Origin of the sequence: Bacteroides sp. (assembly GCA_036351255.1) — a bacterium.
In the GTDB taxonomy this organism is placed as follows: Bacteria; Bacteroidota; Bacteroidia; order Bacteroidales; family UBA7960; genus UBA7960.
The window spans coordinates 1-55,470 of sequence record JAZBOS010000158.1; the positions used below are offsets into that span (position 1 = coordinate 1).

Sequence of the window (55,470 nt, forward strand, 5' to 3'; positions counted from 1 at the left end):
ATTTCATTATCACATCCTCTCACTTCTCATCTCTCCCCTCTCACCTCTTTTTCTGGTCCACAAATTTTTCAGGAAATAAAGCTGCCATGCGGTCGCCGCTAAGCGGCTTAGCGGGACAGGGGGGCTGGCTTCTTCTACCATACGGTCACCGCTATGCGGTTTAACCCCATGCCCCATGCTCCAAGCTCCATGCTATTTCATTATCACATCCTCTCACTTCTCATCTCTCACCTCTCACCTCTCATCTCTCATCTCTCACCTCTCTTTTCTCACTTCCTCGCTTTCCACACCTGGTCGGGGATGTCAAGGTCTTTTGCCAGTTTACGTGCCAGGACAAAGAAATAGTCGGAGAGGCGGTTAAAATAGCGGATGATCAGTTCATCCACGGGATGGTTGGCGGCCAAATGGATCATGTGGCGTTCGGCACGACGACAAACGGTGCGGCAGACGTGGGCCAGGGAAATGATTGAATGTCCTCCGGGAAGGATAAAATTGGTGAGGGGAGGCAGGGCTTCGTTCATCTGGTCGATCTCTTTCTCCAGCAGGGTGATGTCGTCCTCAGAGAGGGAGGGCAATTGAAAGGCTTCACTGCCCTCGTCGGCAGCGATAAGGGATTCAGCAGTGAAAAGCCGGTCCTGAATCTCGAACAGGATGTCCTGGTAATGGCTGTCTATTTCCTGGTCACGCAACAAGCCAACAAAGGAGTTCAGCTCGTCAATGGTGCCATAGGTCTCGATACGCTGGTGGTATTTGGGTACTCTTTTCCCACCCAAGAGGGAGGTCTGTCCTTTATCGCCAGTCTTGGTGTATATTTTCCACTCTTTCATTCATACAATATTCTTTCTTAACCGGCAGCCTGGGTAGCCGGGTTCACCCTGACGATATTCGGGTTGGTGGCGTCGCTTTCAATAAGTCCGTCTCGCAGGCGGATGATGCGATGGGCGTGAAGGGCAATATCCTCTTCGTCTGTAACCAGGATAATGGTATTGCCCGCTTCATGGATCTGTTCGAGCAGTTCCATGATCTCGGTGGAAGTCTTGGTGTCGAGGTTACCGGTAGGCTCATCGGCCAGGATGATACTGGGGTTATTAACCAAAGCCCTGGCCACGGCTACTCTTTGGCGCTGTCCTCCTGAGAGCTCATTGGGCTTATGATGTGTGCGGTCAGAAAGTCCAACCTGATCAAGCACCTGGAGGGCACGTTCCCGTCGCAGAATCTTGTTCTGTCCTGCATAAATAAGAGGCAGTGCCACGTTGTCAAGGGCCGTGCTGCGGGGAAGCAGGTTGAAAGTCTGGAAAACAAAACCGATCTCACGGTTGCGAATCTCAGCCAGTTCGTTATCCACAAGTTTACTGACGTCTTTGCCATTGAGGAAATAGCTGCCACTGGTAGGGGTATCGAGGCAACCCAGGATGTTCATCAGGGTAGATTTGCCCGATCCGGAGGGCCCCATCAATGCCACATATTCATTGCGGTAAATGGAAGTGGTAATACCCCTGAGGGCTTTCACTACTTCAGTCCCTACCTTATAGTATTTGGTTAACTCCTCAAGCCTGATCAGTTCTTCTTTCATGGAAACAGTTAATTCGGTGACAAAGGTCAAAGTTAGAAAAAATCAATAACCTACGGGAATAATTTGTTTACTCAGGGAAGGGTTAAAAAACACGATACCCAGGCTGAATAAATCGACTGCAAGCGTGGTTTTGTGATGTCCTGCAATTTCCAGCCAGGCCTTTTTCATGCCCTTCGACCAGCGAATATCGTCGAGGATTAAAACGCTATTCTCATCAAGATGTTCGATAATCTTGCAGAAATTGTTCATCACCCCTGAATAGGAATGATCGCCATCGAGGTAAACCAGGCCGACTTTCTGTAATTTCTGAAGGGCCTCACCGAGGGTTTGTTTAAAATCGCCGGTAATGACTTCAATGTTATGAAGCTTGGTTTTTCGAAACAGTGACCGGGCTCTGTCAGCGGTTTGCTCACAACCTTCCAGCGTTATGATGCGTGCTTTGGGAGCGGCTTTTGCCAGGTAGGCAGTGGAGATGCCCAATGAAGTGCCCAGTTCAAGGATATGATCGGGTGAAAAATACTGAACGGTTCGATAAAGCAAGCGGCACATGGCAGGGCTTTGAAGAGAATGCCGGGCAATGCTGCTAATTTTCCGTTTATACAGAAGCGGGGCATCACCTTCCCTGCGCTTATGCCTGCCCGTCCCCCTGCCAAAATCGGTAATATCAAGGATTGTTTGATCCTGAAGCAATGTATGGCGAAGATTTTCAATCAGGTCGAAATCAGGCAGCCGGTCACGGGCATAAAGACATCGACAGGCAAAGTCATACAGAAAAGGCGAATGGATGCCAAAAGGCTTGCGGAAGATATATTGTAATAAAACATGCCTGGTCAGGTACATTGGCAGAGCATAAAGGTTCGGATGCAAATTTATTGATTTTTGACCTCTAAAATCGTTAATCTATATATACAGGCTTGCATAATTTTCATTAACTTGCCCCTTGAAAAAACCTTTCAAATTATGAACAGACGATATCTCTTTCTTTCCCTGCTCCTATTTTTGCTGGTCAAGCTATCAGCCGGGAGCCCTTCGGATACGATCAGGATCGGGAACCACAGTGCTTTAGAGGCCGAGCGGTATTTTAATGAAGGCATCCAATTGTTTAAGCAAAACAAACCCGATCAGGCCCTGAAGCAGTTTGACAAGGCAACAGAGCTATTCCCTGAATATGCCCAGGCTTTTTACAACCGGGGCGTTGTAAAACAAAGCCAGTTTGATTTTAATGGTGCACTAAAAGACTTTGATGAGGCGCTGGAACTTTCACCCGAGATGGCCCTGGCCTATATTGCCAGGGGCCAGGTATTGGGGGCCATGAAGAAATATGCCGAGGCCATAAAGAGTTTTGACCAGGGTATCCGGCTTAATGCTGATCAATACCTGGGATGGTACTACCGTGGCATTGTCTGGTTTGAGCAGGATGAATATGCAAGAGCTGCCAGGGACCTGACAAAAGCCATTGAGCTAAAGCCTGACTTTGCGGCTGCGTGGAATGACCGGGGGAGCAGCCACCAGCGGCTGGGGAACCTGCCGGAAGCCCTGGCCGATTACCAGCAGGCCCTCCTTTTAGACCCTTCCATGTATTTCGGTTTTAACAACATAGGTTGCCTGGGCAATGAAATGCAGCAATACCAGGATGCGCTTGAATATTTCACCACGGCCATCCGTCTGCAGCCCTCCTATGCCATGGCTTACAACAACCGGGGCATTGCACGTTTTAACCTTGAGCAATATGCTGAAGCCATCACAGACTACAACAAGGCCCTGGAACTTAACCCTGTTTTTGCAGAAGCTTTCAATAACAGGGGAAACGCCAAATACAAGCTGAATGATTTTGAAGGGGCGTTGACAGATTTTAACCAGGCCATTGCCCTGGACCCCAACTATGCAGAAGCCTATCAGAACCGGGGGGTACTCAGGGAAATGATGCGTGATAAGGAAGGAGCACGTCAGGATTGGGAAAAGGCACTGGAACTTGGCTTAAGTATTTCAGAGCGTTTTTTGAAATAAAATGGAAAACCCGAATGTCATGAAAATATCACGAATGTTTCAACTACAGTCTTTGTTATTGGTGGTCCTGATGGCAGTTCCCCTGGGCTTGCTGGGCCAGAATGTTGAATTCGAACGGGCGGCCTTCCCCAATGACCCTAAAGGTTTAAAGGAGGCTCAGAAGAATCTTAAAACCGGCGAAAAGCTTTTTTACCAGGGTGGCGGACGAACGCTTGAATCGATCGATTACCTATTAAAAGCCCACGCATTCAACCCGGATAACGGTAAACTTAATTACCTCATTGGGCAGGCCATTCTCATGACTAACAAATATCCTGAAGCGACAGCATTCCTCGAGAAAGCCCTCGCACTGGGGCACCCCGATCCGGAAGTTTATTTTTTCCTGGGGGAGGCTTATCATCTGAATATGGAGTTTTCAAAAGCCATTGAGCATTTTGCCCGTTTCCGCCAAAACCTCACGCCAGAAGAGTTATCCATTCGAAGGCAACTCATTGAACGCCGGATAGCCGAATGCCAAAATGCCATGGCCCTGGTAGCCGAGCCTGTCAGGGTTTTTGTTGACAACCTGGGAGAGGGTATTAACTCAGCATATGATGACTACAGTCCAAAATTATTGCCAGGTGCTGAACAGATGTACTTTACCTCCCGCAGGCCCCTTGAGCATAATGCCAGCCTGGATCGCATTGATTATAAATATTTTGAAAACATATTAGTTGCCGAAAAGTTTGATGGACAATGGCAACTGACAGGTCATGCAGGCAAAACCCTCAACAGGAAAAACCACAGTGCCGTGGCTGCCATTTCGCACGATGGACTTACCATGATCGTTTACAATGGCAATAAGGGCGGTGACCTTTATCTTGCTGAATATAAAAAGGACCGATGGAGTAAACCTTCGAGAATGCGCAATGGGATCAATTCACGGCACCAGGAAACCAGCGCATCACTCTCTACGGATGGGAGGGAGTTGTATTTTATCAGTGACCGTCCGGGAGGATATGGCGGCAAGGATATCTGGTATACCTCGAAGGACCATCGCGACCGCTGGCAGGAGCCTGTGAACCTGGGTCCCGCAGTTAATTCAGAATATGACGAAGAAGGCCTGTATCTGACCCCGGATGAGCAAACTTTATATTTTAGCTCAATGGGTCACAACTCAATGGGCGGTTTTGACATCTTCAGCACTTCGTTTGAAAACGGACACTGGAACACCCCGGTCAACCTTGGCTACCCCATCAACACCCCTGCAAATGACTTGTTCTTCAGACCGACAGGGGATGGAGAGACTGCTTATTTTTCATCCCTTCGATCAGGCGGCGTTGGTGCCAGCGATATTTATTCAGTCACATTTATGGGACCAGAGAAACCCCTGATCAACCAAATGAAAACAGAGCCTATTGCAAGCAAGGCAAGACCCGACTTTTCCGTTTTCCTTGATCAGAGCGCTCCGGCCATCCCGCCCATGACCCTTTTGCGGGGAAGGGTTCTGGACGATGAGACAGGCGAACCGCTGCTTGCCAATATTGAATTGTACGATAATGAAGAGGAAGACCTGCTTGCCACCTTTGCCACCAATCCCGAAACCGGGGCATATTTTATCTCACTCCCGGGTGGTAAAAACTTTGGGATCTCCGTGCAGGCAAAGGACTATCTTTTCCACTCCGAGAATATCAACATTAAGGAAACGAATGTTTTTACCGAAATCATTAACGACATCCGTCTGAAGCGGGTAGAAGTCGGAACAACGATTGTTTTAAGGAACATTTTCTTTGATACAGGCAGTTCAAACCTGCGGCCTGAATCCTATGCCGAGCTTGGCGTACTGTATAAACTCCTTGCAGATAATCCAAAATTAAAAATTGAAATCTCGGGGCATACCGATAATGTTGGATCAGCCAATATGAATCAGAAGTTGTCGGAAGACCGTGCCCGTGCAGTGGTTGAATTTTTGACTGACAGGGGTGTTGAAGGGGAAAGACTTACTTTTAAGGGTTATGGCTTTACCCGTCCTGTAGCCACCAATGATACGCCGGAAGGACGTCAACTCAACCGCCGGACTGAATTTGAGATTATTGAAAAATAAAAAAAACCGGGGCTTGGCCCCGGTTTTTGTAAATCGCCTTAAGAAATAGAAATCTGCTTGGGCGGTTTTTGTTTAGCTTCCTCCTTCTTGGGAAGGGTGATGCTCAGAATCCCGTCTTTGTGGTTGGCCTGGATTTTTTCAGCATCCACCGAGTTTGGCAGGCTGAACGAGCGCCTGAAACTTGAGTAGCTAAACTCCCTGCGCATGTAATTTCCTTCTTCCTGGCTTTCGCTGCTTTCTTCCTTTTCCGAGGAAATGGTCAGCAAATTGTTGTCCAGGTCAATCTTAAAGTCTTTCTTCTCCAGTCCGGGAGCAGCCACTTCAATGCGGAAGTTATCATTGGATTCCACCACATTAACGGCTGGCATGCTGATACCGGTCTGGTCTTCGAAGAAGTTCTGCATCAAATCCCGGCCAAAAAACTCATCAATGAGGCTGGGAACATTTACTCTGCTTCGTCTTAACATCGGTAACATAGCTTGATCCTCCTTTATTTTAATGGTGAAACAATATTTTTTTGTTTTCAAAGAAAAGGTCTCAAACAGCATGCCAAGGGAATGACACCCCAAAGAACAGGACTTATTACCGACAAAATGACGCTTTTCAAAAGATGTGGGCGACAATTTGACAAACTAAAAAAGTCAAAAAAGTCCCTTATAATTCAATTTCAAGCCAATGATTTTTTTGGTAACTTGGTAAACAAATTTTAAAAGACAGGTGTTAGCAATACATTATTCAGCGTTGTCAGCGGAATCGGATTTTTTTGAACATTAAAACCATCGGGGAAAATTAATTCTTTGCCAATGAATATAGGGACCTTACTCCTCGCACTTCTAATACTTTCAGCCCTGGCCCCTTTTACCCGTCGTTACCTCGGTAAGGCTGCGGGATGGGTGTTTGCCATCATTCCTTTTGCAAGTTTCTTGTGGTTCCTGGGCCTGCTGCCCGAAATTAACCAGGGAGAAGTATTCATCCAAAGGTATAATTGGCTTCCGGCATATGGTATTGACTTCTCCTTTTATATTGATGGCCTGAGTGTTTTGTTCAGCCTGCTCGTGCTTGGCATTGGTGCATTTATTTTAATTTATGCCGGATATTACATGAAGACTTATCCCATGAAAGGACGTTTTATGGGGTATCTGGTTCTTTTCATGGCTTCAATGGTGGGCCTGGTGGTTTCCGGAAATTTAATCACCTTATTTGTTTTCTGGGAGCTGACCAGTGTTTCTTCATACCTGTTAATCGGGTATAACCACGAAAAGCCAGAGGCCAGGGCTGCGGCATTGCAGGCATTGCTTATCACCGGTTTTGGGGGGCTGGCCTTACTCGGAGGTTTTGTTCTGTTAGGCATTCCCTATGGTAATTACGAGCTTACCACTTTGTTGAGCAATCCTGAAGCAATCAAATCAAGCAACCTTTACCTTCCTGCATTACTCCTTATCCTGGCCGGAGCATTTACAAAGTCGGCTCAATTCCCCTTTCATTTCTGGCTACCAGGAGCCATGGCTGCTCCCTCGCCGGTCAGCGCTTATCTGCACTCAGCCACCATGGTAAAGGCCGGTGTCTTTTTGCTGGCACGTCTTAACCCCATTCTCGGTGGCACCCAGGAATGGCATTACCTGCTAAGTATTTTCGGGGTTACCACGATGTTTGTAGGGGCCTGGCTTAGCATCACCCAAACCGACCTCAAGAGAATCCTTGCCTACTCCACGGTAAGTGCGCTTGGATCACTGGTATTGCTTATAGGCACAGGAACAGAATATGCCATTAACGCTGCCATCGTTTTTCTTCTTGTTCATGCCCTTTATAAAGGCACGCTGTTTATGATGGCTGGGAATATTGAGAAAAAAACAGGGACCCGTGATATCAATAAATTAGGAGGGCTTTTTAAATACATGCCATTTGCCGCAGTGGTTATGATATTGGCATTGGTATCCATGGCCGGCATCCCTCCCATGCTGGGCTTTATTGGCAAAGAGTTGATCTATGAAGCCAAGGCCAATGCTCCCAGCGCCCATTGGTTTATCCTTATTGCAGGTTTCCTGACCAACGTGATTATGGTATTCCTGTCCATGCGTCTTACGCTGGACATTTTCTGGGGCAAAGAACCTGCTTATGAGAAAAAGCCGAAAGAGCCTTCTTTGGCCCTCATTCTTGGGCCTTTTTTCCTTGTCCTCATCAGTTTGTTTCTTGGGTTGTTTCCAAAAACCATGGCCAACCCCCTTACCTCACAGGCCATCATGGCCATTAGTCCAGGAATGGCTGCCATAAAGCTGAAACTTTGGCATGGATTCAATCTTGTTTTGGGCTTAAGTGCCCTGACCATCGCCCTTGGCGTCCTGGCTTACAGATACCGCTTGAGATTAATTTCCTTTGCCGAAAAGATCAACTTAAAGTATTTCGAAAGGGAGTTTTCCAGGATCTTCTTTCAAATGATCGACCATTTTCTGTATTATACCAAAGAACAGACGAAAGCCATTCAGCATGGATATCACCGGTTTTACCTGATGACGGTTTTTGTTGTGGCTTCCCTGTTGGTTTGGATTCAAATCTGGAACGGAGATCCTGTGATTCTGACCCTGGATTTCAAGGACATGCCCCTCAACCTGGTAGCCGTTGTGGCACTGATCATAGCTGCAACCATTTCAGCTGTTGCTTCGCACTCCAGAGTTGTAGCCTTAATAGCCATGAGTGTGATTGGGTTTGGAATCACCATCATCTTTATTGCCTACAGTGGAGTTGATTTGGCCATTACCATGATCCTTGTCGAAACCCTTATGGTCATCCTGGCCATGGCGGTGCTGTTTCATCTTCCCAAATATGTCAAGTATTCGGGAACAGGGGCCCGGATGCGTGATGCCCTGATCGCAACGCTGGTTGGCAGTTTTATGATGGTTCTCGTATTACAGGCTGGCACCTCAGTGGTCCAGGAACCCATTTCTGATTTCTTTAAGGAATCAAGTTATACGGAAGCTTACGGAAGAAATATCGTCAATGTAATCCTGGTAGACTTCAGGGCTTTTGATACCCTGGGAGAAATTACCGTATTGGCTGTAGCTGCACTGGGCATTTTCTCCATGATTAAATTAACCAAAAAAATTAAGGTCTGACATGGAATCAGTCATACTTCAGATAGCCGCCCGCCACATGCGTCCATTGCTGGTGATTCTCTCACTGGTAGTGCTTTACCGTGGGCACAATGAACCCGGTGGAGGTTTTATCGGGGGATTGATGCTGGGCGCAGCATTTATTCTCTATGCCATGGGGTTTGGGGTGCAGGAAACCCAGAAAAGGATCCGTATAAGCCCGGTAGCATTGACAGGTATTGGGTTATTGCTTGCCCTGGTTTCAGGCTTGCCTGCCCTGATAGAGGGGCACCTGTTTATGACCGGAGAGTGGGCCACATTTTTTTCAGGCTCCACTTTTGAGCTGAAACTGGGAACCCCTTTGTTGTTTGACCTTGGCGTTTATTTTACCGTTGCCGGCATGCTTACGCTGGTTATGTTTTCAATCATGGAGGAATAAAGATGCTATTTTTGTTTGCCATACTGATCGGGGTATTATACGGAGCAGCAATTTACCTGCTGTTGCGAAGAAATATTTTTAAACTGGTGCTTGGGCTTATTTTCCTGGGACACGCCACAAACCTCCTGTTGTTTGTTGCAGGCGGTCTGACACGTGGGTTTCCATCCTTTTTGCGGGATTTGCCGGGAGAAGTGGAAAATATGGCTGACCCCCTGCCACAGGCACTGATTTTAACTGCGATTGTTATCAGCCTTGGTGTTACCGCTTTTGCCCTGGTACTGGTTTATCGCTTTTACAGTGTAACCAAAACAGTGGATCTTGACGAACTCTCAGAAAACGAATAACCTATGATACTGGTTTTACCCATCATCCTCCCGCTGTTTTTCATGGTGGTGCTGATCTTCACCCGGCGGTGGCTTGCTTTTCAGCAGCATTTCAGCCTTTTGGCCTCAGTTATCCTCATTTTGGTATCCGTTATCTTGCTTATTGACGTCGAGCAAAACGGAATCGCAACGCTGCAGGTGGGTTCCTGGATTGCGCCTTACGGGATTACCCTGGTGGTCGATCTGCTTTCGGCCATCATGCTAATTACCGTTTCTTTTATTGCCATTGTTATCATGATCTATTCGCCCGGGTTTATTGACAAGGGCCGACAAAGTGCAGGTTATTACCCGATTTCCTTTGGATTGCTCATGGGGGTCAATGGCGCATTCATCACCGGGGATATCTTTAACCTATATGTGTGGTATGAGGTGATGCTCACCTCCAGTTTTGTGTTGATTGCCCTCGGGGGATCCGCTGAGCAGCTTAGGGGCAGCATTAAGTATGTGACCATCAACTTTATTGCCTCCGTCTTTTTCGTGGCAGCGATAGGCATCCTTTACGGCCTGACCGGGACACTCAACATGGCTGACCTGGCATTCAAGCTGAGGACCATGGGTGACATCCCTTATCTGGATGGTGCTTTAATGCTGTTTTTCATAGCATTTAGTGTGAAGTCCGCCCTTTTCCCCTTCTTTTTCTGGTTACCGGCTTCCTACCACACGCCACCCATACCGATTACAGCCTTGTTTGCCGGAACACTCACCAAGGTTGGTATTTATACCATGTTTCGCTTTTACAGCCTTTTTATTGTGGATAACACGCTGTTCTGGAAAACCTTTATCCTTGTAATCGCAGGCCTTACCATGACCATAGGGGTATTGATGGCTGCATCACAATTCGACATCCGGAAAATTCTTTCATTCCACATCATCAGCCAGGTTGGCTATATGGTGATGGGCCTTGGTCTTTTTACCGTTGGAGGGATCGCCGGAGCCATCTACTTTATGGTCCACAATATGCTTTCAAAGACCAACACCTTTTTGGCAGGCGGACTGGTCTACCAGCGTTCCGGGAGTTATGACCTGAAACATTTGGGAGGCCTTTACAAGGCAAGTCCATTGCTTGCCCTGCTGTTTTTTATTCCAGCCATGTCCCTGGCCGGAATCCCTCCCCTTCCCGGCTTTTTTGGGAAATTTTTCCTGATCAAAGGGGGATTTGAAGCCGGTGATTATTTTATTACAGGCGTTGCCATCCTCGTTGGCCTGTTTACCCTTTTCTCAATGGTGAAAATTTGGAATGAGGCCTACTGGAAGAAAGAACCTGAAGAGGTCAAAAAAGGGAAGGTTAGCCGGAGAGCCATTGCCGCTACCACTATGATGGCCATTGCGGTCGTTTTGCTGGGTTTATTTGCGGGACCTGTTTCTGAAATTACAGTAGAAGCGGCCCGGCAGGTGGTGTTTCCCGATTTATACATTAATGCTGTATTAGGAAAATAAAAGGGATAGTTATGAGAAGCATTTTGAATTTCTTTTTACGTTTGGGAAGAATCCTGGTCTTTTTGGTTTACTACCTGAAGGAACTGGTGATATCCAGTCTTTTTGTGGCATGGGATATCATCACCCCAAAAGACTACATGAAACCCGGCATTGTGGAAGTTCCCGTCGACCTGAAGTCGGAAACCGCCATCATCTCCCTGGCTAACCTGATCTCCATGACCCCTGGAAGCCTCACCCTGGATATGACCCCCGATAAAAAAAAGATATACATACACGTTATGTACCTTTACGATAAGGAGGAATTTATTCGTAAGACCAAACAGCAGCTTGAGAGACGCATTCAAAAAATCTTTGAATAAAACCTACATCTTATGAGCCTGGAAGGACATCCCATTTTAATGTTTGCGGTAAATCTGAGTTTTGCCAGCCTGACGATATCTCTTTTTGCCGGACTCTATCGCCTGCTGACCGGCCCCACCCTGCCCGACCGGATGGTAGTAATGGATTTAATCGCCTCCCTTGTGATCGGTTTAATTCTTACCTACATTATGCTTACCGGGCAAACGGTATACCTGAATGTTGCGGTTGTCATAGCCCTGCTGGTCTTTATGGGGAACATTGCTTTTGCAAAATATCTGAAAAGGAGGATTGAATAATGATGGAATGGATCGTTTCGCTGTTGCTGATCGCCGGATCATTGTTTATGCTCATCGCTGCCATTGGGGTTGTTAAGCTCCAGGATGTTTATATGCGTATGCACGCCATTACCAAAGCAGCTTCCCTTGGTGCCATCCTGATGTTGCTGGCTGTTGTGTTATGGCATCCCCAATGGATCGTAGCCATCGAGTCCTTAATGGTGGTGATCTTTGTGATCTTTACCGCACCCATTGGCACGCATATGATTGGACGAGTTGCCCACCGCATGGGAGTCCCAAAAGCCGAAGGATATGTGATGGATGAACTTCAGGATGAGCTGGACAAACAGGAAAAAGAAGGAAAAACTGAACTTTAGGACGCTTTAAGTAATCTTTAGCCAGGAAACCTGCCTGTCGAAGGAAAAACCAAGTTTCTTGATTAAGTTGATTGACTGGATATTATGGGGCTCAATGTTAACAAAGATCGGAAGGCTCCTTTCTCTTTTCTTTAGAATCAAGGCTCTCAAGATACTCTCTCCGAGGCCTTTTCCCTGCCATGCGGGCAACACATTCAGAAAGCCAAGGCTTGCATCATCATGGGTAAGTCCCCATCCCACCAATTCTTGATCCTGCCATATTCCAATTGAGATATCTTTTTCGAGCCGGTCACGGATATAGCCTTCCGAAGTAAAGTCCTTATAGGCCGATCGCTCAAAAATATATTTGGCCATCGAGGGGTCAAGTTTTCGGAATTCCTGAAGCGGTGGCTCAATGTGCTTGTCTTCCAGTAGATAATATCGGTGCGTAGTTAGCTTCCAGTCAATGCGGTGCATTTGTGTAATGGCGGGAAGCATCCAATCCTCCACATTTGCAAAATACAAAGTAGCATAATTAAACTGCTCAAGTACACCCAGCAGGCCTTCAGGATTATCACCGCAAAGATATGCCCACTGGTAATCGCTTGTTCCGCATAAAAGCAAAAAGTCGCCATCACGGTAAACCTTCTCAAGCGGATAGTTCTGGAAAAAACCTGTCACTGGAAGGCTTTGAAGAGGCATGGTTTCAAAAAGGGTAAGCAATTGCTCATCCATGGCTTATCGTTTGGTTTAGGAACGAGAACTCAATGGTTAAAGTTATGCAGAAATCAAGGTAAAACAAAAAAATTATTTCAGGGCTTTCAGGATAACCTCACATGCCTCATGTATCTGCTTCTCATTGATGGTCAAGGGCGGTGCTATCCTCAGGCAATGCTCTGCAAAAAGAAACCAGTCGGTCAGCACCCCCATATCAAGGCAACGGTCAATAACCTCCTTGTTTTTCTCAAATGAATCAAATTCAAGTGCAAGCATAAGCCCTTTTCCATGAATACCCCTGATGGAAGGGTGTTTTAAATTTGCACGAAAAAGCTTTTCTTTTACCTCCACACCTTCCCAAAGCTTATTTTCTGTAATGACTTCAAGCGTTGCCAAAGCAGCAGCAGCACATACTGCATTACCGCCAAAGGTGGTGATATGACCAAGAACAGGAGAATAGGTAAGGCTCCTCATGATCTCTGAAGAGGAAATAAACGCTCCAATGGGCATTCCCCCACCCAGACCTTTCGCCAGCAAAAGGATATCGGGAACAATCCCAAAGTATTCAAATGCCCAAAGCTTCCCAGTCCTGCCCAGACCTGCCTGTATCTCATCAAGAATTAGCAAGGCCCCGGTTTCATGGCAACGTTTCCTCAATGCTTTCATAAAAGCCTCTGAGGGAACTACAGCTCCGCCTTCCCCCTGGATGGTCTCGACAATAACGCAAGCAGAGCGATCGGATATTTCTTCCAGCGCCTGAATATGATTATATTTTAGTATCCTGACATCAGGAATCAGCGGCCTGAACGACTTTTTCATTCTTTCGTTTCCCATCACGCTGAGGGAACCCTGTGTACTCCCATGGTAAGCATTACTGAAACTTATTACTTCAGTCCGCCCGGTGTAACGTTTGGCCAGTTTCAGGGCGCCCTCAACCGCTTCGCTTCCAGAGTTCACAAGAAAAACATTGTCCAGGTTTTCAGGAAGGTGCCTGACCAATAATTCCGCCAGTTTTACCTGGGGCGACTGCACAAACTCCCCATAAACCATCAAATGCATATAATGGTCAACCTGCTCCTTAATGGCCTGAACAACCCTGGGATGCCTGTGGCCGATGCTGCTTACAGAAATTCCACTGATCAGGTCAAGATATGATTTCCCTTCCGGCCCGTACATATAGACTCCTTCAGCACGCTCAATTTCAATTCCCAAAGGGAATGAGGAGGTTTGACCTAAAAAACGATAAAACAACTCCCTGTTATTCATCATAATTAAAGACTATTTTTAAGCGAGGCGAAGATCATTCATAAAGGGAAAAGGCCCATTCCCTTTTGCTTCTAATACCCATATTTCTTTTTCCAAAGGGCCCTTAACCTTGAACGCATCTCATTCTCCCTCGGATTATTGCCTGGGTCATAAAACTTGGTGCCCTTGATTTTATCAGGCAGGAATTCCATATCGGCAAAATTCTGTTCAAAATCATGGGCATATTGATATCCCTGCCCATACCCTATTTCTTTCATTAGCTTCGTTGGCGTGTTTCTTAAAGCAATAGGCACTGGGAGGTCTCCAACCTTTCTTACCATTTCCTGGGCTTTCCCAATGGCCAAATAGGCTGCATTGCTTTTTGCCGATGAAGCCAGGTAAGTAGCTGTTTGCGAAAGGATGATCCTGCTTTCCGGCATTCCGATCATAGTGACTGCCTGAAAACAACTGGTGGCCAGCAGAAGGGCATTGGGGTTGGCGTTTCCAATATCTTCCGAAGCCAGAATGATCATCCTACGTGCAATGAATTTGGGGTCTTCTCCCCCTTCAATCATACGAGCCAGGTAATAAACCGCCGCGTTGGGATCACTCCCCCTGATCGATTTAATGAAGGCTGAGATAACGTCGTAATGCATTTCTCCTCCCTTGTCGTAAATAGCTAAATTCTGCTGAATCACCGACAGGACAGAATTGTTGGTAATCCTGACCTGATCCCCACCTTCTGAACCTACCGTTAACTCCAGCGCATTAAGCAATTTGCGGGCATCCCCTCCCGAAATCCGTAAAATAGCTTCCGTCTCCTCCAATTGGATCTTTTTTCCCGATTCTTGTTCCAGAAACTGCCTTCCCTTTTCCAGCAACTGAAGCAGATCCGTTTTCTCAAGGTCTTTCAGGATATAAACCTGGCACCGTGACAGAAGGGGCGAAATCACTTCAAAAGAGGGATTTTCGGTAGTTGCGCCAATCAGGACAATAATACCTTTCTCCACTGCACCCAGTAAGCTGTCCTGCTGTGACTTGCTAAAACGGTGTATTTCATCAATAAACAGAATAGAATTGCCCCCTGATTGCCTTGCATTTTCAATCACTGCACGTACATCCTTTACTCCGGAATTGATGGCGCTAAGGGTAAAAAAAGGTCGGGAAAGGTGCTTAGATATGAGGGAAGCCAGGGTAGTCTTGCCAACCCCCGGTGGGCCCCATAGGATCATAGAAGGGATGTTGCCTGAATCAATGGTTTTTCTGAGCACAGCCCCTTCACCCACCAAATGCTTTTGACCAAGGTAATCATCAAGACTTGCCGGTCGCAACTTCTCAGCAAGAGGGATATTTGTAAACATCATAAGGTCTCAAATTTTTTCAGGTGCTCCAGCCTTTCCAACAAAGGCGGGTGTGAATAATGAAAGAAAACATAAGCCGGATGAGGGCGAAGGTTGCTCAGGTTATTCACTGAAAGTTTCTTTAGGGCTTCCTGAAGAGGCTCCGATGCATAATTCCTTGCAGCAAAAGCATCGGCCTCAAACTCATATTTACGGCTATAATGGTTACTGAACATCCCAAGAAAAAGGCTTACCGGGGTATACAACAAACCAAAAGCCAGGATCCCCAAATGAAAACTGGCCTCATCTCCGCCAAGGGCAAAGGAAAGTTCGGGCCGGTTAATAAAAAAGCCCAAAAGAAAAAGCATAACACCCGAGGAAATAACAGAGAGCACCATCCCTTTTAACGTGTGTTTCTTTTTATAATGCCCCACCTCGTGTGCCAAAACGGCCACCAGCTCTTCAATGCTATGGTCATTTATCAGCGTATCGAAAAGCACAATCCGTTTTCGGGAGCCTAACCCACTGAAATAAGCATTGGCCTTTGAGCTCCGTTTTGAACCATCAATAACAAAAATGTCATCCAACTTAAAATCCACCTTTGTTGCAAAAGCTTCAATGGCATCCCTTAGCTCCCCCTCCTCAAGTGGCGTCTGCTTATTGAAAAGGGGAACAATAAGGGAACTGTAAAACATCATCATAAAGACCGAAAAGGCGGTTAAAAATAGCCATGCATAAAACCAAAACAGTGATCCTGCAACCTGATAAAACCAAACAAAAATGGCTATCAGTGCACCTCCGATAATAAAGGCGAGCAAATACCCCTTAAATTTATCCAGGATATAGGTACCAGGGGTGGTTTTGTTGAAGCCAAATCGCTCTTCAATTACAAACGTATCATAAATGTCAAAAGGAGTTGAAATCAGATCTGATACCAAAGCAATAATGGCAAAAAAGATCATGGCCATCAAAATAGGGTTTTCGGTCCACTGCCTTACCGTTTGATCAAGCCAGCCAAAACCACCTGCAAGCAGAACCCCAAACAAAAGTATTAATGAAAATGTGCTGGTTAAAATACCAAACCGCATATTTACCCTCGCATAGTCCTGAGATTTACGATATTTTTCCTCATCATAAATACCTTTTAAGGTTTCAGGCAGGACATTACTCCATCTTGAGGCATTCAGGTAATCAAGGATTCTTTCCAGTGAAAAGTCAAGTAGCAGAATTACCAGAATAATGATTAACAGTGTATTACCCATAAAAAAGGTTTAAAAATTCTTTAAAAACTGCCGTTCCACTTTCTGGTAAACCATTCAACAGCCAGCAAAAGCAAAAGGATGGCAAAAACAATCCTGAGGTTGATCAATTCGTGAAACTCTTTTTGGGAGTACATGACCGGAAGGATATCCTCGCGTGACAAAATGGCCTCTTCAAGCAGATCCCATTGACCCGGATAAAACATTTCCCCTCCTGTGTTTTCTGCAATCTGAAAGAGGGTATTATGGTCAGCAACATGCTTCAACCCTTCAATATTGAGCGCCGAAACGCTGAATTGCCCTGACACCTCATGCGGTTCACCCGCATAACGAGTCCTTACCTGGTAGAAATAATCCCCCGGGGGGAAAGTCCCTGCATCTAAACGATAGGCTTGTGATGTCCTCCCCATTTCATAACGAAAATCAACGTCCTCCTCATTGGTGATTGTAACCTCAACGGAAGGTTCATTGACCAGTTCATAGCTGGGATTATAAAGCTCTGCTTCAAAAACAACAGGATCCGTTTCATAATAAAAATGATCGTTCGTGACCCTGAAAAAATTCTTGTCTTCCTTAAGTGAAAGATATTGGACGGTTCGCCAGAGGAACGCATCAAAAGTATTATGCGAATTCATTTGCGCAAATGTGCGTATGCGCCAACGCCAAATCCCCTCTCCTGTAATCACTCCGTTTTTTCTTTCCCCATTCTCTGAAAAAAGAACTAAAGGCTGTTCAGTCTCCACCGTCCCTATCTTTTGAAAAAACATGACGTTTACACCCGAACCAACCTGATAGGAGGCAAATGGAGTATTCAGAGGTGGCAACTGACCTATCCATGATGTAAGGTCCTCCCCCACCGAAAACAGAGGAAAGTTTTTGTTAAGGATTGGCAATGCTTCTGAGAACTCTCCTGATCTTGGAGTAATTGTCAGTCCGGTTCTCAATTGATTAAATGATGGGAAATGCGTTTGCGCGCCAATCACAAAGAGACTTGGAATACCCTGACTTTCCAAACGCTGTAGTATCTCACGGACAGGATTTTTTTGTGAAGGCAGTTGATGAAAAATGATCAGGTTGTATGCTTCAGGAACACCGTCAAACTCATCAACCAGAAAGGAAGATATTTCATAATTATCACTTTCCTCCAGTGCCATTCTTATTGCACCAATATCGGGGTGAGAGCTATTGGAAAGAATCAAAACCTTTTGCCTGCTGTCAATTACCTCAATAAAGAAATCCTGAACATTATTGGTCAAACTGATTTCACCCTCAACAGGTGATAATTCTAAAGAATATCTCTGAACTCCGGGGCTTTCTGCTTCCAGTTCCAGGAGGATGGTCTCCAGATACAAGTCGCTGTTAAAAGTCAGGTTCTTGGAGAAAAGTGTTACCCCCTCCTTGCTAACTGTAAGGCGGGTCGTTTTGCCTGCCAGTTGCTGAGCCTCTACTTCCACTTCCACGGGGAACTGATTTCCCAGGTAGGTCAACCGGTTATGGTTAATACGCTTGAGGATAAGATCACGTCGTGGAATGGTATCCCCCAGAGCCATGGTGTATATAGGATACGGGGACTGCTCAGAGAAGAATACCGGATTGCTCCCCCGGTTAAAAATCCCATCGGATGCAAGAATTACCGCCCCCACATTCCGGTTGCTGAAAAGGTTGCCCAATTCCTCAAATGCTGCAGAGATATCTGTAATCCGGTCGTTGTAATCAGTAGAATCCCCCTCGCGCATCATTTCTCCAAAATGAAAATGTCTGACATCAAAGCGTCCCTCCAGTTGATCAAGGGCACCCCTACGTTCCTGGATATAGCCGCTTCTGAAATACACTGAATCTTTTCCCGAAATAAGCGAACGGCTGTTGTCCTGAAGGAAAATAACAAGCGGGTCTTCCACATAACGATTCATCCGCTGCAGCAGGGGGGAAAGCAGCAAAAAGGCAAGGAGGCTGACAGCGAGAAAACGTAAAAGGGAAAGACCAATCAGCACTTTACCGGAGAATTCTGAAGAACGATTGCGATAATATAAAATGACCGCAAAAAGAATGCCAGCAAGCAAGCAAAGCAATATGAACCACGCGGGATAATCCTGTATGAAACGAAGGCCCAAAATTAATTTTCATTTAAAGTGAAACGCCAAACACAAAGATAACAGTAAAAAAGCTGCAAACAATAAGCCTTGACGCCTTTACAAAGGAAGTTTGTTTAACATCCTGATTTTTGAAAAAGAAGCGTTTATTCACTATATTTGCTAATAGGAAATTACATTTTCAGGCCTTGAACCTTATTTCCATAAGTAAAACCCATCCGCCATGAGAAAAATCCTTGTTCCCACCGATTTCTCCGAGCATGCTGAAAATGCTGGTTATTATGCTGTGGAATTCTCAAGGCTCTTTGAAGCCCACGTAACGATTTTGCATATATATAGCCTTCCGCCTGCCTCGGTTTACCCGCCTTTATATTCTCCGGGTTTCCCCGGGAAAACCCTTTCATTGGATGAAGTGCAACAGATCGAACAGGAAAACGAAAAACGTCTTCAGGCCTTCCGCGACAACATCTGTCACGGGCACCACCCCCACGGTTGCACCATTGCTCAGCGCAGTGATTTTGTCAGCGATGGCATCAACGACTATGCTGCTGAAAACAACATGGACCTGATCGTTATGGGAACCCGCGGAAGCGCATCAAAGGGTGATTTCTTTATTGCTACCACAACCTGGGATGTGATCAGCTCAGGAAAAACTACTGTACTCGCCATTCCTGAGAAGGTACCATACAAACCCATAAACCACATTGCCTTTGCTACCGATTTTACCGAAGCCGACTTTGCCTCCATGGAAGTCCTGACGCAAATGGCAGGAAAGTTGAATGCAAAAGTCAGTGTGGTTCATGTCAAGACGGACGAGGGTTCATTGGAAGAAAACCAGATGTTCGACTGGTTTGAAGAGAAAACCAGGGAACAAAATCCCTACCCAAATATGGAGTTTGTAATGCTCCAGCACGAGAATGTGCAGGAAGCCCTTAATAATTTCCTGAACGACCAGGGGGTGGGAATGATAGCATTGGTAAACCGTAAGAGACAAATTTTCGAACGCTTGTTTCACCGTAGCCTTACCAAGAAATTTGCCTATCACAGCGAAATCCCCCTTTTAGCCTTCTCCGACTAACAAAAAAGCTGGCACAAAAAATATGCCAGCTTCTTTCTTTTCATCCAGAAAAAGATTACTTCAGCGGCGTTTCTCCGCCTTTCCCTTTACTGGTTCCGCTACCTGGTTTTGCGATCTGGTCGCGCATGGTGGTATCGGCTTTGATGTTTTCCATACGGTAATAATCCATAATGCCAAGATTTCCGCTGCGGAATGCATCGGAAATGGCTTTAGGAATTTCAGCCTCAGCTTCAATCACCTTGGCACGTGCTTCCTGGGCCTTGGCTTTCATCTCCTGCTCCAGAGCTACAGCCATGGCACGCCGCTCTTCTGCCTTTGCCTGAGCAATGTTCTTATCAGCATTGGCTTGGTCAATCTGAAGCATAGCACCAATATTTTTACCCACATCAATGTCGGCAATATCGATTGAAAGGATTTCATAGGCCGTCCCTGAGTCAAGCCCTTTAGCCAGCACTACCTTGGAGATGCTGTCAGGATTCTCCAGAACTTGCTTATGATTATTCGCCGATCCAATGGAGGTTACGATACCCTCGCCTACGCGAGCCAGAATCGTTTCTTCACCGGCACCACCAACCAATTGTTTGATGTTGGCACGCAAGGTAACCCTAGCTTTGGCGATCAGCTGGATACCATCCTTGGCCACTGCAGCAACAGGGGGCGTGTTGATTACCTTGGGCTTAACAGACATCTGTACGGCCTCAAGCACATCACGACCCGCAAGGTCAATGGCGGTAGCCGTCTTAAAGTCAAGAGGGATGTTAGCTTTGTCGGCGCTGATCAGGGCATTTACAACAGCCTTCACCCGTCCCCCTGCCAGGAAGTGAGCTTCCAGGTCATCCCGGTTAAGCTTTAGCCCAGCCTTGGTGGCACTAATGAGGTTATTGACAATGACAGCCGGGGGAATTTTCCTCCAGCGCATCAGCACCAATTGAAGCAGGCTGATCCGAACCCCTGAGACAAGGGCTGAGAACCAGAGACCTACTGGAATGAAGTAAAAAATCAGCCACAGGCCAAGTATGCTGACCAGGGCAACTACAATAACTACGGCAGTGTTGTCCATGTTGAATTATGGTTTTGGTTTAACAATAATTTTATTTCCATCTACTTTAACCACCACAAGGGGGGTATTCTCATTGATCAGGTTATCTTTTGAGGTAACCTCGTAAAACTCATCTTTTATCAAGGCCTTTCCCATCGGGTTCAGGCGGGTAATGGAAACGCCCTCATCTCCCACGACGATCTTATCGGGTTCAACAACATTAACGCGGCCATTAATTTCCGTGTTGAGCATGGCTTTTCGCCAGGTGTTCGACTTCAGGGCCAGCACAATGGCCAGCACACTGATCACCAAACTTCCGGCCAGGGTTAGCACCCCGGCCTGAACGCCAAAGGTACTGAAAGCCGTCACAACAGCGCCAATGACCATACCCGCACCGATCAACCCAACAATGGTGGTACCGGGAACCACAAGGATCTCAAGCAGGAGAAAAATGACTCCTACGAGAATCAAACCGAGAATGACTAACCACGACATCTTAAAAATTATTGAGGTGAATAATAACGCATCGCTTCAGGGACAAAATCCCGGGCAGCCTTTATCCTGGAAGAACTACTAGGATGAGTGCTTAAAAACTGGGGTGGTTCACCACCACTTGCAGAGGCTTGCATTCGCTCCCAAAAAGTTACGGTGGTGGCGGGGTTATATCCAGCCATCGCCATAAAGATCATTCCAAGCTTATCAGCCTCATACTCATGCTTACGACTATAGGCAAGGGTTCCAAGTTGTCCGCCCACCCCATAGGTCATAAGGAAGATATTGCGGGTGACTTCTGGCTTATCCCGCAAGGCCACATCCAGACTCACCGCTCCAAGGGTCAGTAAAAGTTGCTGACTCATTCGTTCATTGCCATGTCGGGCTACTGCATGAGCAATTTCATGGGCCATTACCACGGCAATCCCTTCATCGTTCTGGGTCACAGGAAAAATTCCTGAATAAAACATGATCTTTCCACCTGGCATCGCCCAAGCATTGACCAACTCATCCTGCACAGCATTGAACTCCCATTGAAAATTCTGAATCCTGTCAGACTCACCGTTTTCAGTCAAATATTGGTTGACAGCCTGTGAGATTCTTCCTCCCACCCGCCTTACGGCTTGGACCCGTTGATCTGATGATGGTAACGGCGGATTTGCGGTCATGAACTCCTGATAATTGGTCAGGGCCATATTTACCAGCATCCCTTCAGGCACAAAACTCATTTGCCGGCGACCTGTAATAGGAACCGAAGAACAGGATCCCAAAACCAGGAAAATAACAAGTGTCAACGATAGGAAAGAGGCCCCCCGGATATTATACAATTTAATCATTCTACTCAATAGTTGCGGTTATTCCACGGTTCAAAATTTCGCGATACATCGGCTCCAGCGTCTGATAATCAGCACTCCTGACCACACACTTTCCTTTGTAATGAATGATAAGCGTGCATTGCTCAGCCTGCTCCGGCTCGTGATGACAAACCTCGATCAGCGTTTTAATGACGAAATCAAAGGTATTGAAATCATCGTTATGAATCACAAGATCCTTTTTTTCTGAAGAAAGTGCTTTTCCTTTTGGTGACTTTCTGGTTTTTTCTTTTACCATAAAACTAGAAAAATTACCTGATAAACAAATTTAAGAAAATAAGACCGCTTGTGGATAATTATTTTTTTCGGAACACGATTCTGTTTTCTCTTCCCTTGAACAACCTTTGAATGTTCTTACGGTGGGTCAGCGGAACAAAGATAGCCACCAGCAAAGAAAAAATTATTTCAGGAAGTGCAGCTGGACCGGTGATACCTATTACAGCCACGGGAAAAGTCAGGGAGGCTGCTATGGAACCCAATGAAACATAACGTGTTGGCAGAAAAAAGGCCAGAAAAACGGCCAGACAGATCAGGATAGCTCCTGGAAAAAGAATTGTTACAATCCCAGCCAGTGTCGCAATTCCTTTCCCTCCCCGGAACCCGGCAAAAAGAGGAAACACATGTCCCAGTAATGCAAATAGCCCCAAAAAAAGCTGAAAAACACTGAAAAGATCGGGATTCGAGAAGGCATCCCCCACCAACCAGCCCAAGGCCACTGCCGCCACCCCCTTCAGGGCATCAAGCAGCAACACCACAATGCCTGTTTTGGTGCCCAGCACCCTCAGCGCATTCGTGGCCCCGGCATTCCCGCTGCCATGCTCCCTGACGTCAATGCCAAAAAAAGCCTTTCCAATCCAAACCGCCGTAGGGATGGACCCCAACAGATAAGCTCCGGCCAGACACAGTAACATTCCCCAATGAAATTCCATAATTCCTGGATTTAATTAAAATTTATCTGCCTGATAAAATGGAAAAAGTCATACGGCCGCCGCTCTGCTTCCAGGGTAAAGGAATAAGGCGGTTCATTATCTCCACGGTCTCTTTGCCGCTGACGGGGTTTCAGTTTGGTAATGGCTTCATTAAACGCTGCCACCGACGACAGGGCTTTCAACTGGTTGTTGTTCATATTGAAAAAATACCACTCACGCCCAATCCCGGCATCCCCGCTTTCACTCGAACGCACCAGCAAGGTAAAGGTATCGCCCCCGCGTGACTTCCTGACCTCCATGTGGCCATTGATTTGCCTGATCACCTGTTGCTCTTCCAGGTTTATCAGGCCAATGAGCCCATAGGAAATAAAAGAACGGCTGGGTTGATTCCATCGTAAGCGAACATCCCCCAGCATGATAGGCCTCTCAAGTACCTCTGGAAGCCGGTTAAACACGCCCTGGCTGAGATATTCACTCATGCTAAGATCCGTTTGCTCCGGGCCCTGATGTTTCAACAAGTATTTGCGAAATTTCTGACTATTGAGGTTGAGCGGCCTGTTTTCAGAAACGTTCACACTGGTAACCATCGGCAAAAACGCCCGTTCGGCAAAGAAGAAATCCAGCCCCATGACCAATTCCAGATCAGTTTGATCAGTTTGATAATCGTAATGAACTGTCCCGTAATTTTCCATCTTAAACTGCCCCAGGTCCACCCCAAGATCAATCAGGCCTTCACCCTGGATGTTGCAATTCCTTTCACTGATCCTGAGAAGATTATGATGCAGGCTGAGGTCATCCAATTTCTCATTTTCGCTTACCAGGTATTCGCCCGTCCCTTCATCAAACATTACATAGCCATAAGCGGAAATGATTTCCCGGTCGAGGTAATGGTGCCGCCTGAGGAATACGGCAGGATAAATGTGCAGCGAATCTCCTGCCAGCATCAGGGCAATGCTGACTTCACGCCGGTCTGGGTTCATCATCCCCGCCACAACAGGTATCCTGATGTCCATCGGGTCAATGTGCCCTTCAAAACTAAACCAATCAGTATCAATCCCGGGACAGCCCAAATCGATCTTCGAATAGCCGTCAAAGCGCAGAAACTGCTCATTGGCCTGAACCTGGGCATCTCCAAAGAAGGCAAAGCGCGGCCCCAGTGAAAAGCCCAGCGAATCGGGCAAAGTGGCATCTGCAAAGGTTACTCCTTCACGATTCACTTTAATACTTTCAAAAAATAACGGAAAGACCTTGCCGTCTTTATCGCGATAGTCATAGTTGCCAGAAGCTGTATACTGTTTGCTGGAAGAAATCTCTACTCCAGCCCCGTAAAAGGTATGATACTGGTTTTCAGTGTTGGCAACAATTACCGCATTTTCCAGGGGACGGATCACCCCGCCGGCATCCACAATAAGGACCCCCTGATCCGGGAAAATGGCTGCATCTGCAATCCGAAGCAGCGGAACGCCCTCGGCATTCAGGTTGTAATCCTTCAATTCGAGGAACACTTTCGGAGCGAAAAACCGCAAAGAGTCCTTCACCGGGTCGGTAAATACCATTTCATATCCCGAAAAATCCAGTTTCATTAATTCTTCCCGGCTCATATGCTCATAATCGGGAAAGCGTTGGCTGACCGATGAACGCAGGTCAATCAAACCTTCCTCAATATCCCAGTCATAATCATAATTCTCGGCAAGCAGATTAATTGCTGGGAAGCTGATGTTCGCATCCTGATCCACCGGGCTGAAGGTACCGGTCAGGTTTTCCATATCCACAGCCGCCGAGAAGTCTTCGTGTACGAAAGCCTGTTTTCCTGTAGGAGCTACCACTTCCATATCCGATCGCTGACTGATCAGGTTATTTTCCCTGAAGACAAAATCACCCGCCCTTATGCTGGCCTGTTGAACATCGAGTTGGCCGGTTCCCGAAAGACCAGTCGGGGTCAACATGATATCCCCCTTAAATCCTGCCTTCCCGTCATATAGGCCAATGGCTTCTTCCGTGTTCGTGATCTGCATGGTATTATCCCCTGGCACGAATGAGATCTTCGCCTGTTCCGCATGGATGGCAGGATAATCGGCCTCACCTCCGCCTTCCAATTCAAAGTTTCGCACAGTACCAACGGCTTCCTCCGGCAGCAGAACCAGCTTCTCGGCCTCAACCACTGAACTCAGATAATTGAGTCGTCCGCTGGCCACCAAGCCTTCACTGCTCATGGTCAGCGGACCAGTATAATTGGCTTTCCCTGCATATACCGGAATTCCACCTTCAGCGGTTTCTGTATTAAAGCCCAAAGTATAGTCCCTTTGCACAGTCAGATAGTCTTCAAACTCGGGAAGAATGCCATTGGAAACAAACACACCGCCAAAGGCAATGTTATCGGTAGAGGCCTTATCAAGGTTTTCAATGGTAAAGGGCAGGATTTTGAAATAGGTGCTATCGCGCTGATAGGCCCCGTCAAACATGCCTTCGTTGTCATAGAATACATAAGATTCATTGATGCTGGTAAAGGAAGGATAGCCCGAAAAAGCATGCTGGCCCGACTTGTTAGAAGGATGATCAACAAGCAATTCCCCATTGATCGACTCCAGCACATTCTTTACTTTTACCAGCTCAAACCGGCCACGGCTGTCAGGTTCAAAGGCCCGGACGCTGAAACTCAGAGAATCCGAATTTTCAAGTGTAATCTTAAACAAATCGTATTCGAAGAAAAAGTCTTTCCCATAGAAGTCAAATAATCCGGACTCCACCCGACCATCGAAAGCCATGTTGCGGTTGGCTTGCATCACCACCTTTTCCTCATTGGGATAGATCACCACATTTTTTGCTGTACTAAGGGGAATTCGTTCAATACCCTTTAATTCCAGGTCAAAGGTTTGAATGTTCAAGCTGGCATTTACAGGCGCCGTAGAACGAATCTGCATCACATCATAATCCTTCATTTGGGCATTGGACAGGATATAGTGATACAACTTTTCGTTGATAGTGATACGCTGGTCATCGTCATCATATTGAATAAACCCCTGGAAGGAAAGATTAAACAACTCCTGCCTGACGGAAGCTGCATCTCGGTTAAAAAACCTGCTGTATTCTACCAGGTAGAACTCAGGGGTCTGGATTGCACGGGCATAACTCGAGAGCCTGGATAAGGGGTGAATATCGTCGATGCCTTTCACCCGATCATAGCGGGCCTGGCTGAAAAAATCGTGCGATTCAAATAAGGCCTCCCTGGGCTGACCAACCCCCTTAATCATTTGGAAGTTAGCGGTAGTCGAATCAACGTCCCAGTACAGGGCCTCACAATAAAGATCCAGACGGTGATAAGTATCGTAGAAAGGAGCCCTTGAATATCCCCGTTCGTCACGCATGGCTGATAACTCACGCCCTTCGTGGAGGTACCTGACCAGCAAGTTTGGGTGCCAGATGGAATCCCGTCCAAGAATCAGTGTAAAGGAAGCCCTGTCTGACATCAGGCGGTCGGGGCGGATCACAAAGTTTTTGGAGCGCGAAACAACCACCAGGGTGTCTCCCCTGAATACCTCCACCAGGGCATAGTCGCCAGAAGCATTGGCACCCTCTATCTGCGAACCATGTATGGAAAAGCCCCCGGTGTAATGAATGCCAGGGAAGACATCGTGGATCTGGTGTTCGCGCTGATAGGATTCAAATACCGGGAAGTTGGCACTCTCAGGGGTAAACTCAGCCACCACCCGCTCACGGATCCTGCCCTGCAAGGGGGTATCAAAGTAATCCAGATGAAAAAATGCCACCGAATCAGCTTCAAATTGTGCTTTGGAAAGATCCAGCTCCAGATGGTTCAGTTCCGCATACACTTTTTCAGGGTCAAACAAGGTGCGCTGCCAGGTAAATTTGCCACCCTTTCCCTCCCAGGTGTTACGGTCAAGGCTGGCCTGCCCTGTCGTGCGATAAATGACAGTGCTGTCTGTATAAGCCAGACATACCAGATCGCCATCCTTTACATCTACTACCGGTTCATTGTCCCTGAAGTCGAACACATAGCTGCCATTACGCAGCAACCACCTGACTGCTCCCGATTGAAACAGGGTGTTTTCCAAAAACAAATGTTTCGAGCGTTCAATGAATGCTGCTGTGCGGCTGGGGGTATGAGTCTGCATAGAATGCGCCAGGGCCTCGTGCCAGCGTGAAAAAAGAAGCCTGGCATCTTGTTGAACCCGGATATGCAGGAGGACCTCAAGGTAATTACCCAGGTCGGGCCAAGGGCTATAACGTCCACCCAGCAAGATGTCGACAACACCTGCGACAGTGTCTTTCTGGGACTCGGAAAAACCACCCGCCTCCCAAAACCCCTGAACACTGTCGGCCAGGGCTTCGGCTGTGGGCCTAAGGTTGCGGTCAAATGTGCTGAAGGTCTCCCTGATCCGGGGTGGGAAGGGTTTTGCCTCCATCTCGGCAACAGGCTCCTGTGCAGCAAGCGTCCAAACGGCTATAATCAGCAGGACACCTGTAAAAACTCTCCGGATCATAGGCATTTTTTTGGCAAGACTTTATTTCTGAAACCTCAGTGCCAGCCAGTCTCTTTTCTTTTTCTCCCCGGTAAAGGACAATCCCCAACCTTCCACGGCTGCAATCATCTCTTTACGGTCCTTTTCCAGGAAACCGCTGAGCAAGAGAACACCCCCTTTTTTGAGTACCGACACATAGTTTTCCATATCCTGCAACAGCACGTTTTTGGTGATGTTGGCAATGATCACATCGAAGCTTTCGGCTCCCAGCAGGGTAGCATCACCGTGTAAAACGCGAATCCAGGGGGTGTTGTTGCGTTGGGCATTCTCAATCGTATTCTCGTAGGCATAAATATAATTGTCGATGGCCAGCACGGGCTTTGCTCCCTTACGGGCCGCCATGATGGCCAGCAGCCCGGTGCCACAGCCCATATCAAGCAAGGATTTCCCTTCAACATCTTCCTCCAGCAGCCATTCCACCATCAAGGAGGTGGTCTCATGATGTCCGGTGCCAAACGACATCTTGGGCTCGATCACAAACTCCATCTCCACCCCGGGCTTTGGGGGATGAAAAGGAGCCCGTACATAACAGGCATTGCCAATCAATACTGGCTCAAAGTTGCTTTCCCACACCTGGTTCCAGTTCTGCCCGTCAATTTGCTTCACCACATAATCCACCCTGGGCTTTTCTTCTGCTTCACCCGCATCAAGGGCTTCTTCCAAGGCTTCTTCCCTGAAGTCAGCGGCGCTGATGTAAGCCTTGAAACCCTCATCCGTCTCTTCAAAACTCTCAAAGCCAAGGTCAGCAAGGGCTGCAATGAAGATTTCGCTCCAGGGCTGCACCGGGTCCAGCCTGCAGCTCAGCTCTACGTAATCGAGACTGCTCATGCTTCAGGGTTTAAAAAGAACTGATGATGGCAACAAAATCGTTTGCCTTCAGTGATGCCCCGCCAATGAGGCCGCCGTCCACATCGGGCTGTGAGAAAAGTTCATTGGCATTCTGGGCATTGCAACTCCCGCCATAAAGGATGGAGATTTTATCCGCAGTCCCCGGGCCGTATTTTTTGGCCAAGGTTTTGCGGATAAAGGCGTGCATCTCCTGGGCCTGCTCAGGCGAAGCGGTGACCCCTGTGCCAATGGCCCAAACAGGCTCATAGGCAATGACCACTTTTTCAAAGGTTTTCTGATCGAGCCAGAACAAACCATTGACAATCTGTTCCTTCACCACGTCGAAATGCTTCTCAGCTTCACGATCGGGCAACACTTCACCGCAGCAGTATACAGGGATCAAATCATGTTTCAGTGCCTGTTCCACCTTTTTTGCCAGCAGTTCATTGTCCTCGTGGAAATATGCCCGGCGCTCACTGTGCCCGATCAGCGTATGGGTAGCCCCACATGACTTCACCATCGATGCTGCCACCTCACCCGTATAAGCGCCCTTTTCAAGAAAATGAATGTTTTGTGAGCCCACCGAAACCCCGGAGGTACCTGCTGAGGCCTTTACCACCTCGGTAAGAAAAACAAAGGGCGGAAAAAACAATACCTCAGGTTGGCCTGACAAATCGTCCAAAGGCTTTTCACTGATCTTTTCACAAATTTCTTTGGCCAGGGTACGCCCGCCTTCCAGATCAAGGTTCATCTTCCAGTTTCCTGCAACAATCTTTTTTCGCATAGGTCAATTATTTTCAGTGATTTATAGAATTCCAAATAAGCCAGCCATTCAGGCTACGGCCAAAGGGCTAAAGTTAAGCATTTTCAAGGGTTTTTCAGCGCCAGGCAGGCTGCCAAAAAATCAAATATCAAATCCTGACATTCTCCAGTTATATTCAGCCTTCCTTAAACGATCCATGATTGCCTTGCCAATGCCAACATCAGGAACAGGCTCCGCCACAATAATTTCTATTTGGCTGTCCTCCTCAAAAGCATGCATGGCACTAAACATATTCACCGCATAATCCTTCAGGTCACTTTTTTCAGAAACACGGATCACTTTTGCATAATCGCCCTCATAATTCCCCGTAAACGAAATTAAACCAGCCTTCCTTTTTTCAAAATCGGGCGGATAAAACGCATCAGCCACCATCATTCTTTTGGCAGGACTGTAATGCGATTTCACCATTCCGGGCGCCATAATGGCATCGGCGCCGGCGGTTTCATCAAAAGGGATTATCGCTTCTATTTCCTCCCTGGTGATTATTCCATTTCGCAAGATTTTGAACCCCTTGTCCGAAAGTTTGATAATGGTTGATTCGATCCCGACCGTGGTTTTTCCGCCATCAATAATGTAGTCAATATCAGGTAATTGCTTCCTCACATGGGCGGCGGTGGTGGGACTGATCCTTCCGAATTTATTGGCACTGGGAGCGGCAACCGGACATCCCGACAAGGAAATCAACTGCAAGGCAATATCGTTGGCAGGCATGCGAATGCCAACCGTTGGCAGCCCGGATGTCACAATATCAGGAACAAGGCTGCTTTTGGGCAGCACCATGGTTAAAGATCCGGGCCAGAATCTTTCTCCCAGTTTAAAAACCCTTTCATCGCTTTCAATGGTAAGCCTTTTCAAATCTTCCAGATCAGCAATATGAACAATCAAGGGATCGAATGAAGGACGTTCTTTTGCTTCAAATATTCTGGCTACTGCTTGCGGGTCAAGAGCGTTTGCCCCTAGTCCGTAGACGGTTTCGGTAGGGAAAGCAACCAATTTTCCTTCTTGTATGTACCTGGCAGCAATTTCGATGCTATTGGATTCCGACATAAAAAATATTTCAAAAATCCTTCCTAAGTCTTCAGGTTTTTGGCTTTGGTCATCACCTGTTTCTTAAGGGCTGTCTTGTACTCCAATATTTTTTCCCTGACGACCTTGTTTGATACCGAAAGGATTTGAGCAGCCAGGATTCCGGCATTTTTGGCCCCGTTCAGGGCTACCGTTGCCACGGGCACTCCTCCCGGCATTTGCAATATGGATAGCACAGAATCCCATCCATCGATAGAGTTGCTTGATTTTATGGGTACTCCGATTACAGGCAGCGGCGAAATGGAAGCCACCATGCCCGGCAGGTGGGCGGCCCCTCCTGCCCCGGCAATGATCACCTCTATGCCACGCAGATGCGCAATGGAAGCAAATTCATAGAGCTTTTCAGGGGTCCGGTGGGCCGAAACAATATCCATTTCATAACCTACGCCAAACTGGTCTAACATTTCAGCTGCCTGCCTCATGACAGGCAAATCTGAATCTGACCCCATCACTATGCTTACTTGCTTATTTATCATGACTTTACCTTTATTAAATGTTTTACTTTCTCTGCCTTCTTTAATGCACATTCCAGCGAAGACGACAAAACGGTAACGTGTCCCATCTTCCGGTACGGCTTGGTGACCTTTTTCCCGTAAAGGTGAATCTTAACGCCGTCAATGGCCATGCTTTCGGTCAGCCCTTCATATTTTACGGGACCCTCGTTCCCTTCCTCTCCCAGCAAATTAATCATAACCGAAGGAAGCTTGATTTTGGTACTGCCAAGGGGCAGGTTAAGGATGGCTCGCAGGTGCTGCTCGAACTGTGAGGTGATTATGCTTTCAATGGTATGGTGCCCGCTATTGTGCGGCCGGGGCGCAATTTCATTTACAAGCAACTCGCCTCCTGAATCAATAAAAAACTCAACGGCAAGCAAGCCTTCCATGTTGAGCAGTTCAATGATCTCGCCGGCAATATTCAAAGCTTTTTCCGACTGCTCAGCCGTAATTTTGGAAGGGCATAATAATTTGTCGACCAGGTTGGCATGGGGGTCGAAAACCATTTCAACCACCGGAAAACACTTGATTTCTCCCCTTTTATTCCGGGCTGCAATAACAGAAACTTCCTTTGAAATACTGATCTTTTTCTCAACAACCGATGCCCCTGGAAGCAACCTGTTCAGTTCGGTTTCATTGTTAATAACAGCAACCCCACGCCCATCGTAGCCCCCTTGTCTAAGTTTCTGCACAAAGGGATATCCTATTTCGCCTTTCTCCACCATTGCGGATAAATCAGCAGGATTGTTGCAAAGAAAAAATGGCGAGCTTGGGATGCCGTTCTTTTTATAAAACGCTTTTTGCTTGCCCTTATCCTGAATCATTTCAAGAATTTCAGGGTCGGGCACAATCCTGCAGCCCTCTGATTTCAGCTTTTTTAAAGCATCAATGTTTATGCTTTCTATTTCGAAGGTAAGCACATCCACCAGCTTCCCGAAATGGTATACAGAATCAAAATCCAGATGGCTGCCTTGTATGAAGTGTGAGGCAATACTACTTGCCGGGCAATTTTCATCCTGGTCTAAAACATAGGTGATGATATCCCACTTGCTCGCTTCCTGGATCAGCATTTTGCCAAGCTGTCCACCCGCAATGATTCCCAGTTTCAGATTTGATGTAACAAGCCTTTCCATAATCCAGTTATTTTTCGATAATTTTCTTGCTTCAGCCGAATGCGGGCGAGGTCATTTTACACCCTAATTGCCAAGAGTTTACCTATGGCAATTTGTCCGAACCTGGTGCCGCAAAAAACAACACGAAGTTACGATTTATAAGGAGATTTCAGAAGGCCGAAAGCCGGTTAATTGAATGAAAAACGGGAACAAGCGAATTTTCAAATACCAAAAGTTTTTCACCCCTGGCAATCGTATTCCATATATGCAGTGGTGTTTTCCTTCACCAGCCTGCCGTGTAGCTTTTCAACAACATATAAGGCCAGGTCTATCCCAGCGCTGATGCCGGCAGAGGTCATGATCCCGCCATTATCAATAAAGCGTTTCTCCCGGTTAGCGATCGCCCCGCTTGCAATCCTCAATACATCATCAACGACCAGTTGGTGGGTTGCAAACTCCTGGTTGTCGAGCAATCCAAGCTTTGCCAGCACCCTGGCGCCAGAACAGACCGAGAAGGTTATCTCTGATCTTTCGCAGGTGGATTGCATCCAATCCATCAAGGGTAAATTGCCGATCACATTTTTGGTCCCTTCCCCTCCGGGTATTACCAGAATATCAATGGCAGGGCAGTTCTGAATGGAATAATCGGGCAATACCTTCATACCATGCACCGACTTTATGGCCTGACCTGTCTCTGAAATGGTGGAGATGTTGAAAAGTTTAAAATCATTTAACTCATTGGCCACCGAAAAAACCTCATACGGCCCCGCAAAATCAAGCAGTTCCACATCATCAAATAAAAGGATTCCTATTGTTCTCATAATAAAATATTACCCGGGTTAATATTTTGAAAACACGCTTTTCAAATATAAAGGTTTTTAATATTTAATGATTCAGATTGGAAAAGCATTTTTTATGGAGTAAAAAAGGAACGGAATTACAGATTCCCCTCGGCAGGGATGTTTAGTTCAAACTATAATTCAGGGAAAAAACCAGCATCGGAAAAATCCGCTCATTGCCGCAGGTTTCCATATATCCCATGCCGGGGATGTAATTCTGGTATCCATACAAATCCAGATACTTCCCGGAAGGGAAAGAGACTTGAAATCCGGCACCAGAAGTCCATTTGCCGGAAATTCTGAAATTATAACCTGCAGCTGCGGTGAATCCGGGAATAAAAACATTTTGGCTTAAAGCTTCAGGCGGACTGTTTTCAACTTCCGGGTTTCTGTATGCTGCCTTTTCAAAAACCCAGGATCCGGTCAGGAAACCACCAAGGAAGAAATAGTTCTTTTTCTCCATGTCATGCCTGAAGTTGTATATCAGCCCAGCCTTTAAAAAGCCCCCGGATTGATTTTCAAGCGAAAACCCATTGTTGCCGCATTTGTAATGAGGCGACATAAACCAGCCCAACCAATCAAAGGACTTTGAATAATTAAGGGTATAGCCTGTACTCATACTAATGGAATATTGCGGATCCCGGGCCATCTCATAAGTCAGATCCAGGGCGGTGGCAGGCAACTGAAGGAGGTTTATTCCGATCTCCCTGCTCCAGTTCCTTTCGCCCTGGCCCGAGACCTTCCCAATGGTCAATGCAAATGCCATGAAAATAAAAATGGAGCGTTTCTTTCCCAATATCGGTCTCCTTTTAAACATCCCTGGTTGATTGTAATTGTTGAAAGATTCCATTCCACTATTCATCATTTTTCAAAGCCTCCTTCACCGCTTTCCTGTAACTCCGCCCTATATTTAAATTCACATCTTCCACCGTCACTTCATCATACGAGATGCTCCTGATCTTTTCCTTGTTGATGATGAAAGAGCGGTGAATCCTGATAAAAGAATCAGGCAAGCGGTCCGCCAGGTTACTTATTTTTTCTTTACTGATAATTTGCTCCTTCATCGTATTTACACGAATGTAATCCGAGAAGCTTTCTATGTAGGAGATTTCCTGGTAAGGAATTCTTGCCAATTTTCTATTGGACATAATCTCAAGGAAAGGATCCTGGATTTTACTTTTTTCCTCCAGCAGTTGCTGGATGAAAAGCCTGTTATTCCTCACCTGGCGGAGCATTATAAGGAGCACCCCCACAAAAACCAGCAGATAAAGGATTACAGCCAATAAAATGGTATCCGAAGCATTGGGCCCCAGGTTGCTGAAATTAAAATTCCCGAGGTAAATAAACGAAAACATCAGTACAATCATTTCAAGGTATACCGAAACGATCGCTGTGTAAAAGGTGTACAGGAAAAATTTAAGATATTTCTTTTTCAGCAGATACCTTGGCGCAAGGTAGTAGTTGAAAAAATAGGAAGTCCCCAGCACGATGGGTAAGAGCATGCTGATAAAATAGAACGCAGCGATATTATTCCCCCACGATCGTCCGAAGACCACCGTCAGGACCAGAACCACTAACACACCATAAGCAATGTGGCTAAAGAGATATAACGATTTTCCTTTAATTAATGGCAAATTTTTCCCAAATTTCGCAAAAAGCAATAAAATACCCAATCACTGTCGGTAAACAACCCTTTTAGAACCGGATTCAACCTTGCCCAGGACCATCAGCACCACTAACTTAGCACTATTATTAACCCTTGAAAAAAAATGCTATGAAAAATCTGTTTTATATGGGCGGACCCCTGTTTATGGGCATCCTTTCCATTCTCTTCGTGATTATGATCGCGTGGTATCTTTACCATTTTATTGCACCCTATTATTCCAGGCATTTATCCCCTGAAACCGTGTTGCGGAGGATCAGCTATGGAAAATCCATTGGCTTGTTTGCAATGATCACAGGAATCCTGGGGCAACTGATTGGATTATATGAAGCCTTTTCAGTTATAGAACACGCCGGTGACATTTCCCCGGCGATGGTTTACGGAGGAATAAAAGTCTCCATGATCACAACCCTCACTGGTATTACCATTTTTTTGATCTCATTGCTGATTTGGTTTTTAGCCAGCGTGATCATCGAAAAAAAGCTGGGAAAGAAACAGGAGCAATAATCCTTCCTTTAAAAAGCAATTTAACCAAACAAAAACCCCGGATGCAGGACTTCGCCTTGCTCCCGGGTTTTTTTGCATATTTCCCCTCCCCATTAGCCACGTAGCGGCGATAGTATGGTTGGAAAGTTCAATCCTATTTCCCTAATCAGCCGCGTAGCGGCGAAAGTATGTTAGCCAAAAATCAATTGTCCCCCTCAATCCGTCCTGCTTTATTTCTCGACTGTTCTATAATATTCTTTACCAAAGGCCAGTATGTGTTCCGCCTCAAACCTTTCATCATAAACAATGAAGAACCTTCTCAAAATGCGGATTTGCGACTGATGACATTGCGCCGCTTCATTTTTTATCTTCCAGTATTTCCTGATATCAACCGAAACATCGGGATCAGGCAATCCCATACTGCCTGTTAATTCTATGGACAAATCATAACCGGGTGTGTTGGCCACCAGAAACTCCTCAAGTTTCTCCGTAAGAGTGATCTGAAAGATTATTTCAGGACTGAATGCAGGATGATCCCTGTTTTCATAAAAAATGGCTTCTGTCAGTTTCGCTGATATCCGGTGCTCAGGATGGCCATAGCCCCCTATCTCACTGTCATAGGTGATGAGAATTTCCGGATTGAAAAGATTGATTTTGTTTGCAATCACTTGTTTAATGCTGTCCTGGTGGTCATACCAGAAAATGACATGTTCTTCCATAATGTCATCCCAGGTATTGTTGACAAAACCAGCAATCTCCACTTTTTCAATGCCAAGTTTGGATGCTGAGCAATGCAGTTCCTCCACACGCACTGTGTCGTGTTCACACAAGGTAAGTAAGTGAATGGTTGCTCCTTTTTCCCTTAATAAGGCAATAAGGCCCCCGGCAACCGTTTCATCGTCAGCATGAGGCATAATAATTAAAACCCTGCTTGAATCAGATGCTTCAATTTCAAGTTCAGGAACGCTATGGTCCTGGTAGCTTGCTATCTGCTCATAGTCGGCCTTCGGGTTTGTACAGCCACCAAACTGCGTGACCAAAAAAACAAGGATCATTGCTTTAAATTTCATCCTCTCAAATCCTTTCTTTTGATACAACCGCACATTGCAATGGCGCACTGACAATCCTGCAGAAAAACCAACTTCAAAACCAAAGACATTCTTAAAGAATAAGGATAAAACGCCCAAGACTTTAAAAAATTTCCATCAGCATCATATTAATTTTATTGAACAGCTCCCCCACCCCCAGGGCGGCCCAAAGAATGAAAAGACCTAGCAGGATTTTTATTCTGTAATGAATGGAAAAACCGGTCCATTCCTTCAGAATGACATTCACAGGCGGAAAAAATACCAACGACAGCAGCACAATAAAAACCCCGAAAAAAGGATCATTGCCCCAAAACGTATTCACCAATCCAATGAACAAAAACACCAGTCCAAAAAACCAGCCCACATTATCCCAAACAACCAATTGGCTTTTCATGATCCTTCTTTTTTATTCACATTTCCTATCCAGCCAATTCAGTTAACATTAACTAAATCCACAATAAAACGGGAGTACAAATTTATAAAACTTTGAATTACAAAGTACTTTCCAATAATAATTATTCTCAAATTTTTCCGCGGTGATAAATAAAAGGATTGTTTCTAAAATTATAGGCATGGGGCATGGGGATAGGGATGGGGGAAAAAGTCGCGTAGGAGCCACCGATTGGCAGGAAAAGCCATGACAAATGCATCCTCCTCTTTGCCCCCTTCCCCCCGGCATTGCTCCTTCCCAGAGAAGTAAAAAAATGAAGGGCCTTGAAAAATACAGATTAAAAATTAGGAAGGCATCTTTGAAGGATTTTTCCAGATAGGTTAAGAAAGCCAGCAATTCCCTCAAAAAAATTAAATATAAAAAAACGTGCTTCTGCTGCAACGGGAAATATTACCCTTTCCTAATCATTGACGTTTTGTTGCTGATCTTTTATGTATTTCTTCCTTTGCAGGAAGGCCAGAAAGCAGCAATAAAAAAACGGATTAAGACTTTCACGGCAATCATTATTTCAGGAACCGGTTTCCATAGAAGGCCATTCGGGAAAGGATCTTTTGGATGGATGCATCCATTTCAACTGAAATATTTTTTAAAAGGCCGGAATTCTCTTCAGGAGAAATAGCAGAGAAGTGCATTACCCCAAGACAGGAACAGTTTGCCAAATTACAGCCAATGGTCTGCTCCAAAGAAGGAAAATCAATCAGAGCCATATCGAACACCTTGATTCTATTGCAGGCGTGAAACCTGAAATAAATTTTCTTTTTTTTCAGATCGTAAACAATGCTCCAGCGAGTATCTTCCTGTCGTATGCTATCCAGAGCATGAAAAGAATATTCAACCGGGTTTTGATTTGAAAATGTATTTAACATTTCCACCGCATAAACAAACCGTTCGTTTGAACCGGGTCTTTTTACCACCGGGAGGTTCCCTCCATAACCCTCAAAAAATCTGAGATATTTCAGCGACTCTGAATACCTGTTATTGCTGAGCACCGGGTAATTTGAACCTGTACAAATTGTGGATTTAAAACCATGTCCGTCAAATTCTATTACTGCACAAACACCAGTACTATCGGCAATCAAGTAATGCAAAGATTGAACAATGGCCTCTTGCTGAATTTCTTCAACCAATGAAATGGCTTCCTTCACACTTTTGCAGTTGTCAAGTACAAATTGGACAATTTGAAACTCGTTTAGCTGATTAAGGTTTGAATCCAAATACAACTCCACCCTTTCATTATTCAGTTCTTCCATTGCAAGGCCCCAGCCATTCATCCCACCCAATGGGAACTCCTTTCCAAACTGGTTGAAGGTCAAGCTTGGGTATCTTGATGTCCACTCAATGACCTTGCCTTTTAACGTAAACGATTCTTTATGAATTCCTGAAGGGTTTGCCATAACAAATCCCTGGTCTGTTTCCCAATCAAGATTCTTAGCCACGATGATGTTTTCTTGGTTTCTCAGACAGAAAGCTGTACAGGAAAAAACATCAATCCTAGCCAGGAAAGTGAAAGCAAGCAGGATGAAAATCGTTTTCATTCTTCTGTTTTGAAAAAATTATTATCACCCTGATTGTCGCTGAAAAGACCCAGGGACCCTGGCGATTTAGGTTTAAAAAGCCGGAAACCGATGCTGGTTCCCTTTTCTGAACCGGCGACCCCACCCATTGAAGGAGAACCCCGGTTCATGTCATTCTTAAACCAGGTATAGCCATCATTACCGTGAAGGTCACACATAATTCCTATTCCGTTAAAGTCTCCGATTCCGGCACTCCTGTTGCCGAAGACATAGGAATCATTCCCGCTATAATCCAGAAAAAGACCGGCAGAAAAATCTCTTCCACCACCGATGATTTGGGTAATAGCTTTTTTGTCAGAATCCTGGTTGAATGAATCATCTCCTTGAATCTCCATGAGATTGCCCAAAGCAAAGTGTGCAGCATAGCCCTGGCTATGGGATATTGAACGATAGGTATCCCTCCCATTCTGGTCATAAAGGGCGCCTACACCAAAGTAATAGGCAGAACCTTGGGAAAAGCTTTCAGCATGGTAGCTGTCATCTCCTTCAAAGTCGAACAGGAAGCCGTAACCGCCGCCCAGACTTTGCCCGTCGGTGGCCTCGGCCCAGCGACCCTTAGCAGCTCCCTGAACAAAAGACAAGGGATCCTCCATCTTTGGATGCTTTCCATAGCAATCGTTCCCCTTTAAATCGACAAGCATTCCTACCCCAAGTGTGGAACCAAACCCTTGTGAGTAACTGCTGCAGTAATAGTGATCATCCCCTTCCTGATCCATAAGCATGGCAACGCCAACCATTGCTGATCCCTGGGAAAAACTTGAAGTGCTGGCATAGATGTCGTCCCCTTTTACATCAAAAATCAGCGAAGTCCCATATAACGACGAAGCCATCCCGGGATTCCCGGAAGCATAGGAATCATCCCCATCCAGATCAAATAAAATGCTGATACCTAGTAAACCAAGGGAAAGGAATCCATTAACAGCATTATAGCTGTCGTCGCCTTCCTTATCAATTACAATGGAAACAGGAATGGAGATACCACTCGAGGCGATATTTCCCAGATATTTATCATCGCCACCTATATCAATGGTCAGGCAGTTATTTCCAAGGATAGTATCGTTCTTTGAACCGAAAATGGAAATCCTGCCCAAATTGCTTTCTATAAAACATCCTGTAAACGACTGATCCATAGTATCAGGCAAAGCATTAATGAGTTTCAGAACCTGTTCACTAACCAGGCGTGAGGCAAAGGAAAGTTTTCTCAAATCTGCATATCCAATGCAATCAACAGATCTAAAACTGGTTAACTGCCTGTTATTCCATGGTTCCGAAAGAATAGCGTAAGCTGAAGAATCGCTAGTCTCCATGTCAATCCCCGTGTTCTCCAATATTGGTTTAGTATACTGATCTAAAATGAATGCAGCACTTCCAATCACTTCAATAAATGATAAAACCTCAAAGCGGAGGCTTTTCGGCAGCTTCAACCATTCCTCCCTGCTGTTGCTTTTAAATTGGAGATCAATACTTTTACTTAATTGGGCTATTAATTCCTCCTCAATCTCTTTTTCCACTGGATCGTTCTGGTTTAGGGAAATGGGAGGGCCAAACCCACCGGCCGAAAAGCCAAGTAAACGAAAAGGGATATGAATAGTGGTTTGGGGGTTCTGGGATTCGGAGGACAGGGTTTCTGCAATACGCTCTGTAAAACCTGGAAACTGAAGAATGTCATCGAAAAGAATGAATTGGGTTGGAATGCAACATCTTACCCCTTGCACGGATGAAATATATGTGTAATTAAGTGTAATCTGAAATTCAGGCATTCCATCAGTTTCTTCAAACGCATCCAAAATCGCTTCCTCAATAGTATTGTTTCCACGATGACATGATTCCGCCAGAGGAAGAAGCAAAATCATAAAAATCAATAAATTAGATCGCTGCCTCATGTTGCCTGACCCGTTATTTAAACCTCAATGAGCAATGCTATCGAGGATCATCAGAATTGAAGTATTAGGATCGCATCCATGATTTCTGTATTGAGTATACCCTGTCGGAATATCGGGAATAAGCAGATAACCTTTTCCCTTATCCTCAGGGAAGGTCCAAATCTTTTTAACGGAAACCTGGAATCGAATTCCGGAATTGGTCAACCCCTGAAGAGGTTCAACGCCCATCCCAAAGCAGTTTCCCGATTGGGCGGGTGGAACTCCAACAAAGATAGCCCCACTCTTTACCAGCTTAACAAGCGTTTCGAAACCTGCACTAAATGTTTCGGAACTTCCAACAACAAAAATGTTTTCAGGGCAGTAATATCCAGCATATTTTCCTGAAACGTATTCCGAATGAAAAGTGGTCGTGCTCTCGAAATTGGAGTCCGGCAAAATGCGGGACTGATTTCCCTGATCCCTTTCCATCCAGGATTTAAGTGAAAAAAAATCATAATCCCCCGCCTGAAGAGGAAGCCTTTGGGCATCTCCACGGGATTCATTTATCAACTCCGGTTTCAGTGATGATGCAGCATCAATCGCCAAGGGTGAAAGAAAAGTCACTTCATAGCTGTCCTTATGCAAATTATAAAGGTGTTCCTTGCCGAAAAGAAAGTAAACAAGCATTTCTGACATTAAAGACACACCGCCCCTGTTGTTTCTTAAATCAATAATTAAGGTTTTTGTTTTTTTCTCTTTCATTCGAGTAACCACTCCTTGCATGAAACTGGCAAACGACGGGAGTTTTTCGATTATTAATTCAAGGCTGTCTGGGGCCGAAGAACCATAATACCTCTCATACCAAATTTTTGCGTAGGTCAAATATTGATTCCTGTATGCAGCCCGCACACCATCGTCCTGGATATAAGTCAAACCGCTTATTGCTTGTTCTGCGTATTCTTTAAACTCATCCTGTTTCTCCAAACGGAGGTATCCAACATCCCTGCCTTCACCAATCCAGTCAAAAACGAAATCACATTGTTTTACATCCGGCAATGGTAGCATGGAAGACCCACCCTCTATGATTCTATAACTCATTTCTCCGCCGGTATCCATCAAAACCCTAAGAAAATTCCCGGACTTATCCCTTAACTCCATTTCAATTGGGACACCCTTACTCCAACCGGGCAGCAATCGCTCCAGGTAATCCGAGTACCACAAGTAAACCCTCAAATTTCTGAACCGGTCGAAAAGGTTTTCCATAGGATAAAGGGAAGCCACTTTCTCCAGCAACCGGTCTACAGGCTCTCCATTAATCTTTTGAACCTTTGAACCAATCAGGGGAATATGCTCTGCATTGCAGACCTTGCTGATGACCATAGAAGAGTCTGCAAGAACCGAAAAGTATAATGGAATCCCATGGGGGTTGCTGGTATCAGGATATTTTAAAGGGAATAGGAAGGTATGCCCATCCTCGATTTTTGCCAGGAAACCAGACAGCACCCACCAGAAATCATCGGCTTCCATACCTTCCGGGGGCAGATCCGATAATAGGCTATCCAGGGTTAAATGATATCCGATTTTCCCCTGCATATTCATATAAGGATCCGGATGGCAATTCTCAATGGTTTTGGATAGCTGCCTGGCATCGGCTACAAGCTGGCTGTAAGACAAATGCTGGGGAAAGCCAAATTGCCAAAACCCTAAAAGAAATATCAGAATGACCAGGAGAGATTTTTCGAATGTTTTCATGGTTCAGCGGTTAATGAAACGTCAATATTTCAAACTCCGTTTCATCGGGTTTTCCCGGGGCTATGTACAATACCGGATTTTCAGATAAAACCATCACCAGACATCCATATGTGTTTTCGTTGGAAATTGGATGAATTTCCGGTTCTGTATGGCTGAGGATGGATTGAATGGTTTCTGCATTAAGCATATTCTCCGCCTCCAGAATTTTATCATAGGCCAGGTAAAAGCGTGGACAGTAATAGGGATCGTCAATGGTTTTCCCATAAGTTTTCAGAAGATCAATAAACTGCTGACTAAAGTCACGGTTTGAACCCGAAAAATTTGTATGGAGCGTAATATTCTTGTTATCAAAAGGATAGAATCGTTTTTTCTGGTTTGCTGAGCACTCATAACACCGTGCTTCGCGGATCCCTCCCATGGTAAAACTTTGGGGAATGCCAATCGGGACCTTTTCAATAAATTCAAAGGCTTCCGTTTCGCCAGGCATTTGAAGAATTTTTCTGACGATGAAAGAAACGGGCAATCCCCTGTCGGAATGGTTTAGCATCGAAATCCCGTTACAGGCAATGCCAACCCCATGCGAATTCATGCCATCCAATCCAATAAACCCCGGAAAAGTTAAAATGTAACTTTCTATCCTAGTATCCTTATCCGTGATATGCAACAAGGTGGGGTATCCGTGAAGAAATTTCGGCGGGTCCATGTTTTGAGCCAAAATGGTTGGTTGATCTCCGCTTTTATTGATGCTGATCGTTGTACAGTGGTTTCCCTGAAAGTCGACTGATAGCGCATCAATCTCCTCGCTGAGCTGAAACGCCAGCATGGTTTCAAAATCTATTTCGCAACCATCGGAAATACCTTTAACCTCTTCGAGAATATCCGGGCAAATCATCTCAATCTCTTTTACAAACCCTGTTTTATCAAAAAAATCAGAAATAACAGCATGAAAGTCGGTTTGGTATGTTTCCTCAACCTCATTTTTCCATTTAATAATGGTCTCCTCAATTTGAACTTTAAGGAACTTCCCATGTGCCAGCCCCTGTTCATATGAAGAACCTGTTAAATGAAGAATCGTTAAATCCTGAATTTTTTCAATTCTTTGCTCTGGCTTACAACCAAAAAAGGTGAGTGAAATGGCCAGTAATGTGAGAAGGATTTTGTTTTTCATTGGTTTCTTTTTAAGTCTCTTACCAAATTCCGGGGAAAATACGATCATGAACTTCTTTTTTGTAATCGCTGTATCCTTTCAGGTTTTTTGAAAGAAAGTTGTCCTCAAGCCGGGTGCGAATAATAAAACCGGAAGAAATAAAGGCTGAAAAAATGATTCCGGCAAAAGAACCGATAATAAGTGGAAATGCAAATAACCAAAGAATTACGCCAAAATAACCGGGGTGCCGAACCAGGTTGTATGGCCAGCTTTTAACGACAACATGCGCTCTTTCACTCTGTATCCTCACGTGGGCCTCGAAATGGTTATTTGCAATCATAGATCCAAGGACCAAAACATTCGAAAAGATAAAGAGTAAATAGCCCGGAATTTGCCATAATTCATTCAAGGGCAAAAAATCAAACCTTAAGTCGAGCCCAACAATCAAAGGTAGTAAGAATATCATGTTGAGATTATTGATCTTAACGAGAATAACATCCCACTTAACAGCATTTTCATGGTTTTTCCCTCTTTGATTTAAAAGATTGGGATTTATTTTATAAAAGACAAGGATGGCAAGCATGGAATAAATCAAGTTTACAGCAGCAAAAATCCATGCGCGCGGGAGCCCTGTATTTCCAGCCGATGCAAAAACAATCCCCATCTGAACAATGACCAGAAAAACGGAAGCAATGACATACTTTTTCCCATATTTATCAAGGCTGGTTTTCCTCACACCGGTTTAATAGTAATAACCAGCTCAAGCTTGGTATTTTCAAGAAAACAATCCTTCTCAAATTTGTACCAGCCATTGCGCTTGCCACCCCAGCCGAAATTGGCATGAACCCAGAATTCATCATTAATTTCCTGATATCCATCAATAACCACGCTGTGGCCTCCCCCATTAAAATCAGTATAGTGAAAATAAACCGGACGCTTGCTGTCAATCTCCTTACGGAAAATGCCTTTGATCCTCCGCCTGTTCAGGGGAAAGGACTTGTAGCCAAACCGTTCACGCACCTTTGCATCCAGGTGTTCCCTTAACTGCTTTTTATGAAACTTTTTCTGGTAGCTCCCGGTTCCAAAGTTTTTCTCAACCATGGAGGCCATGAAATAACTGTAAAGCGCCATCTCCCTGGCTGATTCCTCTGGCGTTTCATCGTTCAGGACCGCTTGAAACAAATCCCAGTTGAACTGATGATCATCAAAATTTAGGTTTACTTCATAGCCCTGACTTGTCACATATTCCTTTACCCCGTGTGGCTGAAGCCTGTGATAATAACAAATCTGGGCTAAAGCTGTGGAATGGCAACCAGGGGAATTTTCGCCGGGGTTAAACATGTTTATCCGGGCACTCCCACCCCAGGTTGTAGTCAATAAAAAATCGTCCCCTAGATCAACCTGGGATATTCCATTGATGGTCAGCGAAAGGACGAGAACCATGCTTAGCATGGCCGCTTTAACATTTTCTGAATGTTTCATTTTAAAAGTTTTGGTAGTAATCCCTTGTCATTAAATATCCAAAATGACCGGGTCATTCCTGTTCAATTAATTGCTTTTACTCAACAACTGCAAGCCAGCCTCCTTGAGCCCCAGACTTGAATTGCTTAGCATAACAACACACCTGTCATTTTCCTTGCAAAAACCCAAAAAGGCGCTGAATCCGCCAGTAGATCCCGATACCCAGAAATAATCCCTGTCATCAATTGATTGAATAAACCAGGCAGAAGCATAGGACAATCCCTCTCCTATCTGCAAAGGGTCTCTTATCATGGAATTTCTGATTGAAGCGTAATTTTCTGAATACAGCGTGTAGCACAAAAACTTTACAAGATCTTCTGCAGAACTGCGGATCCCCCCGGTGGGTGCCAGCACATTATCCATCTCCCAATAGTCAATATCCATTCCCTCTTTGCTGCCGGAAGCAAATTCCTTTTGCTTTGATTCCGGAACTTTGATAAACGTATTTTCCAGGTTAAAATTTGCAATAACAAACCCCTGCAGCAGTTCATGGTAGCTTTTCTTTGAAGCCCGCTCAATGACCAGCCCCAGTAAGGCTATCCCGGCATTGGAATAGACAAACATATTTTGTGAATCTTCAATATGCAACCTGTTCAGAAAAGCAATAAAATCCTCATCGGTATAAGAGGATATTCCTTTGTCCGCTTCACTTTCGGGCAAATTATCAGGCATCGAAGGCAAGCCTGAAGTATGGTTTACCAGCAGGCCAAGGGTCATGTCGCTTACGGCTGGATTTGTGATTTCGGGCAAATAATATCCCACACGATCTGAAGGGCTTACAATTTCTCTTTCAGCCAGTGCCTGATAAATAAAAATCGTAAAAAGCTTGCTGACCGACCCAATCTCAAAAATGGATTGCTGATTTGGAGTATCCGAAGATTCGTGATTTAACTTGCCGAAATTATAATACAATATTTGGTTATTATCAGCGATCGCTATGGACAATCCCCTGCAGAGCCCCTTCGCAATGGCTCCTGAAATAACTTCTTCAAATCCCCCGCCAATCTTTTCCTGATTCAAAATGAAGGCCAGGCCCTCGCTTATCGTCAAGCTTTCATTTACGGGATATTCATGGCCGCGCCCTGGTTCTGAAACAAATTTGCAGTGTACATCTAATCCTTTAAAAAGAGTTGCCAGGACTTGATCCCGGTCACGAAATGGGTCCTCGGAACCTGTTGAGACATAGCCCCGGATATCATTATTCAGAAGCAAGGCAGGGTTTTCATCCAAAAACCGCGGCAAATCAGGGCAGAAAGCCAGGAAACCTTTGGCTGGTATTACTTTCCGGAGGGAAAGGTCGATGGCCGCAGTGGCACCCGCACTGATTCCGGCAGCAAGTATATTTGTAGTATCAACAGGATAAACGGATAAAATTTCTTCATAAATCCCTTTTACATCCCTGTCAAGCCTTTCATCCGATGATCCCCACCCAAAGGTATTGGAGTCAAAATGACGGTAGCTTTGCAGGAAAACCTTTATGAATCCATGGTCCAGCGCATGGACCTGCCAGTGTTTTTTCGCTTGCACCATGGATCTGCCCCCGCCGTGAAAAATAAAAACCAGGGGATAACTTCGGGATGGATCATAATGCTGAGGCAGTTGAACCTCATAAATGGTTCTCGAAATTTCATTTGCCCTTTGCCGCAATAAAAGATCTCTCCGTGCTATTGAATCAAAACCCGGGAGTTCCAAATACCCGGCATATTTTGGCATCTGCCTGTGAATGAAATAAAAATACTCGCTTTCATGCGCCTGGTTAAAAATGGAAAGATTGTCGGAATAATTGCCAAGCTTCTCATTCATGGCAATGCTTTTCTTTGAGCAGTCAAACCAATGTTCGTCATTGTTCTCCAGACATTCTGAGAGCAGATTTTCCGCTTCTTCAAAGTCCCCAATCTGCTCCAGGCTGTCAACCTTAACAAGAAAAAATTCAAAGTCTGCTGCCTGGGGCAAACCTCTCATGGGGAATAACCCCAGGCTCAACCCCAGGCTTATCCATAAGCTCAAAAGTGGTCTCCTTTTTTTTGAAAAATAATTCATTGGCTTAAACATTTCTCGTGGATTTTTCCGGATTATGGCCTGCATTAACTTATCAGGAAAAACAATGAAAGAATGGCCACGCCCAAGCTGATCCACATGGGAACACCATAGGGGAGCCGTTTTTTATCCGCAATGACCCATCCTGAGCTGTTGACGGATGAATAGGTCAGGGCACCCAGGGCCGCCAGGGACAGGAATAAACCCCAGCCTTTCCCGCCATACAATCCTGCCCCTCCCATGATCAAACCAATGGCCATGAGCAGTTCTGCCGAAATATGCGGCCAGAGCATGTTCTCTCCTTCACGCCAATTGAAAAACCCTCCCCGGTCCGAGAATTTTCCCAAAACGATATCTGCCGTCCACATGCCGGTGATTCCTACCCCCAGGGAAATCAAAAGAATAGGGATAATCCTGTTTCTCAGAAAATCAGGGGATGGTGTGGTAACGTCACCCATCTGTTGAAGGATGGGGCCTGGCCGGGCCATTGCACGGGCACCCAAAAGACAATCAAAAAACAAAAGGGCCAGTATGAGAATGCGTGCTTGCCTCATGGTCAGAATATTTAATTTAAGACATGGACAAGCTGGCGATTAATTTGCTCCCTGATCGCCATTAGGGGCGTTTCATCCCCGATATTTGACAGGATAATAATGGTGACTTTATCCTCCAGTTGTCTTTCGTAAAGGTTTCGGAAGCCAAACATGCCCCCCGTGTGGCCTGCAATGGTTTTGCCCCCCATTGAAATAATTCCCCAGCCATAGCCATAGTTTTGCGGCTTTTCATTCACCCTGACAGGAGTTAAGGCCTTTGCGACGGCTGCTTCACTCAAAACCAAAAAATTAAAAAAGGCCTTATCCCATTTTGCCAGGTCGCCCGTGGTTGAATAAACGCCCCCTGGTCCATAAGAAAACAAAGGCCAGTCGGCCTGACTGCCATTGACGTAAGAACTCACAATGTGCTCCCTGGCTTCCCCGGGAACAGCGGGGCGAACAAAACTACTTCCCATGTTTAACTTACTGAATACGACTTCTTCAACAAATTCTGGAAAGCTCTGCCCGCTTGTCTTTTCGACAATCATGGCCAGCAAGTTGAATCCCTCGTTCGAATACCTGTACTTCTCTCCCGGGAAAGATTCAAGCTTGTTCTGGCTGACAAGAAATGCCATGACATCCGAATTATCGGTGTCGATCTTCGATTGCCAGCCTCTCTGATCTATTGGGATCCCTGAGGTATGGGATAACAGGTGCTTTATTTTGACCGGATTATAAAAGGTGGGGAGTTCCGGGAGGAATTTCCTTATCCTGTCCTCAATGGATAATTTACCCTCAGCCTCCAGCATAAGAATGGCTGAAGCGGTAAAAATCTTGCTGAGCGATGCCAGGCAAAAAACCGAATTGGTGTCCAGGGGGATGGCCTTGTTTAGGTCAGCAAAGCCATAGGATTTATGGAAAATTACCCTGTCATCAATGGCCACCAGGACATTCCCGTTGAACTTCCCCTTTTGATAATAGGAAGAGAGGATGCTGTCCAATGACTGGTTAAGCCTATCATAACTTTGAGCTGAAGAACAGTTTGAAATGACAAGAAGTGAAACAAAAAAAAAGTTTAGCTTTTTCATGGCTACAATCATTTTGTGAAAAAATCATCACAATAATAGATGTAGCAGTAAGCCAAATTGATTTTTTTTCGATAAAAGATCAGATTTTTCGATGAATGACAATCTCACATCATCATCCTTTCAGCCTGGGTCCAGACTCCCAGGGTTCACATCAATTATGCCTTATATTTTCCAATGGCTGAGGCATTTGCTGTATTTTCTGCTGACAGGGATTTTTACTTTATTGTTTTTTGTAATTAGTTCCTTGATTCCGTTTTCTTTCGGTTGGATCCGTTCTATGCCGTTGATATTCACAATGAAGGACCGGTGCACCTGGCAGAACATGGCTGAAGGCAGCCGTTCCATCCATTTCCTGATGGTGTGGTGCAAGGTTCCCATCATTCCTTCCTGAGTATAAATATTGGTATAATCGCCATTGGCCTCAATGAATTCAATCGAACCCACCCCGATAAACCGGGTGGTCCGGCCAACATTGACCAGGATCTTATCAAAAGGTTTAAGGAATACCGGGGCCTTTCCCACGAAGGGATTTCCCAGGCGGGCAACAGACTCCTCCAGCCGGGCCGGGTTAATGGGCTTTAAAAGATAATCCAGTGCATTCACCTCGAAGGCGCGCAAGGCATAAGCGTCGAAGGCAGTTACAAAAATGGTCTGAAAATTATTCTCAACCAAACTGAGCAGATCAAAGCCCGATTTTGGGCCGAGATCAATATCCAGGAAGATAAGGTCGGGTGACAGGCTTTCGATCTGTCTTTGCGCCTCAGGTACCGTCCCCGATTGGCCTATGATGCTGATCTGTTCATAATCCTCCAGCAGGCGCATCAGTTCAAGCCTTGCCAGGGGCTCATCATCAACGATCAATGCTTTCCACTGCTTCATGGTTTAAACTTTTTACACTGATGGTCACCCTTGCCTCAACCATCCCATTGGTTTCCGCCAGCGAAAACCCATAATCCTTGTCAAGGAACGCAAGCCTTTCCTTCAGATTCTCAAGGCCTTTCCGGGTTCCCTCCTCCCTGGCTTGATGATCGGGAGCATGAAAAATTCTTCCAGTGTTTCTAACCACAATGTTTAATTTTTCCCCCTCCCGGACAATGCTGATCGCTACCCTGATGGTTTTTCCGGAAGTCTTCAAACCATATTTCACTGCATTCTCGGCAAGGGTCTGAATGGTGAATGCAGGAATCAGGAGATTTTTGGCATTAGCATCTTCATGGGTGGTCACCACCAGGCGGTCCTCAAACCGGATCCGCTGGATCTCAAGGAAATTCTTTACGGCGTTCATCTCCTCCTGAACGGTCACCAGGGTCTTTTTCTCCACAGAAAGGCTGAACCGGAAATATTCTGACATTTCGGTCACTATTTTCCGGGCTTGCTCATCATCGCGTCCTATTAACGCACGGATGGTATTCAGGGCATTAAACAGGAAATGCGGGTTCACCTGGTACCTGAGCATCATCCACCTGGCCTGCTGAGCAAGGCTCTCGGCCCTGAGCTTGTTTTCACGTTCAACGGCCAGGTCCATCCGGTTTCTCACCAGGGCATAGACCACAACCACCAGGATGATGGGGAAGAAAAAATTCAGGCTCCTGATGAAAAAATAACTGTCAAAGGTAAGGGGATCATATCCCGTTAAATCCCTTGCAATGGAGGAAATTAAACTCGCTGCAAGGGCGAAAAAATACAATCCCGCAGTGAGGATCAGCCTGGCAGGATAAGACCGGAGCTTATTCCCCACCTTTGACAGGATAAATATAATGAGGGAGGCAAGGACAAAAAGGGAAACTGCTTCAACAACGATGACGATCAATGGAAGCGTTTTTCCCATATTGCTTTTCACCGCATACGACCACTGGATCAGCGAGATTAAAAACAGGATGGCAATGGGCGTAACCTTTGCAAGGAAAAGTGCTGTTTTTCGGCTAATGCTCATGGATCAATTTCAATGGAGGAAGGATTTACTTCCACTAGCCCATTCAAAATTAATGTTTTTTGAATTCAATCGCATCTCGCCAGTTTTTTATAAATGATTAAGGAAGCATCGAATTGAAAAGCTACCCATTTTTATAGGAATAAGATTGAAGTCAGAAACTTTGCCAGCAATCACCGGCATGGTTCTGCTGCAATCAAATAATCCGGCGGACGGCCCTGCAATAGGCCTGGTATTCATCCCCATACTTCATAGCCAGGAAGGCTTCTTCCGTTTGAACCATAAAAAGGCCAGCGATGCAATAGGTCAGAAACCATAAAAAGACCGGAATGGAAAAATACCCGATGACAAAATACGATAGGACAAGGCCATAGCCAAGCAACTGCGGGTTTCTCGAATACCGATAAAGCCCGGTGGTACAAAGCCTGCCCTGGTCCTGCCCCAGGCTGATTTTTGTGCCGATTCCTGACCAGGCCACCAGCAGGATAATTATCCCCGTTCCCAGGAAAAATAAAGAAATTATCTGGAGAAAAGTGCTTCCATTCATCTCCGGCAGCCAGGGCCACCTGGCGGGCAATGCAAGGTAAAGCAAGTTCCCGTGAAAAGCAAAAACCAGGATCCCAAGCATCAGGGTGAGGAAGGAAAGTTTTCCCCGCCTGAAATAGTCTTTCCGGAACTTTACCCTGAAAACCCAGAAAGCAAACAAAACAAAGGCTGCTGATGAAACCAGGAATTCTGCAAACATATCCATTAGGGAATTTGTGGTTAAATAGCAAGGTTCTCCACCCTCAGCAAGAAATTACCTGAGGGTCAGGAGCAATTTCCCATCGATACTATTATGCACAAATGTAATGAGTTTTTGTGCAGCCTTCTTTTTCGGAGATGAACCAATGCCCCGAAAATAATTACCACCAAAAAAGATCCAGCCCAAATAAAAAATAATACACCATCCCCTCCCTTCACCAGATCCCTTCCATCTCCATACCCTCTCCGTTTCATGTTCGCTTCCGCTGAGAGTTAAAAGGGACTTGGTAAAGACTTGGTAAGGACTTGGTAAGGAGGAAAATGATCAACCCTGCTTAAATGACAATCCAAGTTTTTTTATTCTTGAATCTATGGCACCAGGATTGCGTTAAAGAATTTCGGAAATTTCTTTGGTTCTTTTCATCCATCAATTTCCTATCCGGGTAAGACCATGCTCGTCCCATGCTCGTGTTTAAACCATTTTCAGCCGACCTTGGAATGCCGCTGGAAGGGTAACGGGAGGAGGAAAGACGGGCAAAAATCAAACAGGCCCCACCAAACTGCCGCCGCCAGGCGGCTTAAAAAATGGGGGAGGCTGAAAAGGCTAACAAACTTTCACCTTAACGCGGTTTTTTGCCACCTGTGCCGGGCTGAAAAGGATATTGAATGGAGTATTCTTGGATGAGCCCGTTCTTAATGCCTCCTTTTCTCTTTAATCTTTCAAGTCATTTTAGTCTCAAATGTCTCCCCTATTGCATTCTCACCATTGAGTCGAGCATGACGGAGATTAGCGGGACAACCTCAGCCATCAGGGTGGCAAACCAACGGGAGATGGCGTTGATTGCGGGGTTCATGGCTTCGCGCAAAACATGGCTTGCGATGGAGCCTGGTCACACTTGAAACCCAGGCAAATATCCCAGGCTGCAGCTTTGTTCTCAAAAGCCACTATCTTTTTTGAAGGTACCTCTAAATTTGTTTTCAGGCTTTTCTTCGGCCAGCCATTGTTTTCAGCCATTCTTTTCTTTTTCAATTTGAGGAAGCGTTTAAGAAGCCCGGAGTCTTTCCACGCTCAAAACCTGCCTATCCCATTCGATCAAAATATGTCTTTAACATTTGGCAGCTACCTGCTGGTGGGGCTTACGAAGCAATACACTTTCAATTTCCAAATTATTTTATTAGAAGCACAAATGTAAAATAACCCACATCCGCCCCACTTACGGGTAGGTGCGTTTATGGGCTGGTTTTTGTGAATTACTTAGAATTGAAAACCAAATTTAAGCTGAAAGTCTAAGGGAAAACCTGTACTTAAATACCAATCCGTCTCATCACCAAGATTTGAAGGAGCTGAAAGTAATCTTAAACCTAATAAAGGCTCAACTGTAAAATGTTTTCCAAACAAAAATTTGTATCCAGCATTTAAGCCAAAACCATAAATAGGCGATCTTATGTCTTCTAAATCTCCAGCAGAAGAATTATAATTTCCCAAGAGATTTCCATATATCATTTTGGCCTGAGCAAAAACACCTTCTGTATTACCCTCTTTTTTTCTATATATTCTAATAAATGGTTCAAAAACAGGGCCTTTCCAGTTTTGCAAATAATAATTCATATTTATACCGAAACTTGCTCTATCTTTTAGTGGTAATTCATATTGGACTCGCACTTTAGTATTAATTATTCCTAATGTCCCAGAAACATGTCCTTTAAAATTTTGAGCATATGAAAAGCAGGAGGTAAATAATGCTATAAAAAGCATCGCAAATTTTATTTTCATTTTTCTGAATTTAATTTTCCTACTCATATTGCTTTTCGGTTACGCACCGTTTATTTAAGTTGTTTCTGGTCTCAACTTTTGTTTGTCAGTTTAACAAAATATTTTTCAAGAACTATCAAAGTTGTTTTTTGGTTGTTCTTTTGTTCGTTGTGTTGTTTCTTAAACTTGCCCAAAATAAGGATCAGGAAAAAGAGTAAGTACATTGTTTCTCGAGAAAAAAAGCAACACTTTGCCCAGATGCTTCCATTTTATTTTGAAGGTCCTCTTATTTTGCTGTTTTATTTTTCATTGCGAAGTTTTCGCATTAAATATTTAGCCTGATCCGATGATTTAAGGGGCCATTAAACAGCTATACGAAAGAAGAAATTAATTATCTCGTTTGCATTGATGCTTAATGAAGAATTTTTAAAATACATCACGAGAATTATATTGGTTTAATTTAAAATCAGACCTTGTTTTCTCCAGATAGGATTCAAACTGACCGCAAAAAGTTAATTGGTAGCGCAGGAAGGAGGAATTTCACCTCCTTCCCATCACAACCTTTCACTGAGCCGCAAATAAACTTATTAGACCATAAGGTTAGTATTAATCAAAGCTTCGGGCTTGAAAAGAAAAACCCTATTCGCTAATGATGAAAAAAACAAGGGATTGTTCCCTTTTCGTTTTAACAAAAAAGACGGACGGTTTATCCAAATTTTAATCAACCTACCTTTTAGGTTCCAGTTTAAAAAACGATTCCTCTTCATCGTAAAACCAAAAGGCATCAGCAGTAAGTTTGTCGACTACCCAGATAAGCTCTTCTCCTAAAAATATTACCTTAATTGTCGTTTCATTGGCTCCCCATTCCCACTGGACAGTTTGCGAAAACGATTCACCATCATCAGTAACTTCTATGACCAACATGCCACTTTTTTCAAACTTTAATGAAATGGACCCGAAACCTTCAGTCTCTCCATCAATACTTAAAACATTCCATTCCTTGGTTAGTAAATCCGTATTCGTTGGCATAGGTTCTTCCTCCTCTTTGCTGCAACCAGCAAAAGTTAGCAACACAATACCAATACTTAGCAAAATTTTAAAATTAAGTTTTGTCATTATTTTGAAATTAGCTTCCTACTCATAAGGCTTTTCAGAAACGCCCCCCGATCGCAACTATCTGGGTAGTCCGTTTTTTAAAGTGGGTGCTGGCCTCCACTTGATTGCTTAAGAATTGTCAAGCTTGTTATCAAAAGTCTTTTGAAAAACTATTTGAAAACGAAGGATAAGTTGTTAGGATAAATGGGGACATTAGGCAAATGCTAAAATGCCTTACCGATTTTTAGTGAGAATCCAAGAAAATTTTCTTCGCCATCATCGTGCCAGATTCGGGGACCGGCGTCAAGGCTAAACCTAAAATTATTTTTTGTTAGTACATTAATTCCTATTGGGAAATATGTCTTTAAGCCGCCCATAAAACCCCAGCCTGGCAATACGCCAACATGAAAATTCAATCGTCCACTTCTGATAGCAGGAAAATAAAATTTAGCCCCTAAAGAAGCTCCGATTAATCCAATTTGAAATTCTGTTCCTATGTATGGGCTCAATAATCTTTCATAAGCAATCCCAAACCAAGGATCATCAGCTCCTAACTTTAAGCTGACAAAGTTCTTGGGAAAGGTTTTCTCATTATTTTTTAAAGATTCTGTATTTCTATTAAAAGATTCAAAACCAGCAGCTATTCGGGATGACAATTTATCCATTTGCGAATTACCGCTTGAGGAAGCTGCTGACCAAGCGGTAACTTCAACCGGAATATGGGAACTAGTATTTGATTGTAAACTGATTTCATTTCTGAAATTTATTTGACCAAAAGAAACCAATGGAAAGATTAAAAAAACAAAAAAAAATTTTTTACAAATATATTTTGACATGATTTCTATGAATTAGTATTTCGCGACATAGCGAGCCAGACTGATTTAAACATTTGTTTTACTCTATTGTTCATTATTATTTTAATTATTATTTTAAGCCCATGAATCCAGGTATTAATCTTCCTTTGGGATTATTATCGTTCGTATTTTTCGAACACCAGAAACCTCCCAATTTATAAGGGGAAAGTCAAAAAAAAGGCAGACAAGCGGGCAGTTTAACTAATTTGTTCAAAAGCCCTAGATCTGCCAAAAGGTCAAAAATGATTAGCCGATATTTTTCGCCCCGGATTTTTTCTCTTGACAGGCAAAAAAGGATAGTGATTGGAGTATTTGTAAATGAGCCCCTTCACTAATCCTCTTTTCTCCTCAGTCTCAAAAGTCTTTTTAGTCCCTTAAGTCTCATAAGTCCTCAAGTCTCCCCTACTGCATTCTCACTCTTGGATCCAGCAGCCCGTAAAGGATGTCGACGGTGATGTTGACCAGCACGAGCATGACGGAGATGAGCAGCACGGCGCCCATCACCACGGGGAAGTCGTAAGTTTCGAGGGCGCTGACGATGACCACGCCGATGCCTTTCCAGTCGAAGACATATTCGACGAACACGGCGCCTGCCATCAGGGAGGCGAACCACCCGGAGATGGCGGTGATGACGGGGTTCATGGCGTTGCGCAGGGCGTGGCGGGTGATGACGCGCCAGAGGCTGAGGCCCTTGGCACGGGCGGTGCGGATATAGTCCTGGGCCATAACCTGCTGGAGGGAGCTGCGGGTGAGCTCGGTGACCACTGCCAGGGGTCGTATGCCCAGGGTGAGGGCGGGCAGGATGAGGTTTTTCCACTGTATGTATTCGCCGCGCCCAAAGTCGTCGACGGCATAGAGGCTGCCGGTCATATTGAGGCCGGTGTAGTCGCCCAGCACGAAGGCAAAGAGCCAGGCGATGAGGATGGCGGCGAAGAAGGAGGGCAAGGACATGCCCAGCACCGAGAACACCATGATGACGCGCCCCATGGCGGGGCTGTCCTTCACCACCGACACCACGCCCAGGGCGATGCCCAGCAGCATGGCAAAGAGGATGGCCACAGCGGCCAGCAGCAGGGTGTTGGGAAAGGCCTCGGCCAGGATAGAGGTCA

The 55,470-nt window shown here is 45.2% G+C and carries 52 protein-coding genes; 11 read left to right on the forward strand and 41 right to left on the reverse strand.

Going from position 1 to position 55,470, the window contains the following annotated elements; genetic code table 11:
• Positions 1 to 269: 269 nt before the first annotated feature.
• Genes V2I46_14630 through V2I46_14640 form a run of 3 tightly spaced genes read right to left on the reverse strand, consistent with a single transcriptional unit; the run spans position 270 to position 2,440 of the window.
• Positions 270 to 827, reverse strand: coding sequence for a cob(I)yrinic acid a,c-diamide adenosyltransferase (locus V2I46_14630; protein ID MEE4178737.1), 558 nt, complete (start codon positions 825 to 827; stop codon positions 270 to 272).
• Positions 828 to 844: 17 nt separating this feature from the next.
• Entirely contained in the window at positions 845 to 1,573 is a 729-nt protein-coding gene (locus tag V2I46_14635; protein MEE4178738.1) for an ABC transporter ATP-binding protein, read from the reverse strand.
• A 42-nt stretch (positions 1,574 to 1,615) separates the two neighbouring features.
• Positions 1,616 to 2,440, reverse strand: a complete 825-nt coding sequence (locus V2I46_14640; GenBank protein MEE4178739.1) for a class I SAM-dependent methyltransferase — start codon at positions 2,438 to 2,440, stop codon at positions 1,616 to 1,618.
• 93 nt (positions 2,441 to 2,533) lie between these two features.
• Between V2I46_14640 and V2I46_14645 the strand changes: the two genes are divergently transcribed.
• Entirely contained in the window at positions 2,534 to 3,580 is a 1,047-nt protein-coding gene (locus tag V2I46_14645; protein MEE4178740.1) for a tetratricopeptide repeat protein, read from the forward strand.
• A gap of 19 nt (positions 3,581 to 3,599) precedes the next feature.
• A complete protein-coding gene (locus V2I46_14650; GenBank protein ID MEE4178741.1) occupies positions 3,600 to 5,663 on the forward strand; it encodes an OmpA family protein in 2,064 nt (687 codons plus the stop codon).
• 38 nt (positions 5,664 to 5,701) lie between these two features.
• Here the strand turns inward: V2I46_14650 and V2I46_14655 are convergent, their stop codons facing one another.
• Complete coding sequence (locus V2I46_14655; protein ID MEE4178742.1) at positions 5,702 to 6,130, reverse strand: Hsp20/alpha crystallin family protein; 429 nt, start codon at positions 6,128 to 6,130, stop codon at positions 5,702 to 5,704.
• A gap of 336 nt (positions 6,131 to 6,466) precedes the next feature.
• Between V2I46_14655 and mbhE the strand changes: the two genes are divergently transcribed.
• From mbhE to mnhG, 7 genes are read left to right on the forward strand one after another with little or no spacing between them, the layout of a single operon-like run.
• On the forward strand, positions 6,467 to 8,773 hold the full coding sequence (gene mbhE / locus V2I46_14660) for a hydrogen gas-evolving membrane-bound hydrogenase subunit E (protein ID MEE4178743.1): 2,307 nt from the start codon (positions 6,467 to 6,469) through the stop codon (positions 8,771 to 8,773).
• A 1-nt stretch (position 8,774) separates the two neighbouring features.
• Complete coding sequence (locus V2I46_14665) at positions 8,775 to 9,188, forward strand: MnhB domain-containing protein (GenBank protein ID MEE4178744.1); 414 nt, start codon at positions 8,775 to 8,777, stop codon at positions 9,186 to 9,188.
• 2 nt (positions 9,189 to 9,190) lie between these two features.
• Positions 9,191 to 9,532, forward strand: coding sequence for an NADH-quinone oxidoreductase subunit K (locus tag V2I46_14670; protein MEE4178745.1), 342 nt, complete (start codon positions 9,191 to 9,193; stop codon positions 9,530 to 9,532).
• A gap of 3 nt (positions 9,533 to 9,535) precedes the next feature.
• Positions 9,536 to 11,008, forward strand: coding sequence for a proton-conducting transporter membrane subunit (locus V2I46_14675; GenBank protein MEE4178746.1), 1,473 nt, complete (start codon positions 9,536 to 9,538; stop codon positions 11,006 to 11,008).
• Positions 11,009 to 11,019: 11 nt separating this feature from the next.
• Entirely contained in the window at positions 11,020 to 11,367 is a 348-nt protein-coding gene (locus tag V2I46_14680) for a Na+/H+ antiporter subunit E (protein ID MEE4178747.1), read from the forward strand.
• Positions 11,368 to 11,379: 12 nt separating this feature from the next.
• A complete protein-coding gene (locus tag V2I46_14685; GenBank protein ID MEE4178748.1) occupies positions 11,380 to 11,664 on the forward strand; it encodes a monovalent cation/H+ antiporter complex subunit F in 285 nt (94 codons plus the stop codon).
• The gene (mnhG, locus tag V2I46_14690; GenBank protein ID MEE4178749.1) at positions 11,664 to 12,020 is read left to right on the forward strand and encodes a monovalent cation/H(+) antiporter subunit G; all 357 of its coding nucleotides are present in this window, start codon (positions 11,664 to 11,666) and stop codon (positions 12,018 to 12,020) included. Before V2I46_14685 ends, mnhG begins: the two co-directional genes overlap by 1 nt.
• 6 nt (positions 12,021 to 12,026) lie before the next feature.
• Here mnhG and V2I46_14695 read toward each other — a convergent pair whose 3' ends face one another.
• The 5 genes from V2I46_14695 to V2I46_14715 form a co-directional block, all read right to left on the reverse strand.
• Positions 12,027 to 12,734, reverse strand: coding sequence for a GNAT family N-acetyltransferase (locus V2I46_14695; protein MEE4178750.1), 708 nt, complete (start codon positions 12,732 to 12,734; stop codon positions 12,027 to 12,029).
• A gap of 72 nt (positions 12,735 to 12,806) precedes the next feature.
• A complete protein-coding gene (locus V2I46_14700) occupies positions 12,807 to 13,985 on the reverse strand; it encodes an aspartate aminotransferase family protein (GenBank protein ID MEE4178751.1) in 1,179 nt (392 codons plus the stop codon).
• Between the two features lie 68 nt (positions 13,986 to 14,053).
• Positions 14,054 to 15,322 (reverse strand): replication-associated recombination protein A, encoded by a 1,269-nt coding sequence (locus V2I46_14705; protein ID MEE4178752.1) that lies wholly within the window; start codon positions 15,320 to 15,322, stop codon positions 14,054 to 14,056.
• The gene (locus V2I46_14710; protein MEE4178753.1) at positions 15,322 to 16,563 is read right to left on the reverse strand and encodes a M48 family metallopeptidase; all 1,242 of its coding nucleotides are present in this window, start codon (positions 16,561 to 16,563) and stop codon (positions 15,322 to 15,324) included. The genes V2I46_14705 and V2I46_14710 overlap by 1 nt, the downstream gene beginning before the upstream one ends.
• Before the next feature lie 20 nt (positions 16,564 to 16,583).
• Positions 16,584 to 18,671, reverse strand: a complete 2,088-nt coding sequence (locus V2I46_14715) for a hypothetical protein (GenBank protein ID MEE4178754.1) — start codon at positions 18,669 to 18,671, stop codon at positions 16,584 to 16,586.
• 202 nt (positions 18,672 to 18,873) lie between these two features.
• Between V2I46_14715 and V2I46_14720 the strand changes: the two genes are divergently transcribed.
• Positions 18,874 to 19,728 carry a universal stress protein gene (locus V2I46_14720; protein ID MEE4178755.1) on the forward strand — a complete coding sequence of 285 codons (855 nt, stop codon included), beginning with the start codon at positions 18,874 to 18,876 and terminating at the stop codon, positions 19,726 to 19,728.
• 55 nt (positions 19,729 to 19,783) lie between these two features.
• Here the strand turns inward: V2I46_14720 and floA are convergent, their stop codons facing one another.
• The 14 genes from floA to V2I46_14790 all read right to left on the reverse strand — a co-directional run bounded on the left by floA (position 19,784) and on the right by V2I46_14790 (position 34,417).
• Positions 19,784 to 20,788, reverse strand: coding sequence for a flotillin-like protein FloA (floA, locus tag V2I46_14725; GenBank protein MEE4178756.1), 1,005 nt, complete (start codon positions 20,786 to 20,788; stop codon positions 19,784 to 19,786).
• A gap of 6 nt (positions 20,789 to 20,794) precedes the next feature.
• Positions 20,795 to 21,262, reverse strand: coding sequence for an NfeD family protein (locus V2I46_14730; protein MEE4178757.1), 468 nt, complete (start codon positions 21,260 to 21,262; stop codon positions 20,795 to 20,797).
• Positions 21,263 to 21,270: 8 nt separating this feature from the next.
• Positions 21,271 to 21,987, reverse strand: a complete 717-nt coding sequence (locus V2I46_14735; GenBank protein ID MEE4178758.1) for a M48 family metallopeptidase — start codon at positions 21,985 to 21,987, stop codon at positions 21,271 to 21,273.
• A 109-nt stretch (positions 21,988 to 22,096) separates the two neighbouring features.
• Complete coding sequence (locus tag V2I46_14740) at positions 22,097 to 22,303, reverse strand: ATP-dependent Clp protease adaptor ClpS (GenBank protein ID MEE4178759.1); 207 nt, start codon at positions 22,301 to 22,303, stop codon at positions 22,097 to 22,099.
• A 124-nt stretch (positions 22,304 to 22,427) separates the two neighbouring features.
• Positions 22,428 to 23,060, reverse strand: a complete 633-nt coding sequence (gene plsY / locus V2I46_14745; GenBank protein MEE4178760.1) for a glycerol-3-phosphate 1-O-acyltransferase PlsY — start codon at positions 23,058 to 23,060, stop codon at positions 22,428 to 22,430.
• 11 nt (positions 23,061 to 23,071) lie between these two features.
• Positions 23,072 to 27,562 carry a hypothetical protein gene (locus tag V2I46_14750; protein MEE4178761.1) on the reverse strand — a complete coding sequence of 1,497 codons (4,491 nt, stop codon included), beginning with the start codon at positions 27,560 to 27,562 and terminating at the stop codon, positions 23,072 to 23,074.
• Positions 27,563 to 27,583: 21 nt separating this feature from the next.
• Positions 27,584 to 28,429 carry a 50S ribosomal protein L11 methyltransferase gene (gene prmA / locus V2I46_14755; GenBank protein MEE4178762.1) on the reverse strand — a complete coding sequence of 282 codons (846 nt, stop codon included), beginning with the start codon at positions 28,427 to 28,429 and terminating at the stop codon, positions 27,584 to 27,586.
• 10 nt (positions 28,430 to 28,439) lie between these two features.
• Entirely contained in the window at positions 28,440 to 29,213 is a 774-nt protein-coding gene (gene tpiA / locus V2I46_14760) for a triose-phosphate isomerase (protein MEE4178763.1), read from the reverse strand.
• 120 nt (positions 29,214 to 29,333) lie between these two features.
• Complete coding sequence (locus V2I46_14765) at positions 29,334 to 30,299, reverse strand: L-threonylcarbamoyladenylate synthase (GenBank protein MEE4178764.1); 966 nt, start codon at positions 30,297 to 30,299, stop codon at positions 29,334 to 29,336.
• 23 nt (positions 30,300 to 30,322) lie between these two features.
• Complete coding sequence (purE, locus tag V2I46_14770) at positions 30,323 to 30,811, reverse strand: 5-(carboxyamino)imidazole ribonucleotide mutase (GenBank protein MEE4178765.1); 489 nt, start codon at positions 30,809 to 30,811, stop codon at positions 30,323 to 30,325.
• Entirely contained in the window at positions 30,811 to 31,965 is a 1,155-nt protein-coding gene (locus V2I46_14775; protein MEE4178766.1) for a 5-(carboxyamino)imidazole ribonucleotide synthase, read from the reverse strand. Before V2I46_14775 ends, purE begins: the two co-directional genes overlap by 1 nt.
• A 218-nt stretch (positions 31,966 to 32,183) precedes the next feature.
• Positions 32,184 to 32,765: a DJ-1/PfpI family protein gene (locus V2I46_14780; GenBank protein ID MEE4178767.1), complete on the reverse strand. Its 582-nt coding sequence runs from the start codon at positions 32,763 to 32,765 to the stop codon at positions 32,184 to 32,186.
• A gap of 142 nt (positions 32,766 to 32,907) precedes the next feature.
• Positions 32,908 to 33,579 carry a hypothetical protein gene (locus V2I46_14785; protein MEE4178768.1) on the reverse strand — a complete coding sequence of 224 codons (672 nt, stop codon included), beginning with the start codon at positions 33,577 to 33,579 and terminating at the stop codon, positions 32,908 to 32,910.
• A gap of 58 nt (positions 33,580 to 33,637) precedes the next feature.
• Positions 33,638 to 34,417: a LytTR family transcriptional regulator DNA-binding domain-containing protein gene (locus V2I46_14790; protein MEE4178769.1), complete on the reverse strand. Its 780-nt coding sequence runs from the start codon at positions 34,415 to 34,417 to the stop codon at positions 33,638 to 33,640.
• Positions 34,418 to 34,557: 140 nt separating this feature from the next.
• On the opposite strand from V2I46_14790, the gene V2I46_14795 reads away from it, so the two are divergent.
• Entirely contained in the window at positions 34,558 to 34,953 is a 396-nt protein-coding gene (locus V2I46_14795) for a MotA/TolQ/ExbB proton channel family protein (protein MEE4178770.1), read from the forward strand.
• 209 nt (positions 34,954 to 35,162) lie between these two features.
• Here V2I46_14795 and V2I46_14800 read toward each other — a convergent pair whose 3' ends face one another.
• The 18 genes from V2I46_14800 to V2I46_14885 all read right to left on the reverse strand — a co-directional run.
• Positions 35,163 to 36,002, reverse strand: coding sequence for a PIG-L deacetylase family protein (locus tag V2I46_14800; GenBank protein ID MEE4178771.1), 840 nt, complete (start codon positions 36,000 to 36,002; stop codon positions 35,163 to 35,165).
• Positions 36,003 to 36,123: 121 nt separating this feature from the next.
• Positions 36,124 to 36,414: a hypothetical protein gene (locus V2I46_14805; protein MEE4178772.1), complete on the reverse strand. Its 291-nt coding sequence runs from the start codon at positions 36,412 to 36,414 to the stop codon at positions 36,124 to 36,126.
• 560 nt (positions 36,415 to 36,974) lie between these two features.
• Complete coding sequence (locus V2I46_14810; GenBank protein MEE4178773.1) at positions 36,975 to 38,006, reverse strand: linear amide C-N hydrolase; 1,032 nt, start codon at positions 38,004 to 38,006, stop codon at positions 36,975 to 36,977.
• Positions 38,003 to 39,805, reverse strand: coding sequence for a hypothetical protein (locus tag V2I46_14815; GenBank protein MEE4178774.1), 1,803 nt, complete (start codon positions 39,803 to 39,805; stop codon positions 38,003 to 38,005). The genes V2I46_14810 and V2I46_14815 overlap by 4 nt, the downstream gene beginning before the upstream one ends.
• Positions 39,806 to 39,952: 147 nt before the next feature.
• A complete protein-coding gene (locus tag V2I46_14820) occupies positions 39,953 to 41,659 on the reverse strand; it encodes a S41 family peptidase (GenBank protein MEE4178775.1) in 1,707 nt (568 codons plus the stop codon).
• 10 nt (positions 41,660 to 41,669) lie between these two features.
• Positions 41,670 to 42,827 (reverse strand): C45 family peptidase, encoded by a 1,158-nt coding sequence (locus V2I46_14825; GenBank protein ID MEE4178776.1) that lies wholly within the window; start codon positions 42,825 to 42,827, stop codon positions 41,670 to 41,672.
• A 19-nt stretch (positions 42,828 to 42,846) separates the two neighbouring features.
• Positions 42,847 to 43,542 carry an isoprenylcysteine carboxylmethyltransferase family protein gene (locus V2I46_14830; protein MEE4178777.1) on the reverse strand — a complete coding sequence of 232 codons (696 nt, stop codon included), beginning with the start codon at positions 43,540 to 43,542 and terminating at the stop codon, positions 42,847 to 42,849.
• Positions 43,539 to 44,288 (reverse strand): C10 family peptidase, encoded by a 750-nt coding sequence (locus V2I46_14835; GenBank protein ID MEE4178778.1) that lies wholly within the window; start codon positions 44,286 to 44,288, stop codon positions 43,539 to 43,541. Before V2I46_14835 ends, V2I46_14830 begins: the two co-directional genes overlap by 4 nt.
• A 66-nt stretch (positions 44,289 to 44,354) precedes the next feature.
• Positions 44,355 to 46,334, reverse strand: coding sequence for a serine hydrolase (locus V2I46_14840; protein MEE4178779.1), 1,980 nt, complete (start codon positions 46,332 to 46,334; stop codon positions 44,355 to 44,357).
• Positions 46,335 to 46,411: 77 nt separating this feature from the next.
• On the reverse strand, positions 46,412 to 46,918 hold the full coding sequence (locus V2I46_14845) for a hypothetical protein (protein MEE4178780.1): 507 nt from the start codon (positions 46,916 to 46,918) through the stop codon (positions 46,412 to 46,414).
• A gap of 11 nt (positions 46,919 to 46,929) precedes the next feature.
• Complete coding sequence (locus tag V2I46_14850; protein MEE4178781.1) at positions 46,930 to 47,985, reverse strand: serine hydrolase domain-containing protein; 1,056 nt, start codon at positions 47,983 to 47,985, stop codon at positions 46,930 to 46,932.
• A 162-nt stretch (positions 47,986 to 48,147) separates the two neighbouring features.
• Complete coding sequence (locus V2I46_14855) at positions 48,148 to 48,864, reverse strand: LytTR family transcriptional regulator DNA-binding domain-containing protein (GenBank protein ID MEE4178782.1); 717 nt, start codon at positions 48,862 to 48,864, stop codon at positions 48,148 to 48,150.
• Complete coding sequence (locus V2I46_14860; protein MEE4178783.1) at positions 48,836 to 49,918, reverse strand: histidine kinase; 1,083 nt, start codon at positions 49,916 to 49,918, stop codon at positions 48,836 to 48,838. Before V2I46_14860 ends, V2I46_14855 begins: the two co-directional genes overlap by 29 nt.
• Before the next feature lie 193 nt (positions 49,919 to 50,111).
• Positions 50,112 to 50,660 carry a methyltransferase gene (locus V2I46_14865; GenBank protein ID MEE4178784.1) on the reverse strand — a complete coding sequence of 183 codons (549 nt, stop codon included), beginning with the start codon at positions 50,658 to 50,660 and terminating at the stop codon, positions 50,112 to 50,114.
• A gap of 1,254 nt (positions 50,661 to 51,914) precedes the next feature.
• The gene (locus V2I46_14870; protein MEE4178785.1) at positions 51,915 to 52,433 is read right to left on the reverse strand and encodes a DUF3575 domain-containing protein; all 519 of its coding nucleotides are present in this window, start codon (positions 52,431 to 52,433) and stop codon (positions 51,915 to 51,917) included.
• Positions 52,434 to 53,138: 705 nt separating this feature from the next.
• Positions 53,139 to 53,528 carry a hypothetical protein gene (locus V2I46_14875; protein ID MEE4178786.1) on the reverse strand — a complete coding sequence of 130 codons (390 nt, stop codon included), beginning with the start codon at positions 53,526 to 53,528 and terminating at the stop codon, positions 53,139 to 53,141.
• A 203-nt stretch (positions 53,529 to 53,731) separates the two neighbouring features.
• Positions 53,732 to 54,343, reverse strand: coding sequence for a hypothetical protein (locus V2I46_14880; protein MEE4178787.1), 612 nt, complete (start codon positions 54,341 to 54,343; stop codon positions 53,732 to 53,734).
• Between the two features lie 420 nt (positions 54,344 to 54,763).
• On the reverse strand, positions 54,764 to 55,470 hold a 707-nt coding region (locus V2I46_14885), incomplete at its 5' end, for an ABC transporter permease (protein ID MEE4178788.1).

Excerpts from the sequence above, each read along its gene's own strand:
- V2I46_14630 (MEE4178737.1), bottom strand. The coding sequence starts at position 827 with ATGAAAGAGTGGAAAATATACACCAAGACTGGCGATAAAGGACAGACC.
- V2I46_14635 (MEE4178738.1), bottom strand. The coding sequence starts at position 1,573 with ATGAAAGAAGAACTGATCAGGCTTGAGGAGTTAACCAAATACTATAAG.
- V2I46_14645 (MEE4178740.1), top strand. The coding sequence starts at position 2,534 with ATGAACAGACGATATCTCTTTCTTTCCCTGCTCCTATTTTTGCTGGTC.
- V2I46_14650 (MEE4178741.1), top strand. The coding sequence starts at position 3,600 with ATGAAAATATCACGAATGTTTCAACTACAGTCTTTGTTATTGGTGGTC.
- V2I46_14655 (MEE4178742.1), bottom strand. The coding sequence starts at position 6,130 with ATGTTAAGACGAAGCAGAGTAAATGTTCCCAGCCTCATTGATGAGTTT.
- mbhE (MEE4178743.1), top strand. The coding sequence starts at position 6,467 with ATGAATATAGGGACCTTACTCCTCGCACTTCTAATACTTTCAGCCCTG.
- V2I46_14665 (MEE4178744.1), top strand. The coding sequence starts at position 8,775 with ATGGAATCAGTCATACTTCAGATAGCCGCCCGCCACATGCGTCCATTG.
- V2I46_14670 (MEE4178745.1), top strand. The coding sequence starts at position 9,191 with ATGCTATTTTTGTTTGCCATACTGATCGGGGTATTATACGGAGCAGCA.
- V2I46_14675 (MEE4178746.1), top strand. The coding sequence starts at position 9,536 with ATGATACTGGTTTTACCCATCATCCTCCCGCTGTTTTTCATGGTGGTG.
- V2I46_14680 (MEE4178747.1), top strand. The coding sequence starts at position 11,020 with ATGAGAAGCATTTTGAATTTCTTTTTACGTTTGGGAAGAATCCTGGTC.
- V2I46_14685 (MEE4178748.1), top strand. The coding sequence starts at position 11,380 with ATGAGCCTGGAAGGACATCCCATTTTAATGTTTGCGGTAAATCTGAGT.
- mnhG (MEE4178749.1), top strand. The coding sequence starts at position 11,664 with ATGATGGAATGGATCGTTTCGCTGTTGCTGATCGCCGGATCATTGTTT.
- V2I46_14695 (MEE4178750.1), bottom strand. The coding sequence starts at position 12,734 with ATGGATGAGCAATTGCTTACCCTTTTTGAAACCATGCCTCTTCAAAGC.
- V2I46_14700 (MEE4178751.1), bottom strand. The coding sequence starts at position 13,985 with ATGATGAATAACAGGGAGTTGTTTTATCGTTTTTTAGGTCAAACCTCC.
- V2I46_14705 (MEE4178752.1), bottom strand. The coding sequence starts at position 15,322 with ATGTTTACAAATATCCCTCTTGCTGAGAAGTTGCGACCGGCAAGTCTT.
- V2I46_14710 (MEE4178753.1), bottom strand. The coding sequence starts at position 16,563 with ATGGGTAATACACTGTTAATCATTATTCTGGTAATTCTGCTACTTGAC.
- V2I46_14720 (MEE4178755.1), top strand. The coding sequence starts at position 18,874 with ATGAGAAAAATCCTTGTTCCCACCGATTTCTCCGAGCATGCTGAAAAT.
- floA (MEE4178756.1), bottom strand. The coding sequence starts at position 20,788 with ATGGACAACACTGCCGTAGTTATTGTAGTTGCCCTGGTCAGCATACTT.
- V2I46_14730 (MEE4178757.1), bottom strand. The coding sequence starts at position 21,262 with ATGTCGTGGTTAGTCATTCTCGGTTTGATTCTCGTAGGAGTCATTTTT.
- V2I46_14735 (MEE4178758.1), bottom strand. The coding sequence starts at position 21,987 with ATGAGTTTTGTGCCTGAAGGGATGCTGGTAAATATGGCCCTGACCAAT.
- plsY (MEE4178760.1), bottom strand. The coding sequence starts at position 23,060 with ATGGAATTTCATTGGGGAATGTTACTGTGTCTGGCCGGAGCTTATCTG.
- V2I46_14750 (MEE4178761.1), bottom strand. The coding sequence starts at position 27,562 with ATGATCCGGAGAGTTTTTACAGGTGTCCTGCTGATTATAGCCGTTTGG.
- prmA (MEE4178762.1), bottom strand. The coding sequence starts at position 28,429 with ATGAGCAGTCTCGATTACGTAGAGCTGAGCTGCAGGCTGGACCCGGTG.
- tpiA (MEE4178763.1), bottom strand. The coding sequence starts at position 29,213 with ATGCGAAAAAAGATTGTTGCAGGAAACTGGAAGATGAACCTTGATCTG.
- V2I46_14765 (MEE4178764.1), bottom strand. The coding sequence starts at position 30,299 with ATGTCGGAATCCAATAGCATCGAAATTGCTGCCAGGTACATACAAGAA.
- V2I46_14775 (MEE4178766.1), bottom strand. The coding sequence starts at position 31,965 with ATGGAAAGGCTTGTTACATCAAATCTGAAACTGGGAATCATTGCGGGT.
- V2I46_14780 (MEE4178767.1), bottom strand. The coding sequence starts at position 32,765 with ATGAGAACAATAGGAATCCTTTTATTTGATGATGTGGAACTGCTTGAT.
- V2I46_14795 (MEE4178770.1), top strand. The coding sequence starts at position 34,558 with ATGAAAAATCTGTTTTATATGGGCGGACCCCTGTTTATGGGCATCCTT.
- V2I46_14800 (MEE4178771.1), bottom strand. The coding sequence starts at position 36,002 with ATGAAATTTAAAGCAATGATCCTTGTTTTTTTGGTCACGCAGTTTGGT.
- V2I46_14805 (MEE4178772.1), bottom strand. The coding sequence starts at position 36,414 with ATGAAAAGCCAATTGGTTGTTTGGGATAATGTGGGCTGGTTTTTTGGA.
- V2I46_14810 (MEE4178773.1), bottom strand. The coding sequence starts at position 38,006 with ATGAAAACGATTTTCATCCTGCTTGCTTTCACTTTCCTGGCTAGGATT.
- V2I46_14815 (MEE4178774.1), bottom strand. The coding sequence starts at position 39,805 with ATGCCTGAATTTCAGATTACACTTAATTACACATATATTTCATCCGTG.
- V2I46_14820 (MEE4178775.1), bottom strand. The coding sequence starts at position 41,659 with ATGAAAACATTCGAAAAATCTCTCCTGGTCATTCTGATATTTCTTTTA.
- V2I46_14825 (MEE4178776.1), bottom strand. The coding sequence starts at position 42,827 with ATGAAAAACAAAATCCTTCTCACATTACTGGCCATTTCACTCACCTTT.
- V2I46_14835 (MEE4178778.1), bottom strand. The coding sequence starts at position 44,288 with ATGAAACATTCAGAAAATGTTAAAGCGGCCATGCTAAGCATGGTTCTC.
- V2I46_14845 (MEE4178780.1), bottom strand. The coding sequence starts at position 46,918 with ATGAGGCAAGCACGCATTCTCATACTGGCCCTTTTGTTTTTTGATTGT.
- V2I46_14850 (MEE4178781.1), bottom strand. The coding sequence starts at position 47,985 with ATGAAAAAGCTAAACTTTTTTTTTGTTTCACTTCTTGTCATTTCAAAC.
- V2I46_14855 (MEE4178782.1), bottom strand. The coding sequence starts at position 48,864 with ATGAAGCAGTGGAAAGCATTGATCGTTGATGATGAGCCCCTGGCAAGG.
- V2I46_14860 (MEE4178783.1), bottom strand. The coding sequence starts at position 49,918 with ATGAGCATTAGCCGAAAAACAGCACTTTTCCTTGCAAAGGTTACGCCC.
- V2I46_14865 (MEE4178784.1), bottom strand. The coding sequence starts at position 50,660 with ATGTTTGCAGAATTCCTGGTTTCATCAGCAGCCTTTGTTTTGTTTGCT.
- V2I46_14870 (MEE4178785.1), bottom strand. The coding sequence starts at position 52,433 with ATGAAAATAAAATTTGCGATGCTTTTTATAGCATTATTTACCTCCTGC.
- V2I46_14875 (MEE4178786.1), bottom strand. The coding sequence starts at position 53,528 with ATGACAAAACTTAATTTTAAAATTTTGCTAAGTATTGGTATTGTGTTG.
- V2I46_14880 (MEE4178787.1), bottom strand. The coding sequence starts at position 54,343 with ATGTCAAAATATATTTGTAAAAAATTTTTTTTTGTTTTTTTAATCTTT.